Consider the following 45,351-nt stretch of genomic DNA (forward strand, 5'->3'; position numbering starts at 1 on the left):
ATTGCTGCCCTTATCAAATATCTGCGCGATTGAAACCGTCCAGCCGTCAAGGCTGCGGCTCGGCTGTCCTCTATTTGGAGAATCCAACATGTCGAAATCGAGAAGGGCCGCCGCCGTTGCGCTCGCGATTGGCCTGATGATCCCGCTGTCGGCCGTCGCGCAAGAAATCACGGTCTGGCGCTCGCCCGCCTGCGGATGTTGTCATCTGTGGGCCAAGCGCTTGGAAGCCTCCGGCATGAGCGTCAAGATGATCGACGCGGACGATCTGGCGAAAATCAAGACGGAGAGAGGGATGCCGTCCGAACTCGCCTCGTGCCATACCGCCGTCGTGGCTGGCTATGCGATTGAAGGCCACGTCCCGGCAAGGGAGGTCAAGCGGCTCCTGGCTGAGCGCCCCGATGCGATCGGTCTTGCCGTCCCGGGCATGCCCGCCGGCGCCCCCGGAATGGACGCCAAATCAAGTGGGCCCTTCGACGTCCTACTCGTCAAGAAAGACGGATCGACGACGATCTACGCCAGATATCCCTGAGACGATCGGCCCGCGGCCCTGGTCACATAAGGGACGCGTCCAAATGCGACCAATCTTTCTCAACACATGGAATGAAGACATGACAAAGCCCACTCATGCAGATGCCAAGAAGACGCCCAAAGACGGCGTTGCTTTTTTCTGGCCGCTTGCCGCCGCTACACAGTTCGCCGAGGAAGGCCTCGACTTCTATGCGAAGAATTTCAAGTTCATGAGCGAGGAAGTGAAAATTCATCACGAGCTGCGGCCGATGCTTGCGACCCCGAACCAGGTCCTACTGGATCTTCGCACGATGCTCTTCCGGGATTATTCGGCGCCCGGCGCCGCTGGCGTGCCGACCATTGTCGATGCGCCCTATGCCGGGCACACGGCGATGATCGCCGACTATCACAAGGGTCAAAGTCTCATCGAGACCTTGCTGGCCAACGGCCTCCAGCGGGTCTTTCTCACCGATTGGAAATCGGCGACCGACGACATGAAGGATCTCGAAATCGACCAGTATCTCGCCGAGATTAATGTCTGCATCGATGAACTCGGCGGACGCGTCAATCTCGTCGGCCTGTGTCAGGGCGGCTGGATGTCGGCGATGTATGCGGCGCGTTTTCCCGAGAAGGTGGTCAGCTTGGTCCTGGCGGGTTCGCCAATCGATACTGACGCGGGCGACGGCCCGATCAAACAAATGGTGCACAGCTATCCGGCGACGTTCTATGAAGACCTGGTGTCTCTTGGCGGCGGCTTGATGCGGGGCGAACTCATGTTGCGCGGCTGGAAGAACATGCAGCCGGAGCAGCATTACGTCCTGGAGCACATCGACCTCTATGAGCATATCGATGACCCGGCCTACGTGAGCAAGACAGAGACGTTCGAGCGCTGGTACGAGAATCCAATCGATTTGCCCGGTCGCTGGTATCTTCAGGCGATCACGCAATTATTCAGGGAAAACCGGCTGGCGAAGGGGACGTTCATCGGGTTGGGCCGCCAACTGAGCCTCGCGAATATAACGTGCCCGGCTTATCTGCTCGCCGGCGAGACGGACGACATCACCACCAAAGAGCAGGTTTTCGATGCCGAAAAATATCTCGGGACGCCGAAGCCCAAGATCGTCAAGAAGCTCGTTCCGGGAGGCCATATCGGGCTGTTCATGGGCGCGCGTAACCTGAAGGAAACCTGGCCGGAGATCGCATGTTGGATCGCAAAAGCGTCGCTTCCGCAACAGTAATCAATCGTCGAACGGTGCGGCCGGGGGCTCAGCGCGATGTCGTCTCTCGCGGCGAGAATTTCTCCGCGCCGCCTAGATGGTCTTGGTTTTGTATTGACTGATAAGCACACAAGCGGCTTATCCCTTTGAGTAAGTTAATATATATTTTGTGGCTGAGATTTTGGCCATTAATTACCAAGGATCGTAGCCGCCGCCTTTTGGTTTCTTCGACGTGGGCCTCGTCGGCGTCCAGCTGCTTTTGATCGCGGCCGGGAGGTGGTCAGTGCCGTTGGGAAGGTCAACGAGGACGCGGGCGTCCGTAGGACGTCTTCCAAGTTTCGATGGATGGGTCATTTCGTGGACAATGTTTATCAGCGGATTCGATTACTCCAACTTTCTCTAATCCGCGCAGCATTCCGACCGTTGAAAGGAGAGCGAGCAGATGATGAACCTGATGAACGCCGTGGTCGCCGACGTGCCCGAATTCTGGGATTCGGTCTATTTCGGCGGATCGCGCCATCTTCCTCCGCCGCATCGCGGCCTTCCAAAATGACGAGGATCTTCTGTTCGTTCGCAAAGACGTGTTTCTGGAACTTGACAAGTTCCACTTGCACCTCATGCAAATCCTTCTCGTACGATTCGTCTTCGGTTGCGATTTTATTTGTAGCAGTGTATTGTTTACATCCATTTTATTTGGACTCGACAGGTTTGCGCCCAATGACACTCACTATAGAGAAAAATGCATGTGTTTCTGCGAACCAGTGAGTTTTGCTGCAGGCGGAGTCCTGATCGCCGGCGGCGCCTTTGCGGGCTGGAAAGCCTTCAAGATCAACAGACGGTACTTTCCCGTTTCTCAAATGGCGACGCTGGCCGGGATTCAGCAGTTCATGGAAGGCCATGTCTGGATGGGCATGAATAACTCCGACCCATCCATGGTCTGGTGGGCCGCAATGGGCTTCATTTTTTTCTCCTGGCTGATTTGGCCGGTATGGGTGCCGTTCAGTATTTACTTCCTCGAACCTCCAGCCAGTGGGCGCAAGCTGCCGTTGCTGGGCTTTGCCTTGGCGGGACTTGTTTTCGGCCTGAGCCTCTATGTCCCACATCTTTTTCATCCGGATTGGGTAAATGTCAGAATAAACCATCAGTCACTGGCTTACGAAGACACCATGTTCCTCGATTATATAATCCCGCGCTGGTTGACCTACGTGATCTACGTTTTTCTGCTCATCACGCCGTCCATGATCTCGACCTACCTGCACATACGTCTGTTTGGCCTGACGTTGATTGCCGTCACAGTCGTGGTCTACCTATTTCTAACCTATGCCTACATTTCATTATTTTGCTTTCTCGCAGGTTTTGGAACAATTCATCTGATTTACATCATCGCGTGGAACAAATGCTGCCGGGAAAGCCCGGAAATATTCAGGTAGGCGACCGTTCCTGGTAAGCTATGGCGGCCGTGAGTAGTTTCCGACTCTGCGAGTTTGCAGCCTGTTATGCTAAAAGTCGTTTCTCAATCGTTCGGATAAAGCTCGATTATTACGATGCAAAACGCTGAGTTCGATCGAGGAGCGGCGACAATAAAAAACGATACGATTCGAACTGAATGAGTTCAACGCATATCTGTCGCCGAACGGACGCCAGTCCCAATCGCTAAGTTCGTCAGGAAGGTAGTTGTGACAAATGAAAGTGAGCGGGGTTTGAAGCAATTTTTGACGCAGCCCCGTCGCTTCGATCAGCTTTGCGAAAAAAACGCGCCGCGTCCGAGCTATGCCTTGAATCTTGACAGGAGTGGGTAAATATGACGACCACCACGCTCGAAGTCGGTGACCTGCTTTCGGTATTGGGTGCCCGCGGGATCGAAAAACAACTGCAGCGCATCGAAGGCGTAAACCGGGTATCAGTCAACCCAGTCTCCGGCTCTACAACTGTCGACTATGATCCGTCCGCGACCAGCCTTTCCGTAATACAGACCGCAATCAGGGCATGCGGCTTTCACTGCGTCGGTGAAGCCTTGCCGAGGCATGTTTGCGCCAACACAGCAATGTCCGACGGCGCTCGCGCCGAGGGCCCTAGGAGCCCGGCCAAGCCCGCCCCCTCCATGGCCGGTATGGGGCACGCCGGTAAGTCGGCCGACATGCCCAACGGAGCCGGTGCGCCCAGAATTGCAGGAGCGGGAAAGGGGCCTACCGATGACCAGTCCCATGCCAGCGGCAAAGCTATCGCTGGACACAATGGACATGGCGGGGAGAAGAGCGACGCAATGGCCCAGGAAATGGGCCACGGCGTCGGAATGGACATGCAGGCTATGGTCCGCGACATGCGCAACCGTTTTTGGATCGCGCTCGCCTTCAGCTTGCCGATATTCGCGTTCTCGCCAATGGGCTTGGACTTCATTCGAATCCCGCCACCATTCGGCCTGCGGTTGGACCTCGTCCTCTTCGTTTTGGCCAGCGCCGCCATCCTCTACCCGGTCTGGCCCTTCGTGGTTGCAGCCTACCGTGCGCTCCGCAGCGGCGTAACGAATATGGCGGTACTGGTCGTTCTCAGCGTCGGCACCGGATACCTGTTCAGTGTCGGATCCACATTCTTTTATGGCGGTCAGCAGTTTTACGAAGCATCGGTCATTTTGCTCGTTTTCATCCTGCTCGGCCACTGGCTCGAAATGCGCGCCAGGGCCGGCGCATCGGAGGCCATCCGCGCGCTCATGGATCTGGCTCCGCCCAAAGCGACTGTGCTGCGTGATGGCAAGGAGCTGGAAGTTCCGACCGCCGAGGTCCTTTCCGGCGATACGGTGGTGATCCGTCCAGGGAACAAGATTCCGGTCGATGGGACAGTGCTGGAAGGCGCATCCCTGGTTGACGAATCGATGCTCACGGGCGAATCGATGCCGGTGGCCAAGAAAGTGGGCGACGCGGTGATTGGCGCGACCATCAACAAGAGCGGCGCATTCCAGTATCGCGCAACCAAGGTCGGCGCCGACACGGCGCTCGCCCAGATCGTCAAGCTTGTCCAGGAAGCGCAAAACTCCAAGGCGCCCTCGCAACTTCTGGCGGATCGTGCGTCGCAGTGGCTGGTGTTGGCCGCGGTCATCGTGGGTCTACTAACCTTCGTCGTCTGGTACTGGTGGCTTGGCCAGTCCCTGCTGTTTGCGCTCAGCCTCACGATCACCGTCTTCGTGATCGCGTGCCCCGATGCGCTTGGGCTCGCAACACCGATGGCGATTATGGTCGGAACCGGGCTTGGCGCCATGAACGGCATCCTGTTCAAGAACGCTTCGGCGCTTGAGGACGCAACCAAGCTGAACGTGATCATCTTCGACAAGACCGGCACCCTGACAATGGGCCAACCGGAGGTGGTGGACCTGGCGATGGCTGCCGGAGCCTCCGAGGATCAGCTGCTATCCGCAGCCGCGGCGGTCGAAGCGGGATCTGACCATCCTCTCGCGCAGGCAATTCTGCGCAGGGCAGCCAATGTAAAGGCGCCCAAGGCAACAGGGTTCAAGAACATCGAGGGTAAGGGCGCCCAAGCCGAGATCGACGGTAAGACAGCGTTTCTCGGCAACAAGCTGCTGATGACGGAGAACAAAATCAACCTCGGCGTTCTTGGCGCGAAATCCGAAGAACTTCAGGGCGCGGGCCGCACGGTGGTTCACCTCGCAATGGACGGCAAGCTCGTGGGGTTGATCGCCATTGCCGACGCGGTGAGACCGACGGCGGTGGAAGCCATCAAGGCGCTGCGCGCGCGCGGCGTCGAGGTTGCCATGCTGACCGGAGATAACCAGGGCACTGCGGAGCGAATCGCGCAGAGCCTGGGGATCGACAAAGTATTTGCGAATGTTTTGCCTGGCGACAAAGCGAGTAAGGTCCGGGAGCTTCAGGCGCAAGGCAAAAAGGTTGGCATGGTCGGGGACGGAGTCAATGACGCGCCGGCTTTGACGCAGGCCGATGTCGGTTTCGCAATCGGGGCCGGCACGGATGTCGCCATGGAGAGCGCCGATATCGTGCTGATGAAGAGCGACCCTTTTGACGTGGTCGGCGCCATCGAATTGTCCCACGCGACGCTCCGAAAAATGCATCAAAACCTCTGGTGGGCGGTGGGCTACAACGTCATTGCTTTTCCGCTGGCCGCAGGCGTGCTGTATCCTTTCTTGCTTGGGCCGAGCATCGCCGCCATTGCCATGTCCGGCAGTTCGGCGCTCGTGGCGATCAACGCGCTGATGTTAAAACGGACCAAGTTGACCGGCATCCGGCGCCAGAGTTCAAGCGCGCCGCCTGCCGCGCCGATCCCTGCATTGGCGTCATAGTGATCGGGCTAGTCGTGACCGCGCGGGCGCCGGTCACCACAATGGCGATCGGAGCCATCGACGCACGACTATATTGGCAACAATCTATTGCCATTAACCAAGCCGATATTGCCATTGGGGACGGCGCTTTGCGGGCCGCCCCGCCAGAGCCATATTCCGAAGGCCCAAGAACAGGAGGCGAGGCATGGAGCATAGCGCCGAGTAATCGACTCTCTAACTTCACTGTTGTTTGGCGGTTTGTTCGCCGTTTTATCGGACGCGCTTGTGGTAAGCCAGCCGCCAAGATCAATCGCATCCGCGACCTGCTGACGCGGTCGGAGTCCAAGCGGAAGGATCGTCATGCCGATCTGCCGGATCCCGAAACTGTTTTCGGCTTCCACAAGGACGCCATTAAGAACGGAGCGCTAGCGAAATGAATCCGCGCAGCCTCGGGGACCACTGTTGGATGCCTGCTCGCAGCAATGAGGTTGTCGACTTTCGGCGGTGGCCAGCTCTCGACATCTTTTGCAGGAGGCCGATGTGACTGGGGGCGGCGCGACGGAGCGCTTGAATCGCGGGTGCTTCTGCATCACCCTCGACCGTCCCGCGCTCGAGGAGGCTTTAAACCTGGAGGTCGGCTCGACGGATTTTGCGCAGAGGCTGGTCGACTCTCATTCGTCGCTCTTCTCGAACGTCGCGGCGTTTGTCTCGACCGAAACCTTGATCGAGATGGTTCGGGTCGTCGAGGCCGTCGAGGCTGCGGCGCGCTTGCCGGGATACCGCGAAGCGGTTCTGTCATGGGCACCCCCGATCGCGCGATTGGATTTTGGCCCCATTGGGGCCCTCATGGGCTATGACTTCCACCTCACCGTCGGCGGGCCGAGGTTGATCGAAGTGAACACAAACGCGGGCGGGGCGTTCGTCAATGCGCCGTTGGCTCGCGCTCAACGCGTGTGCTGCGCCGGCGCCAATGCGCCCTTTGAGTTGTCGTCATCGCAGGACTTCGGTTCGAGGATCGTCGAAATGTTCACCGACGAATGGCGGAGCCAACGAGGCAGCGGACGCCCGAAGATGATCGCGATCGTGGACGACGCGCCGATCGAGCAGCACCTTTTTCCGGAATTCACCTTGGCCAAGGCCCTGCTTCAGAAGCGCGATTTGGAGACCGTGATCGCCGATGCGAAAGATCTTATCTTCGATGGAGATGCGCTGCTATTTGGTGGTCGACCAATCGATCTCGTATACAATCGTCTGGTCGACTTCGCGCTCGAGGAGCCGCGGCACGCCGCGCTACGCGCCGCTTACGTCGGCGGCAGCGTTGTCGTCACGCCTAGTCCGCGCGCGCACGCTCTTTTCGCCGACAAGCGGAATCTGACGTTGTTGTCGAATGGCGAACGATTGAAATACTGGGGATTGGCGCAGAACCATATCGACGTTCTGCTCGCCGCCGTTCCACTCACCATCATCGTTTCACCCGATAAGGCCGACGCCCTCTGGCGGGACCGGGCCAATTTATTTTTCAAACCCGCGCGCGGACATGGTGGAAAGGCGGTCTATCGCGGAAGCAAAATCACCCGAAGAGTATGGGCTGATATAGTTGCAGGCGAATACACTGCTCAATTATTTGCCGCGCCGAGTCTACGTGGTGTACAGCTTGATGGAACACGCACAGAATTGAAAGTGGATGTGCGAATCTATACCTTCGGTGGACGTGTCCTGCTATCGGCCGCTCGCCTCTACCGCGGGCAGACGACCAACATGCGCACGCCGGGCGGAGGGTTTGCTCCGCTCCTGGAGGTCCGCGCGCCAGCCGAGGGATCCTAGTGTTCGCGGCGGATCACTTCCGGTTGCAAGTTTCGGTGTGGGGGCTCGCAGTCTCAAAGACATTTGGCCTGAAATTGCGCGTTGGATCGCGGAAGCATCGCGCTTATAAATAGGTCGGTTAGCGCAATCGCCGACAGTTGTTTCAATCGCCATCGGAGGCCGCGGCAATCGCGGCCGGGTTTGTGCGAAAGTCCGGCTCTTATGTGCTAGCGAAAGACAAGCATGCGCCTTGCTCCAATCCTCTCCATCATCGTCTTGGTCGCTGCAGGGGCTGGCGGCTACGCCTATTGGAGTCAGGAGCAATCATCACGCGTGCCGCCAGGCTTGGCGCGTGCGAACGGTCGTGTCGAGGTCGAGCGGGTCGACGTCGCGACGAAGTCGGCCGGACGGCTTGCCGAAGTGCGGGTTGAAGAAGGAGCATTTGTGCAAAAAGACGGCGTTGTCGCACGTATCGACACGACGGAGCTTCTTGCTCAACTCGCGGCAGCGAAGGCGGCTGTCCACCGTGCGCACCAAGGCATCGCAAAAGCCCATTCTGAGGTCGTTCTGCGCGGGGCCGATCTAAATCTCGCCGAGGCTGAACTGCGGCGCGTCGTCGAGCTGATGCGCACAAACACTTCGACGCGGGCGGAATTGGACCGGCGCACGGCGCAGAGGGACGTATCAAGGGCCGCTCTGGAGGGCGCCACGGTCGCGGTCGAAGATGCGAAGGCGGCGACCGAGGTCGCCGAAGCCCAGGTTGCGCAAATCGAGGCGACGATCGCCGACATGACTTTGAAGGCGCCCGTCTCCGGCCGTGTTGAATATAGGCTGGCTCGGGCCGGCGAAGTGGTCGCTGCCGGAGGACGGGTGCTGACGCTGCTCGACCTTTCCGACGTTCACATGACGATCTTCCTCCCGACGGGTCAGGCCGGACGGGTCGAGCTTGGCTCCGAAGCGCGCATCGTGCTCGACAGCGCGCCGGAGTACGTGGTTCCGGCGACGATCGCTTTCGTCGCGGCTGAAGCGCAATTCACCCCCAAATACGTAGAGACGGCAAACGAGCGGGAGAAACTAATGTACCGCATCAAGCTGCACATTGACCCTCAGATCCTTGAGGCCTATCGCGGCTATGTGAAGGCTGGCATGACCGGCAACGCTTACGTCATTATTCGCGCCGGGACGACCTGGCCGGCCAATCTCACGCCGAGGCTTCCGGATGTCCGCTGATGACGAGTCGGTCGTCAGGATTGAGGCGCTTCATCATCGTTACGACGCCACGGTTGCGCTCGACGGCGTGAGCCTCTTAATTCGCCCCGGGTCGACGGTCGGCCTCATTGGACCCGATAGCGTTGGCAAGTCGACGCTGCTCGGGCTGATTGCAGGCGTCAAGCGTATTCAATCTGGAGCCGTACTGGTTCTTGGCGGCGACATGGCCTCCCGCCTCCACCGCGATGCCGTGGCGCCGCGCATCGCCTACATGCCGCAAGGCCTCGGCCGCAACCTTTACCCGATGCTGTCTATTGTCGAGAACATCGATTTTTTCGGCCGCTTGTATGGGCAGCCCGAGAGCGAACGCCGCCGCCGCATTGCGCGCCTGCTCACGGCAACGGGCCTCGATCCGTTTCCGGACCGGCCAGCGGGCAAATTGTCAGGCGGGATGAAGCAAAAGCTCGGGCTCTGTTGCGCTCTGGTGCACGACCCTGATCTGTTGATCCTCGACGAGCCCACGACTGGCGTTGACCCGTTGTCGCGACGGCAGTTCTGGGAGCTCATCGCTCGAATTCGAACCGAGCGTTCCGGCATGACGCTGTTGGTGGCGACCGCCTATATGGAGGAGGCCGAACGTTTCGAACATATCGTCGCCATCGACGAAGGCCGGATCATCGCCGACGATGAAACAGCGGCCATTCTTGCCCGGACCAACGCAAACACGCTGGAGGAAGCCTATATCGCACTACAGCGTCCTGAACGCCGTGGTGATCAAACAGCGCTCGTGATTCCGCATCTGACGCATAGCGACGCCCCCGCAGCGATTGTCGCCGATAATCTGACGATGCGCTTCGGTGACTTCACGGCCGTCGATCATGTGAGCTTCCGCATCCAGCGCGGCGAGATTTTTGGGTTTTTAGGATCGAATGGTTGCGGCAAGACGACGACGATGAAGATGCTGACGGGCTTGCTCCCGGCGAGCGAGGGCCGAGGCGAACTGCTGGGCAAGCCGGTCGATGCGCGTGACATCGCTACGAGAATGCGCGTCGGATACATGTCGCAGTCGTTTTCGCTGTATGATGAAATTTCGGTCCGCGCCAATCTCAAATTGCACGGACAGCTCTTTCGCATCCCCGCCGAGGAACTCGACGCCCGAGTCAAGGCGGCCCTTGCTCGCTTCGAGCTTACCAGCGTTGCGGACGCCCTGCCTCCCACTTTGCCACTCGGGATGCGCCAGAGATTGCAGCTTGCCGCAGCCTGTCTGCATCGGCCGGAGGTGCTGATCCTTGATGAGCCGACGTCTGGCGTTGACCCGGCGGCGCGCGACCGATTTTGGCGTCTGCTTGTGGAAATGTCGCGTCGAGACGGCGTCACCATCTTCATATCGACGCACTTCATGAATGAAGCCGAACGCTGCGACCGGCTTTCATTGATGCACGCGGGCCGTGTTCTTGCAATTGGCGCCCCCGATGAGCTGCGCCTGAGCCGCGGCGGCCGCAGCCTCGAAGACGCGTTCATCAGTTATCTCGAGGAGGCGGCGGCGCCGCCAGCTGCGCATACGACGAGCGCCGCCTCTGCTTCGACCGACGAAGCAGCGCGACGCACTTCGGGCGTCCCCAAGTCCGAGCCGTCGCCCGAACGACCCCGGCAGCACAGGCCGCTCACAGCGTCTCTCCAGCGGATCTGGGCCTTTGCGCGCCGTGAAGCTGTCGAACTAAGCAGGGACCGAATTAGACTGGCCTTTGCGCTTCTCGGCCCACTCCTTCTTTTGGTAGCTTTTGGTTATGGCATATCGTTCGACATCGAGGGTCTTCGCTATGCTGTAATCGATCGCGATCAGTCTCTCGAAAGTCGTCTGTTCCTCGAGCAATTCTCTGATTCCCGCTATTTTGCCCAACGGTCGCCGTTGGCAAACGAGTTTGATATCGATGGTCGCTTGCGATCCGGTGAGTTGCGGTTCGCCATCGATATCCCTCCCGGTTTCGGTCGTGACCTTCTTCAGGGACGCCAGCCGCAGATCAGCTTCTGGCTCGACGGCGGCAACACATTTCCGGCAGAGACAGCCCGCGCCTATATCCAGGGCGCCGTTCTGACCTATGCGGCGGATCGCCATCGCCGGTTATTCGGGCGAGATTCACGGCTCCTTCCGATCAATGTCGAGCCGCGGTTTCGCTACAATCAAGACTTTCGCAGCGTATTCGCGATCACTCCGGGCACGATAATGCTCCTGCTGGTCTTGTTTCCGGCGATGCTGACGGCGCTCGGAGTTGTCAGGGAGAAGGAGATGGGCTCAATTACGAATGTCTACGCCTCTCCCGCCACGGTCGGCGAATATCTCATCGGCAAGCAGCTGCCCTATATTGTGATCGGCTTTGTCAGTTTTATCAGCCTTGTGGTGCTGGCCGCGACTCTACTCGGCGTCGTCCCAAAAGGGTCCATGCTCGCCTTGTCGATCGCGGCGCTCATCTATGTGTTTGCGGCCACTGCGTTCGGTCTTCTGGTGTCGGCGTTTGTCTCGACGCAAGTTGCGGCGATTTTCGGCACCGCGATTCTGACCGCAATGACAGCGGCGCATTATTCAGGGTTTCTCTTCCCTGCCTCGACGCTGGAAGGTCCGGGCCGCGTAATGGGGCTCTCGTTTCCCGCGCTTTGGTTTCAAACCGTGAGCCTCGGTGTCTTTGCCAAAGGGCTCGAGGCGAGCGCGCTTATCCGCGAGATCGCGGTGTTGCTCGGGTTTGGCATCTTGTTTCTCCTGCTGGCCCGTTTGTCGGTCCGGAAGCAAGGCGTCTAGCAATGTGGCGCTGGTTCGAGAACGTCTTTCACCTCGGTCTCAAGGAGATCGCTAGCCTCTCGCGCGACAAGGTGATGGTCGTCCTGATCATTTACGTTTTCACGGTCGCGGTTTACTCCGAGGCGACCGCCATGAGAACCGACGTACGGAATGCCGGGGTCGCTATTGTCGACGCCGACCACTCGACGTTGTCATCCCGGATTAAGGACGCCCTGCAACCGCCCTATTTTCGGACGCCCCGCGAAATCGATCGCTCAGAAGTCGATCAATTGCTGGATAAGGGACAATATACGTTCATTCTGGAAATCCCGCCACGGCTCGAAGCCGATCTGTTGGCGAACCGCGGCCCGTCGATACAAATCAACGTCGATGCGACCGCCGTGACCCACGCCGCTGTGGGGACGGCTTATATCCAGGAAATTATCATGCGCGAAACGGCAAGCTTTTCGAAGCAGCGTGGCGCCAACCCCGCCGTTCCCATCGACCCTGTCATTCGCGCCTTATTCAATCAGAATCTTGAAGCGATCCGCTTTAGCGCGAGTATGGGCGTCATCAACAATGTCACGATTCTCGCCATCATCCTCGTCGGCGCGGCGGTGATGCGCGAACGCGAGCGCGGTACGATCGAGCATTTGTTGGTGATGCCGGTGCGGCCGGGCGAAATTCTTGCGGCGAAGATCTGGGCAAATAGCCTGATCATCCTTCTGGCGGCCGGATTTTCGCTTCACGTTGTCGTCCATGTCGCGCTGCAAGTGCCAATCGTGGGATCGGTCGAATTTTTCCTTGCCGGAACCGCCGTTTATCTCTTCGCCGTGACATCGCTCGGCATTTTGCTGGCGACTATAGCAAACTCGATGCCGCAGTTCGCATTGCTGTCGATTCCCGTCTTCGTCGTGATGTTCTTGCTGTCGGGCTCGTTCACGCCGTTCGAAAGCATGCCTACGTTCTTGCAAGACATCATGTACGTATCACCGTCGACGCACTTTGTAAGATTCGCCCAGTCGGTGTTGTACCGCGGGGCTGGCGTCGATGTCGTATGGCCCGATCTCGCGATTATGACCGCGCTTGGCGGCGTCTTTCTCACGGCGGCCTTATTGCGATTCAGAGCAATGCTCTTGAGCCAAAACTAGAGTTCCATTTGCTCTGTCCGCGCGCCGGAGAAATCGAGGAAGAAGGTGAAAGCCGCTGACATCAGCGCGGTGCAGAGATGTCAAAGGCGTTTCGGACACCTGCCATCGCTCCATGATCATGCGCCCTCGATCCGCGCCAATCCGGTTCGCCCCCCATGGTGATGTATATCATGGCGTTGCGCCGCCGCAAGTCGCCCGCAAGTCTAGGCCTTCCGCATTGTAAAACGTGCCGCGAGTTGCTCGATCTAGCGCCGCCCAAACGAAGTTAGTTCAGCTACTTCGCCGACGCTGTGGCCTTTGGCGAGAAGCCAAATCGTCTGGAAATGTCGCGCCTCGCGCGCATCCGAACTCGATACATACCGCTCACGCACCGCATCGATGCCCAAATGCGAAGCTATTGCCGTCATGATCGGCCTACTGCGATTCATGACCACAAAGCTTAGCTTTATCGCGCTCAGCGGGGAATTCGCCCGAGTCATCCAGCCGGAACTGTATGACGGCCTGGGGCGTTCTGGCGCAAAGCGGGCGCTACTAAAACGCCAGCGAAGTGATGCGGGATGTCTTCGTCTCATTGAAAATCGCGGGGCGGCGTTCCGCGGCGCGGGTTGGCCTTGATGCTTTGGAACGCGGTGAGTTCAAAAATTTCGCAAACGTCTGTGCATTGGTGGAGCATCTAAACAGATTGGCTGACACCGTACTTGCCGATCCGGAGGTGCATTCGTCAAAAGCAGAGCAGGGGAAACTAAATGGTCACCCGCGAGCTATTGGCGCCACGATCTATTCAAGTCAGGACTCTAAGAGCGGCGATTTTTGACGTTGATGGTGTTCTGCTTGCCTCACCTCATGAACGCGCCTGGCGTGAGGCGCTTCGCGGATTCGGAGAATCTGAGGGTTTCACAACCGCCATGTACCAGGCCGATGTCGCTGGCAAACCGCGCCTCAGCGGCGCCCGCGCGGCCCTCGAAGCGCTTGGCGTACCCGACGCTGCGGGCCGGGCGGTCGCTTATGCCGCGCGCAAGCAGAAGCGGCTGGAGGAGTTGATCGCGGAAGGAGCTGTCAAGGCCTTCCCCGACGCACTTCGTTTCGTTCAAGCCGTGGCCGACTTGGGTTGGCCGATGGCGGTGGCGTCGTCTTCAAAAAATGCAAATGAAATGATGCGGTCAATCCGCCTCGGCTCCGGGCAAAGCCTGCTAGACATTTTCGGCGCCAACGTCTGCGGGCGCGATCTCCCGAGGGGCAAGCCGGATCCCGCGATTTTTCTGCTGGCGGCTTCGGAACTACACGTCGATCCCTTCCAATGTTTCGTAGCCGAGGACGCCCCAGCCGGTATCAAGGCAGCCTGCGCCGGTCGCATGGAGGGGCTCGGCGTGGCCCGCAAGAACGATGCCGCTGGGCTGCGAACGGCGGGAGCGGAAGTCGTCGTGACAAGTTTCGATGACATCGCGGTCGAAGAACTGGCCGAGGGTCGCCTGCGAAGGCGGCCGGCATGACCGCCCTTAAGACGATGGCGGCCGTTCTGGCGCGGACCGAAGATCCCATGTGGATTCTTGCTGTGGATGGCTTCGATCCGATGATGGAAAGCAGCGTCGAGTCGCGCTGCACGATCAGCAATGGTTTCTTGGGCGTCAGGGGCGCGCGCTCGACAGCGAGATGCGAGCTGTGTGTCGTTCCAACACGAACCTATGTGGCGGGGTTATTCGATAGTCCCGGCATCAAAAAGTCTGCGCAAGAACTTGTCCCTGCCGCCGACTGGCTGTTTATACGCATCGTGCTGCAGGGTTGCCCGTGTCACCCCGGAGATTTGCCGGCGCATCGGATGACACTCGACATGAGGCGGGGCGCATTGCTCAGTGAAAGCCATCATTTGTCTGCCCCCGACATAGGCCTCCGTGTCCGAACGTTGCGCCTCGTTTCGATGAGCGAGCGCGCCGTCGGACTGCAATTGATCCAGTTGGAAGTCGAACACGGGGAGGTCGATGTCGCCTTCGAGGCCTCGGCCGAGGGAACAGGTCTCGGGCTCGCGACCGATCGGCTCGATCAGGATTTCGGCCTTTGGCACACCCGGGATTCAGGAAAGCGCCTCGCACTGGCCACCATGTCATCGTTCCAGATAGACGGTCAGATTGTTCAGCCCATCTCGCTCGGTCCCCTGAAATGGTCATGGAGTTGGAAGAGCCGCCCCGGACAACTCGCGACTTTCGAACGTTTCGTCGCCTTCGAGCGGACGGATTCGCTGGAACTGGACCCCGGACCAAAAGCTCGGGACCATCTTCGTCTGGCGCAACGCGCCGGATGGCGCGGCGTCGTCACAGCGCACGAGGCCGCATGGACAAGTCGCTGGCTATGCAGTGATGTAACAATCGGGGGCGACATGGATGCGCAGCATGCCCTGCGGTTCGCTGTTTACCACCTCAACGGCGCAGCAAACCCCGCCGATGAGCGGGTCTCGATCGGCGCCAGGGCCCTGACCGGCGAAGACTATTATGGCCACGTATTCTGGGACACCGAGATATTCCTGCTGCCATTCTACATTCTGACCTGGCCCGAAGCGGCCCGGTCCCTGTTGATGTATCGCTTTCACACGCTTGATGGGGCGAGAGCGAAAGCGGCGGGAATGGGGTGGCGTGGCGCTCTCTATGCCTGGGAAAGCGCCGCGACTGGCGCGGAAATGACACCGGAGCAAGTGATCGGCCCCGACCGTATGGTCATCGCCGTATTGTGCGGCAGGCAGGAGCAGCACATCAGCGCCGACGTCGCCTACGCCGTCTGGCAATACTGGCAGGCAACAGGCGACGACGATTTCCTGCTCCAGGCCGGCGCCGAAATACTGCTGGAAACCGGCCGCTTCTGGGCCAGCCGCGCTGGGCTGGAAGCAGACGGATACTGTCACATCCGCGGCGTAATCGGTCCCGACGAGTACCACCAAGACATCGATGATAACGCTTATACAAACGTCATGGCGCGTTGGAACATCCGCCGCGCGTTGGAGACCGCTGCGTTGTTGCGGGAGCGTTGGCCCGCGCGCTGGAACAGTCTCGCCAGCCGGCTCGGTTTGGCGGATACCGAACTGGGGCAATGGTGGAACGTCGCGGAAACCATGAAGACCGGGTTCGATCCTGAAACCGGACTGTTCGAGCAGTTCAGCGGCTATTTCGACCTGGAAGACATCGATTTGAAAAAATACGAAGGCCGGTCCGTGCCCATGGACGTGGTGCTCGGGCGAGAGCGGACGCAAAGCTCACAGGTCGTGAAACAGGCCGATGTCGTTGCGTTGCTGGCCTTGCTGCCGGAAGAATTCGAGGGCGAAACGGCCGCGAAAAACTTCCGCTACTATTCCTCTCGCTGCGGCCATGGGAGTTCGTTGAGCCCTGCCATGCACGGGCTCGTCGCTGCCCGATTGGGCGACGCCGCGACGGCGTTGCGCTTCTTCCGCCAGACGGCGGGCATTGATCTTTCCACGACACGCGTGGGCTCCGCCGGCGGTATTCACATCGCAGCCCTCGGCGGAGTCTGGATGCTGTCGGTGCTTGGTCTCGCTGGACTCTCGTTTCGCAGCGACGGCATATCCATCGATCCGCACCTTCCGGCCGGGTGGGACAGTGTCGCCTTCAGCTTTCAGTGGCGCAGTCGGCGCGTCAAAATCTGCATCGATCAGACTGAACGGCGTCTCATTGCAACGCTCGAGGCCGGAAAGCCCATGACCTTGTTCGTTGGCGGAAAGCCGAACCATCTCGCCTCGACCGCGGCTGCATCGGCGATATCGTGGTGAGCACCCGGCGCAGGTTAAGGTCGGAGCGGATGACGCTTGCGCATGGTCCTTGTTGAACGAGGGTTCGATCCAACCAGCGAGGGAATCCGCGAGGCCCTTTGAACCAAAAAAACGGTTATTTCGTCGTCCGCGGAGTACTCTGACAGTTCCGCGTCCGGCTGTGGCGCCGCGGCGGCCGATCTGCGGAATATGGCGTCGAGGCTCCAGGCGCCCGGACCAGCAAAGGCCAGGTACAAGAAGACGAAGGTGAACAGGATCGCGGCGTCGACTTGGTTGAGCGCCGGCCAGAAGCTTTTCGGGGCGTCAACCATGAAATAGACAGCGGCCATTTCGCCCGAGCAGATGAAAGCCGCGACACGAGTAAAAAGTCCTAAGGCGATCAAAGCGCCGCCGGCGACTTCGATTATAGCGGCGGCAAGAAGAAGCAGCGGCAGCGGATCCGGCGCGCAGGGCTGATCGAGTGAGCAAGCGTCCTCACCCCAATCGTGGCAAAAATATCAAGCAATAATATCAAGCCATGACAACGGCCTCGTTTTCGAATATGGTTGCTCCGCGTTTTATGGAACCGTCTATGGCGAACTGGATCCGTCTCATTTGCTCTGTCTTGGCACTCGTAGGTCTGCTGGCCGCGGGAAGTGGCGGAGCGTTTGCGTCGACAAGCCATCACCATTGCTGCCCGCAAATGTCCTCGACCATGTCGATCGATGATCATTCAGTGAGAGGGGCCGGCGGCAACCACGGCGTACTGCCGGATTGCTGCGTGATGGGCGCCTGCGCCTTCGTGACGCCGATGCCCTCGCCGGTGGCGTCTGTAGCCGAACCGAGCGCGTTCGCGCGGTCCGTGTCGCCCGCGTTGGACGACGCCGCCCTTCCTGGCCGTTCTTCCTTCCCCGACCTACGACCTCCCATCGTCTGAAGCCGTGAACAATGGCCTACGCTCGTCCCAAGACGGGCGATGGTGAGCGTCTTCATGCTTTGAGCCGGTCCGCCGGTCGGGAGTCCCAACATAATGACCTCGTTTTTTCGCCTCATGGGCGCGCTCGCGCTCGCGGGAGGCATCGCATTTGCGGCGACGCTGGCAATTCCGCGTCCCTCAGGTTCTTCCTCCTGGCTTTTCGCCGCCTACGCGCAGGAAGACACGGTGCTGTTCTATCGCGATGCGATGGGCGGTCCGGAACTTTCCAAAGCGCCGAAAAAGGACGGGATGGGCATGGAATTCGTTCCGGTCCGCCGCTCCGCGATCCTGCCTTTGCTACCGAAACTGCCGGCGCAGTCTTCGTCCGCCGAGGCGCCGCTGTTCTGGCGCGACGCCATGGGCGGCCCCGAAATCTCCCTGGCGCCGAAAAAGGATTCGATGGGCATGGATTTCCTGCCCGTCCGCGCGCCGGACCTCGCCGCCGTGCTGCCGCCGCTCGGCGGCGCCGCGCAGCCAGCGCCTTCCCTTGAGTCGGCGAAGAAGCGCATCCTCTACTATCGCAATCCCATGGGGCTCGCCGACGTTTCCCCCGTCCCGAAGAAGGACGCGATGGGCATGGATTACCGCCCTGTCTACGAGGGCGAGGACGAAGGGTCCTCCTCTGTTCATATCGCGGCGGGCAAGGTGCAGCGCACCGGCGTGCGCACGGAGACCGCGACGACCCAGTCCATCGTTTCGAAAATTCACGTCCCCGGCTCGATCCAGCTCGACGAGCGCCGGATCACGCTCGTCTCCACCCGATCGACCGCCTTTATCGAAAAGGTCGCCGAGGTGACGACCGGCGAACGGGTCAGGAAAGGCCAGGTTCTCTTCCGCTTCTACTCGCCCGAAATCGCCTCCGCCGCCGCGCAGTACTACTCAAATCCGGGATTTGAAGGCGCCCGCAAGCGCCTGGACGTGTTGGACGTTCCCGCCGAATTCATCGCCGAAATCGACCGCGCGCGGAAAATTCCGTTGAGCATCGAATGGCGGGCGCCGCGTGACGGCGTCGTATTCGAGCGCAACGCTTACGAGGGCATGAAGGCCGAGCCCGGCCAGCAATTGTTTAAAATCGTCGATATGACCTCCATCTGGGCGCTGGTCGACGTCGCCGAGCGCGACTCTGCGCGGATCAAGCCGGGGCAAAAGGTCTCCGTCCAGCCGCGGGGCATGGCTGACCGCAGCTTCTCCGGCGTGGTCAGCCTCGTATATCCGCAGATCAACAAGGAAACCCGCACCGCGCGCATTCGCGTCGAATTACAGAATCCGGACCTGCTGCTCAAGCCGGACATGTATGTCGACGCCGATATCGCCGTCGGCGACGGCGGCAAGGTGGTCACCGTGCCGGACAGCGCCGTCATCGATACCGGCGCAAAGCAACTCGTCCTGCTCGACCGGGGCGAAGGTCGCTTCGAGCCGCGCGAGGTCAAGACCGGGCGGCGCGGCGAAGGTTTCGTCGAAATCCGAGAGGGCGTCGCGGAGGGCGATAGGGTCGTGACCTCCGCGAATTTCCTGATCGACGCTGAGAGCAATCTCAAGGCGGCGCTGAAGGGGCTGAACCCGGGAGAGGCGAAATGATCGGCAGACTCATCGCCTGGTCGGCGCGCAACCTCGTCCTCATCTTCATCGGAACGGCCTTCATGGTCGCCGCCGGCCTCTATGCGGTCAAAACACTGCCGCTCGACGCGCTTCCCGACCTCTCGGACGTCCAGGTTATCGTCTACACCGAATATCCGGGTCAGGCGCCGCAGGTCGTCGAGGACCAGGTCACCTATCCGCTGGCCAGCTCCATGCTGACCGTGCCGAAGTCGAAAGTGGTGCGCGGCTTCTCCTTCTTCGGCGTCTCCTTCGTTTACATCATCTTCGAGGACGGGACCGATCTATATTGGGCGCGTTCGCGCGTTCTCGAATATCTCAGCGCCGCCGGCAGCAAATTGCCGACCGGCGTAACTCCCGTACTTGGACCGGACGCCACCGGAGTCGGCTGGGTCTATCAATATGCGGTCGTCGCCAAGGAAATGACGCTTGCCGAACTGCGCTCGCTCCAGGACTGGACACTCCGCTACGGTCTTGCCAAGGCGGAAGGCGTTGCCGAGGTCGCCAGCGTCGGCGGCTTCGTCAAGCAATATAACGTTGTCGTCGACCCGAACCGCCTCAAGGCGCTCGGCATCCCCTTGCAAAAAATCCGTGACGCCATTCGCGCCAACAATGCCGACGTTGGCGGCCGCACGGTCGAACTGTCCGAATTCGAGTTCATCGTGCGCGGGCGCGGCTATCTGCGCGGCATCCCCGATCTCGAACAGGTTGTGCTGCGGTCGGACAATGGTACGCCGCTGCTGTTGAAGGATGTGGCGCGCGTCGAGATTGGCCCCGACGAACGGCGCGGCATCACCGAACTGAACGGCGAAGGTGAAGTCGCCAGCGGCATCGCTCTCCAGCGCTACGGCGCCAATGCGCTCACCGTCATCGACAATGTCAAGGCGACGCTGGCCACAATGGCGTCGAGCCTTCCCAAGGGCGTCGAGATCATTCCCGTCTATGACCGCTCGCAGCTTATTCATGCCGCGATCGAGACGCTGAAGCACACGCTGACCGAGGAAAGCGTCATCGTCGCGCTCGTATGTATCATCTTCCTCCTGCATGTACGCAGCGCTCTCGTCGCCATCGTCATGCTGCCGGTTGGCGTGCTGATGGCGTTCGCGGCGATGAAGGCGCTGGGCCTCGGCTCCAACATCATGAGCCTGGGTGGCATCGCCATCGCCGTTGGCGCCATGGTCGACGCGGCGATCGTGATGATTGAAAACGCCCACAAACATCTGGAGCGGGCGCCTCCCGACAAGCCGCGCATCGACATCCTGATCGAAGCGGCGGTGGAAGTCGGCCCGGCGCTGTTCTTCAGCCTGCTGGTCATCACCGTCTCCTTCCTGCCGATCTTCACTTTGGAAGCGCAGGAGGGCCGGCTGTTCAGCCCTCTCGCCTTTACCAAGACTTTTTCCATGGCGGCGGCGGCGTTCCTGTCCGTGACGCTGGTCCCGGCATTGATGGTCATTTTCGTCCGCGGAAAGATCATTCCCGAGAGCAGGAATCCGATCAACAGGTTCCTCATTTGGATTTACCGGCCAGTGATAGCACTGGTGTTGCGCGGAAAAGTGCTGACGATTCTTCTTGCGCTCGCAATCCTCGTCGCAACCCTTTGGCCGGCGCGCCAGATCGGCAGCGAATTCATGCCGACGCTCAATGAAGGCACGCTGCTCTATATGCCCACGACCCTGCCGGGGCTTTCCGTCACCAAGGCGGCCGAGCTTCTGCAAACGCAGGACCGGATCATCAAGAGTTTCCCGGAAGTGGAAACGGCCTATGGCAAGGCGGGCCGCGTCTCCAGCGCCACCGATCCGGCCCCGACCGAAATGTTCGAAACGGTGATCCAGCTCAAATCCAAGGAGGAATGGCGGCCAGGCCTGACCATCGACAAGCTGATCGCCGAAATGGACGCGACGCTTCAGTTCCCCGGCGTCTCCAACGCCTGGACTATGCCGATCAAGGGCCGCCTGGACATGCTCGCGACCGGAATCCGCACGCCGATCGGCGTCAAGATTTTCGGCCGCGATCTGACCCAGATCGAAGGTCTGGCGCGACAGGTCGAAACCGTCCTGAAAAACGTTCCTGGCACGTCGAGCGCTTATGCCGAACGCATCATCGGCGGCTATTACCTCGACGTCGTCCCCGATCGCTCCGCACTGGCGCGCTACGGCCTGATGATCGGTGACGTGCAGGAAGTCATCGCAATGGCGCTCGGCGGCGAGACCGTGACCACGACGGTCGAAGGGCGTGAACGCTATGGCGTCAATATCCGCTATCCCCGCGATTACCGCTCATCGCCCCAGGCGATCGCCAACGACGTTTTCATTCCGCTGCCAGGCGGAGGGACGGCGCCGCTTGGAGAGGTCGCCAAGGTGGAACTCGTGCGAGGGCCGACCTCAATCCGCACCGAGAATGGTCAACTCGCGGCCTACGTCTATGTCGACGTGCGCGATCGCGACATCGGCTCTTATGTCGCCGACGCGCGCCAGGCGGTTGCGAGTTCGGTCAAGTTTCCGTCAGGTTATTATGTCACCTGGAGCGGGCAGTTCGAATATATGGAGCGCGCCGCAGCGAAAATGCGTTTGGTTGTGCCCGTCACGCTGCTGGTCATTCTGCTGTTGCTCTATCTCAACTTCCGCAGCCTGACCGAAACCCTGATCGTGATGGCCTCGCTGCCCTTCGCGCTAATCGGCGGCGTCTGGCTGATGTGGTATCTCGGGTTTAACATGTCGGTGGCGGTGGCGGTCGGCTTCATCGCGCTCGCTGGTGTCGCCGCAGAAACCGGCGTGGTGATGCTGATCTACCTCGACCATGCCCGCAAGGAGGTGATGGCCGAGCGGACCAGCGAAGGCAGGCTTTTCACCAGAGGCGATCTGCACAAGTCGATCATGCTCGGCGCCGTCGAGCGCGTGCGCCCGAAGATGATGACGGTCGTCGCCATCATGGCAGGCCTTTTGCCAATCCTGTGGAGCACCGGCGCGGGCTCCGAAGTGATGCAGCGCATCGCCGTGCCCATGATTGGCGGCATGGTGTCGTCGACGCTGCTGACCCTCATCGTCATTCCCGCGATTTACGATCTGGTCAAGGGATTCGGCCTCCCGCGCGAAAGCGGGGCGCCCGGACTCGCGGGCAAAGCGCCTGCCTTGACTCAGGAAAGCGGCCAAGTGGCCGCCGAATAGGCTTTCAAAGCGAGGAGAATGTAGAATGAACAGTGTTTGTTTCCGTACGCGCACCCTGCTGGCGAAGGCGATCGCCACCGCGCTGGTCGCCGCCGCGCCGCTTGCGGTTTTCACGCCCGCGCGCGCCGTCGACGCATTGGTCGTGGCGCAGTCGGAGAAGCCCACGGGCCAGGGAACGATCAATGCGATCGACGCCGCCGGCCACAAGCTCAACATCACGCATGGTCCGGTCGCGGCCCTCAAATGGCCCGGCATGACCATGGATTTCGGCGTGGCGCCCGCCGTCGATCTGGCCGCGCTCAAACCCGGATCGAAGATCGACTTCACACTGACGCGCGGCGCGGGCGGCATGTATGAGATCGACAGCATCAAACAGGCGGATTGATTGCGGCCGTGATGGCATGTCGGGCGGCGCATTCTGATCGGGACCGCCGCCGCGGTAGACGGATTTCATGGCTGAAGGCCGGCTTTCCAGGCTGGCTAAGGGAGATCGAAGATGTCGAACGCAAGAATTCTTTTCGCGGCCCTTGTCGCAACGTTAGCGGCGCCGGGCGCGGTCGCGCAGAACGTCACGGCCTGGCGCTCGCCGGAGTGCGGCTGTTGCCATCGTTGGGCGCAGACCCTGGAAGCGGCGGGTATGCACGTGAAGATGATCGATGCAGATGACATGGCTGCGGTCAAGAAAGTGCGTGGCGTGCCGGAAACGGCAGCTTCCTGCCACACCGCGACGGTCGAGGGTTATACGATCGAAGGGCACGTTCCCGCGCGCGAGATCAAGCGCCTTCTCGCGGAGCGCCCCGACGCGGTCGGCCTCAGCGCGCCGGGCATGCCGCTCGGCTCTCCGGGCATGGATGGTGGAACGAGACCTGTGCGCGGGTGGTTGCTCGGGCGTGAGCGCGATGATTCAATGGAGAAATTGATTCGGAGGGATCCATGGCGCGGCGCTCGATTGGTCAAGAGCAGTTCGGTTTTGAACGCACCTCGGATCGCTTGATAGGCCTCGATGATCTCCTGTCGGCGCTGGATTTTTCGGTTCCAGCGCAGCTTCTTTCGCCGGTTTATGCCGCGCCGAAAGGGGAGCCGGCCTGGCCGCCTCTTGCTCTGTTCAAAGCCTTATCACTGGCGACATGGTACGACTTATCGGATGTCGCTCTCGCAGAAGCTTTGGCTGATCGCGCGAGTTTCCGCCGGTTCTGCGGATTTTCGCGCGATGACACGACGCCGGAGCGGACGAGTTTTGTTCGTTTTCGGCGTATATTGATTGAGCGTGGTCTGGATCGCTCACTGTTTGAGAGCATCACGCTGCAACTGGAGTCCAAAGGCGCAGTCGTTCGCAAGGGCACGCTGATCGACGCCACTATCATCGCGTCGGCCAGCAAGTGCGATGGCGAAGCAAGGTGGGTCAAGCATAAGAAGCGGCCTCCGGTTCATGGCTACAAGGCCCACGTCGCCGCAGATCGCGATACCGGCCTGATCCGAGAAGTCGTGGTTACGCCAGCCAATGAGGCGGACGTCAGCGTAGGGCCGGAAATTATTCCGGACGAACCGGGCGAGGTCTATGGCGACAAAGCCTATGACGCATGGTCGGTCGAAAAGGCTATTTTGCGGGCTGGCGGAACGCCAAGGCTTTTGCGCAAGGGGCAGCGCGGCAAGCCTCCACGGCAATTTGAGGAAACCAACCGCCTGCTTCGCCCTATTCGCGCCCGCGTCGAGAAAATCTTCGGCACATGGAAGCGAAGCTATCGGTTACGCCATATGCGATGGATCGGTCTTGCCAAGGCTTCTTTGCAAATCCATCTCGCAACGATCGCTTATAACTACAAGCGCTACTGGCGCCTCCAAGTAAGCTGAGCGCGCAAAAGCGCAGCCCGTGCGGGGATCATCCTGCACTCTGGAGGCAGATCCCTCCAACAACGGCTGCACGCATCACAATCCAGTTTTGTAATCCCGAAAAAACTCCCGAAAAAAACGACTAAAACTCCAAATCAAGCAAAACACCAAACCGCGCACAGGTCTCGGAACACATGAACCGTATCAGGTTCTGCTCCTCAAGAGAGACGGAACGACGCAGGTCTTCGCCGAATATCCCTGAATGCGGTCCATCGCCGCGCAGCCGCGGTCCTCGACCGTCGATCGCGACTTTGCGCGTTATCCTCCCATGGCCGTTCGACGAAAGTTTCGACTGGGAATTTCCGGAAAGGGTCATGAGCACGGTTTCGATTAGTTCGCGAGACGTTTATTGACGGCATTGATGCGGACATTGTGCAACATGATCGAGAGGCAGCTTCGACCGCGTTGTCACGTCAGAGTTAAAGTTCCTTTGCCTCGACCTTTTCGGCGCGAAGGATCGGGCTTCGTCTCGACGCCGAGGAGCACCCACAAGTCGATGACCAGCCGTCGAGCAATCTGCTCGACCATTAGAAGCGCAGGGTTGGAAACCCCGCGCAGGATTAAATAAAATTGGGGGACTGACACACCGAGATATTCTGCGAATTCGGCATAGGACATGCCCGATTCGGAATATCTTGCCTTGACGGTTGCTGAAAACACCGCGTTCATCTCTTCGCCGCTCAGGTTGAGGCGATGCCCCAATGCGCGGCTTTCCAGAAGCTCATAAAGAGGTCGATGCAATCGTTCGGCAAAAGTTGCAAGCATTCCGATGGAAGGATTGGCGACGCCGGAGCGGAGATATCGGAACTGGGAACCCGATATTCCTAATGTTTCGGCAAATGCCGGTTTTGTCAGGCCGCTATTGTTGAGTTCAACTATCAAGTGGTCGACGAGATTCTGCAACAGTCGCGACTGAAGACGCTGTTCGATGGAAACAAGCGTTTTTCTTTGGCGGATGCTATGGACTTCGATATCCCGCCCGAACACCTCGCCTTCAGTGGGTTGGGTAATTCTTCGCTTGCTTATCATAATTGTTCCAAGCGTTTTGTTCCCTTGAAATTATTTATATTATTTTGGCGATTTGACCAACTGGCAATTTGATCAAGGCTCACTCATGTTCGCGTTGTTAAACCCTTTAGCTTGAGGTGGGAAAGTAATTTCGAAGAATGCGGCGTAGTTTGAGGCCCGGCCCTTCCGACCCCGTCTCATGAGGGCACCCGCGCCGACGACGCAGAGAAGTTTGATCCCGAGCGCGCCTCTATTCTCTGACCGCAACTTCCTTTGTCCCAAATCATGAAATGTAGAGAATACTCCGTGGTGAAATACTCATCAAGGCGCTGCTCTCTCAATCATGGAGATTCGAGAGGTGTTTGCGCGCAATCTGCGGGCCCTGCGACAAGCCAAGGGCATTTCGCAGGAGGAGCTTGCGCACCTGGCGGGCATCGATCGGACCTATGTGAGTGCTCTGGAGCGCTGCGTTTATAACGCCAGCATCGATGTGGTGGATCGGCTGGCCAATGTGCTCGGTGTGGAGGCCGCGGAATTGCTGCGCCGGTCATCGGCCCTTCAACAAAATTCAGATTTCGAGCTTGACGAATAGAGAAGTATGTCAGCATGCGGCGCATGGATATGCGCAAATTGGTCGGCCGCAACTTCGCCCGCCTGCGTCGGGCGAAGGGTCTGACGCAAGAAGCGGTGGAAGAACGATCCGGCTTCAGCCAGCAATATCAGCGATCTTGAGCGCGGCCTTCGAAACCCGACGGTCGTTACGCTCTATGAACTCGCGCCAGCACTTGATGTCAACCACGTCGAACTGGTCACTCCGGATGATCAGCTCTGACCCACCTGGTCATGAAGATCATGCCTCTTGTCGACGTGGCGTGCGGCGGTCGGCGAATAAGGTCTTCGCGAAAAATTTCGGCTTGCCCAAAGAAGCAGCCCGGAGGGGACGGGTTGTTTCTGGCTTGTCCGGGTTCTGCCTGCGCTTGCCCGCGAAATTTGGAGAGGAAGAGGGCGGAATGGGTTCCGCGACGGTTTGAAGAGCGAGAGAGAGGTCTTTCGCGCCCGTCACGGAGATTTTCATCATGACCCAGGTTGAGGTTCTGGACGCCCGGCGCGATGCGAGCGGCGGCTATAGGGTGGATGTGAGCCGCGGCGAGAGGGTTGGCCGCGTCTCGTCGGAGTGGTTTTCGCGCCCTGCCGACGAGCGCTATCTGTCGCTTTCCGAGTTGGCGCGCGCCGTCGGCGGCCGCTCCGAGCGCAGCCGCTCCCGCGTCGTCGAGAGCGCGCTGATTCAGGTCGAAGCCAGTCGCGACAATCCGGAAAGGCTGTCGCTGTCCTTGCCGGGCGCGAAAAGCCCTGTTGCGCCAACCCATTGGAGTTTCGGGCAGCTTGCGAGCCTGGTGGGCGCCCCGGCCGCCTATCTTCGCCAGCTTCCAGCGGCGCTGGCGGGCATCAATCTGCAATATGGCCTGAGCCAGCACCGCGCCGAACAGGTCAAGACCCTCGAAACCGACGACGGTCGGGTCGAACTGCGCGCGGTCACCGGGCCGGATTATGGCCGGATCTACGACCACGAGCTGGTCGAGGCGGTGCAGCGCATCGCCGGGGATGGGACCGGCGACACGCGCTGGAAGGTGCCGGGCGTGCTCGATTGGTCCACGGGGGTCTATAATCCGCGGGTCGACATCACCAAGGATACGACGACGCTTTACGCGAGCGACCGCGACGTCTTCCTGTTCCTTGTCGACGATTTGAATCCGATCGAGGCGGGCCGCTTGCCCGACGGTTCGCCCGATATTTTCTTCCGGGGCTTTTATTGCTGGAATTCCGAAGTCGGCGCCAAGACGCTGGGCATCGCGAGCTTTTACCTGCGTGCGGTCTGCCAGAACCGGAACCTCTGGGGCGTCGAGGATTTCGAGGAAATCACCATTCGCCACTCCAAATATGCCGCCTCGCGCTTCGCCCATGAGGCGGCCCCTGCCCTACTGAATTTCGCGAATTCTTCGCCCATGCCCTTTGTCAACGGCGTCAAGGCGGCGCGCGGAAAAATCGTCGCGCGCAACGACGAGGATCGCAGCGAATTCCTGCGGCGGCGCGGGTTCTCGAAAGCCGAAACCGGCAAGGTCATCGACGCCGTGCTGGCGGAAGAAGGCCGCCCGCCTGAAAGCATTTTCGATTTCGTGCAGGGCATCACCGCGGTCGCCAGGGACAAGCCGCATCAGGACGCCCGCCTGGATATGGAGGCGAAGGCGAAAAAGCTGCTCGACCGCGCGGCTTGAATTCACGGGACCGGAAACGCGGATGCGCGCGTTTCCGGTCCGCCCTGCCCTTACCTGAGACCGTGGCGCCGCCCTTCAGAGGAAGAGGGCGGCGCTTCGCGTCGTGACGGTTTTTGGTCCGAGAGAGAGGCTCTCGGCGCCCGTCGCGGAGAAAAGACAATGGCGAATGCGGTCCAGAAAATCACCCTCGCGTCCGCGCGCGACATTCCCTTCAACAAGCTGGTGTTGAGCCAGGCGAACGTCAGGCGGTTGAAGGCTGGCCTCTCGATCGAGGAACTGGCCGAATCCATCGCTCGGCGCGGTCTGATCCAGAGCCTGCATGTTCGGGCGGTGCTCGACGCCGAGGGCAAGGAAAGCGGAATGTTCGAAGTGCCGGCGGGCGGAAGGCGTTACCGCGCGCTGGAGCTGCTGGTGAAACAGAAGCGGCTCAACAAGACCGCGCCGGTGCCCTGCGTCCTGTCGGAAGCGAATGACGACATTCTGATCGAGGAAGTGTCGCTCGCAGAAAACATCGAGCGCGCGCCTTTGCATCCGCTCGACCAGTATCGCGCCTTTCAGGCGATGCGCGAGAAAGGCATGAGCGAGGAGGCCATCGCGGCCGCCTTCTTCGTTGGCGTTAATATCGTGAAACAGCGCCTGCGGCTCGCTTCGGTCTCGCCCGCGCTGCTCGACATTTACGCCGATGACGGCATGACGCTCGAGCAGCTGATGGCCTTCACCGTCTCGCAGGATCACGCCCGCCAGCAGCAGGTCTGGGAGGCGATCCGGAACGGCTGGCAGAAGGAGCCCTATCAGATCCGCCGCATGCTGACGGAAACTTCGGTTCGCGCCTCGGACAAACGCGCCCTGTTCGTCGGCATCGAAGCCTATGAGGCGGCTGGCGGCGTTGTCTTGCGCGACCTGTTCCAGTCCGACGATGGCGGCTGGCTGCAGGACGTTGCTTTGCTCGATCGCCTGGCGGCGGACAAGCTCAAGTCCGCCGCCGAGGAGATCGCTGCCGAGGGCTGGAAATGGATCGAGGTCGCGGTCAGCCTGCCCTATGGCGTGGCCTATGGCTTGCGGGAGCTTTTGGGCGCGGCGCCCGAGCTGACCGAGGACGAACGGACAGCGATGGAAGCGCTCCAGGCTGAACGTGACAAGCTCGAAAACGAATATGAGACGGCCGAGGAATTGCCGGAAGAGATTGACCGGCGTCTCGGCGAAATCGAGACGGCGCTCGAGAATTTTGAAAAACGCCCGCTTCATTACGACCCCACTGAAGTCGCGCGCGCCGGCGCCTTCGTCAGCATCGCCGCGGATGGCGCGCTCTCCGTCGATCGCGGTTATGTGCGCCCAGTGGATGAACTGCCCGTCACGCCCGAAGGCGAGGACGCTTCCGATTGCGAGGCGGCGACCGCTGGGCCGGAGGAGACCCCGGCGGTTCAACGCGCGGTCATCACCCTCGGCGGCGCGCCTGCGCAACCTGAAGAAGAGGAGGACGAGGGCATAAAGCCCCTCCCCGACCGTCTCCTCACCGAATTGACCGCGCACCGCACTTTGGCGCTTCGCGACGCCGTCGCCAACAACCCGCATATCGCCATGACGGCCCTGCTGCACAAACTGGTGTCGGACAACTTCCTGCATACGGCGGGGAACGGATGCCTGGAGGCAAATGTTCGCCACGTCTTTTTTCCGGCGCAGACGGAGGAACTGAAGGACTGTCCTTCGGCAAAATCCATCGACGAGCGGCGCGAAAGCTGGGGCGACCATATTCCCGCCGATGATGAAACGCTGTGGGACTGGCTGGCGGCGCTGGACGAGGGGAGCCGCATGGCGCTGCTCGCCCATTGTGTGAGCTATGGCGTCAATGCGCTTTTCGAAAGGCCCAATCCCTATGGAGCTTCTGGCGTCACCGAGCACGGCCTGAAAAACCGCATGCGCCAAGCCGATCGCCTGGCGCGGGCGACAGGCCTCGACATGGTGGAAGCCGGCTGGCGGCCGACAGTCGGCAATTACCTGGGACGCGTCACCAAGGCGCGGATTCTTGAAGCGGTGCGCGAAGGAGCCGGCGATAGGGCGGCGCAAATGCTCGAGCATCTCAAAAAGGGCGACATGGCCAAGGAGGCGGAGCGGCTGCTGGCGGATTGCAACTGGCTGCCCGAGCCGCTGCGGCTCGATAATCCCGATGCGGATCTGCTCACCGAGAGCCCTGCCGCCGCAGATCAGGGCGAAGATGCGCTGCCCGCATTCCTCGCCGATGGCGGCGATGACGATGAGGCCTCCGAAGCCGAAGACGACCAAAGTGGCGTACTCGCAGCTGAATGAATGGCGCGGGCGGAGAGCGAAGAAGCTCTCCGCCTTTTTTCAAGGAGAAGTCTCATGTCGCAGCAAAACTCTTCACCTGATTCTCGGCCTGTTCGGCGTGTGGTGTTTCAATATTTTGTGCCGGTGCATGTCGAGGTCGAGGACGGGCTTGTCGCGCGGGTGACGGTCATCGACGACACACCGGTTCGCAACCCGACCGCCGTCGCGGGCGACGCGGCCTATCTCACGGAAGCAGTCGCCGCTGCCGATGACGGTCAGGCTTGGCCGTCTTGGGTATTTGGGCTTTAGGCCTTCACCGCTTTCATACCAATTCCCAGCCCGGCTTCGCGTCGGGCTTTCTTTTCGAAGGAGCCTGACATGGCCGATTATTTCACCCAATTCTCATGCCTGCTCGATGTCGCCGCGCCAGAAAACGTGTCGCGCGCTCTCGAGATCTTTGAGGCGGATTGCGCTGATAGCGCAGCAGAGGCTCAGTTCAACAATGGGTTTTTCGTCTCAGTTCCGTCAGACGACGCCGGCAGCCAACTCTGGATTCGCGACGAGGGCGCCGGCGATCCGGAATCGGTGATCCGCTTCGTCAAAATCTGCGCCGCGGAATTCAGCCTGTCCGGCCATTGGGGTTTTCAATATTCAAACATGTGCTCGCAGCCGAGACTCGATGGCTTTGGCGGCGGAGCGCATGTGCTCGACCTTGCCACGGGCAAAGCAATCGCCTGGATCGACACCGAAAACTGGATTGCTCAGACGATCGTGGACGCGGGAGGCAAATCATGAGCATCCCCGATCACGCACACGCCAATTTCCAGACGCTGCTGCGCGCTGCGGAAAATGGCGATCTCGCATTGATGGAATGCGCCGACGCGCTGACCGGCGAGACGCGTTACGTCATTTGCGCCGTGGGGCGCGATGGCGCCGATTACCTCTTCACGCCCTTCGGCCATCTCGCGGATGGAAACCCTTACGAGGCCTACGTTCCGCCGGCCAATGCCTCACCATGAGGATTTGGAAATGGCGCGGCGATCAAGCGGCGTCGCTGAAGGTAATTCTCAATCCGAGGGCCTTGGCGCCGCCAAGCAACGTCGAAAGGCGCGGGTCGCCATCTTCGCTAAGCGCGCGATAGAGAGCTTCCCTCGTCACGCCGGCACCCTTGGCGACTTTCGTCATGCCGCGCGCCCGGGCGATCGTTCCGAGAGCAACGGCGATATAGCGCGCGTCGCTGCTGGTCGCTGCGTCAACCAGCAATTCTTCCTGCGCCTCGGGCGTGTCCAGATAGTCGGCTGGATCAAAGGCGGTCGTTTTCATCATTCGTCCTTCAATTCCTTCGTATTTGACCTCCGATTCCGCAGTGGATGAGGTGACGCTGACCAATGGCAAACGTTCACAGCAGTGGGAACAAAATTCAACGGATCTTTATCAGGCTTCTTCGACTTTCGTGTAACCGGCAGCCTTGGCCGCTTTCACGAATTTCCGATCGAAGGTGGCAAAATATTCGCAATGCGCGGATAGACCGAGATGCAAGGCATCGGCAAAGTCCATCCCATTTTCCGCGAGATCGAGCGCTGCAGCGACGACTCCTTCATCCGCTACCGTCACAGTGGGTAGGCCGCCGAAAGCCCGCAACGCCCTTGCGACATCCGCGGGGCGATAGACATAAACGCTGCGCAGCACCCATTCCACTTCGAGCATGACTGTGAGGGCCACAAAGACAGGGTTCCCGTCGATGAGCTTGCGGGCTCTGCCGGATTGTTCGGGATGATCGCCGGTCACGTAGCGAACGACCAGATTGGTATCAATTGCAATCATGATGACGACGCGCTTCTGCCAGCACGCCGGCCTCCATGTCTTCCAGCGATTTCGGCTCTCCGCTGAAGGGAAGCATCCCGAACACGGCGCTCGGCTCCGTCGAGGAGAATGCAGGCGCCCGCTTCAGCAAAACGCCTTCCGGGGTTTCTTCGACGATCAGCCGGGTGCCGGCATCCCAGTTCCGTTGCTGACGGATCGCCTTCGGCAAAATGACCTGCCCCTTGGTCGAGACGGTGGTGATGAGATGGTCGGGTTGTGCCATCGGTTGACGCTCCAATAGTAAGACAAACGTAAGATAAGCTCTATCGCCTCCGCATTCAAGGCCGAGTTGTTGAACTGCGAGGAGAGGCAGAGGGCCGCCGGAAGGGGTTAAGTCCGGCGGTTCGAGAGAGCGCCATCCGGGCTTTCCCCTTGCCGCTCTCCGAGGTCGCTTCCCATGAACATTTTGTCGCCCGTGATCGCCGCGCCGGTCACGCCCGGTTCCAACGCCGCCGCGATTTTCTCCGTCGGGCAGGCTCTTTTTTCCAATCTCGAACGTGGCCAACGCGTCGACGCCGCGATTTTACGCGAAGCCATGGAACAGGCTTTCGCCGCATCGGATTCGTCGGGCGCCTGGACCTGGAAAGACGCTTATGAGGCCTGCGAGGCGGCAACCGTGCTGTTTCTCCGCAAATATGGCCGCGCTCTTTTTCGTAAGAATGCTTCGCCAGCGGCGCGTCTTGCTGCACTGACCAAAATCGCCGGGCTCTTGCCGAGCCATACGCGCCGCTCCGAACAGAGCCAGTCGCTTCAGCAATTTTCAACACCGGCCCCGCTGGGCCTTGCGGCGCTTACCGCCGCCGCCGTCACGCCGGCGGATGTCGTGCTAGAGCCCTCGGCCGGCACGGGCCTGCTCGCGGTCCTCGCCGAAATCGCCGGCGGCAGGCTCATTCTCAACGAATGGGCGGAAACGCGCGCCAATTTGCTTGCTGCTCTTTTCCCGGCAGCGCCCGTCAGTCGCTTTGACGCCGCGCAGATCGACGATCATCTCGCCGGCTGCGCCGCGCCGTCCGTCGTGCTGATGAATCCACCCTTCTCGGCGATGGCGAATGTGGAGGGACGCGTGGCCGACGCCGCCCTTCGCCATATCGCCTCGGCGTTGAGCCGTTTGGCCCCCGGTGGCCGTCTGGTAACGATCACCGGCGCCAATCTCTCTCCAGAGGCGCCGGTCTGGCGTGAGGCCTTTGTCGGCATGCAGGAACGCGCCGCAATGGTATTCACCGCCGCCATCGATGGCGCGGTCTATTCCCGGCACGGTACGAATTTCGCGACGCGGCTCACGGTCTTTGACAAGCGCCCAGCCGTTGACCGGAAACTTTTCCCTGCCTCGATGGAAATGGCGCCCGATGTCGCCACCTTGCTCGGCTGGATCGAGCGGCATGTTCCTCCGCGCCTGCCAGTTTGTCCGCCTCCAGCTTCAGCGGCGATTTGCCCGCTGCCCCGCGCCACGACCGCCAGGTCTGGACACCAAGGCGGGAAAAGCGCCCTGCCGCGCCGCCCGCCGCTCGCCGAGCCGGAAGCCGTCGACCTCGCCTACGAAGCCTTGGACTGGACGCCTCCGGAAGGCGGGCGTCTGACCGAGGCCATCTACGAAGATTATGGATTGCAGTCGATCCGCATTTCCGGCGCCCTGCCCCATCCGACCCGGCTGGTGCAATCGGCTGCCATGGCCAGCGTCGCGCCGCCCAAACCAAGCTACAAGCCAAGACTTCTGAGACAAATCGTCGGTGACGGTCTGTTGTCCGACGCCCAGCTCGAAACCGTGATCTATGCCGGTGAGGCCCATGGCGAATTTCTTGCGGGCTCATGGACGGTGGACGAGACCTTCGATGTGGTCAAAGCAGCCGCCGAAGACGCTGAGGGCGCGGTGCGCTTTCGGCGTGGTTTCATGCTTGGCGACGGCACGGGCGCCGGCAAGGGCCGCCAGTCCGCCGGGATCATTCTCGATAATTGGATGCGCGGCCGCCGCAAGGCTTTGTGGATCAGCAAATCCGACAAGCTTATCGAAGACGCCCAGCGCGACTGGTCGGCGCTTGGCATGGAGCGCCTGCTGATCACGCCGCTGTCGCGCTTCCCGCAAGGCAGGAAAATCGCGCTGGCGGAAGGCATAGTGTTCACGACCTATGCGACCCTGCGCTCGGACGATCGTGGCGAGAAGGTTTCGCGGGTCAAACAGATCGTTGAATGGCTCGGAGTCGATTTCGACGGCGTGATCATTTTCGACGAAAGCCACGCCATGCAGAATGCCGGCGGCGGCAGAAGCGAGCGTGGCGAGGTCTCCGCCTCGCAGCAGGGACGCGCCGGGCTGCGCCTCCAGCACGCCCTGCCCAACGCCCGCATCGTCTATGTTTCGGCGACCGGCGCGACCACGGTTCACAATCTCGCCTATGCCCAGAGGCTTGGGCTTTGGGACGGCGAGGATTTTCCTTTCGCCACCCGCGCGGAATTCGTCACCGCGATCGAGGACGGCGGCGTCGCGGCCATGGAAGTGCTGGCTCGCGATTTGAGGGCGCTCGGCCTCTATACCGCGCGCTCGCTGTCGTATGACGGCGTCGAATATGAACTCCTCGAACACAAGCTCACCGACGAGCAGCGCCGCATCTACGACGCCTATGCCGGGGCCTTCGCCATCATTCACAACAACCTCGACGCCGCGATGAAGGCCGCCAACATCACCGGCTCCGAGGGCACATTGAACCGGCAAGCCAAATCCGCGGCGCGCTCGGCCTTTGAAAGCGCCAAACAACGCTTTTTCGGCCATTTGCTCACCAGCATGAAGACGCCGACGCTTGTATCGTCCATCGAGCAGGATCTCCAACAGGGCCATGCCGCCGTGGTGCAAATCGTCTCGACCGGCGAGGCGCTGATGGAGCGCCGCCTCGCCGAAATCCCCACGGAGGAATGGAACGACATCTGCGTCGATATTACGCCGAGAGAATATGTCCTCGACTATCTCGCGCATTCCTTCCCGGTTCAGCTCTACGAGCCTTTCACCGACAGCGAGGGCAATCTGTCCTCGCGCCCGGTCTATCGCGACGGCCAGCCGGTCGAAAGCCGTGAGGCGGTTCGCCGCCGCGACAATCTAATCGAACATCTGGCCGGGTTGCCGCCGGTTCCCGGCGCGCTCGACCAGATCGTGCAGCGCTTTGGCGTCGATATGGTCGCCGAAGTGACCGGCCGTTCGCGCCGCATCATCCGCAAGTTGACGGAGGGCGGCGACCGGCTGGTGGTCGAAAATCGCGCGTCTTCCGCCAATCTCGGGGAGACCGCCGCATTTATGGACGACAAGAAGCACATTCTGGTGTTTTCCGACGCGGGCGGGACCGGGCGCAGTTATCACGCGGAACTGTCAGCCAGGAATCAACGGCTGCGCGTCCATTATCTGTTGGAGCCCGGCTGGAAGGCGGATGCAGCGATCCAGGGGCTTGGCCGCACCAACCGCACCAATCAAAAGCAGCCGCCGCTGTTCCGCCCGATCGCGACCGATGTGAAGGCGGAAAAGCGCTTTCTCAGCACCATCGCCCGCCGGCTCGACACATTGGGGGCGATCACCCGCGGCCAGCGCCAGACCGGCGGCCAGGGCCTGTTTCGGCCCGAAGACAATCTCGAAAGCGTCTATGCCCGCGACGCGCTGCGGCAGCTCTATCTGTTGCTGGCGCGCGGCAAGATCGAAGGCTGTTCGCTGGAGCGGTTCGAGGAGGCGACCGGCCTGAAGCTGGTTGATGCAAATGGCGTGAAGGACGACCTGCCGCCGATCACCACCTTCCTCAACCGCCTGTTGGCGCTGACCATCGCTCTTCAAGGTGTGCTGTTCACCGCCTTCGAACAATTGCTCGACGCCAAGATTGCCGGCGCCGTCGCTTCCGGCGTCTATGACCTTGGATTGGAAACCCTGACGGCCGAGAGTTTTGTCGTCACGGACCGGCGCAGCATTTACACCCATCCGTCGACCGGCGCCGAAACCCGCCTGCTGACGATTGCGGAAAAGCGGCGCAACCGCCCGCTCGCGCTTGATGACGCTCTGGCCTTGCTGCGCGACAGCCATGGGACATTGCTGGTCAACGAGCGCTCGGGACGCGCCGCCGTGCAGGTTCAAGCGCCGTCGATCATGCTCGACGATGGCGAGATCGAACGCCGCGTGCGGCTGATCCGACCGATGGAGCAGCATCACGCCTCGCTGAAAATGATGGACGACAGCCATTGGCGAGAAGCCGAACGCGATGTTTTCGTCGCCGCCTGGAACCCCGAATTGGCGCAATTGCCGGAATTTTCCGAAAACACCCTGCACATCGTCGCGGGCCTTTTGTTGCCGGTGTGGAAGCGACTTCCAGATGAATCCACCCGCGTCTATCGGCTCCAGACAGACAACGGCGAAAGGATCATCGGTCGCCGCGTCTCCGCAGCCTGGGCCGCCAATGCCGCCGCGACCGGCATGGCGACGCTGAGCTCCGAGGACGCGCATGCCGCTCTGCTGGAAGGCGCGGCGGTCCTCGATCTTGCCGAAGGGCTTCAGCTTCGTCGCTCGCGGGTGATGGGCGCGAACCGCATCGAATTGGCCGGCTTTGGCGAAGCCATGCGCGAGCGGCTGAGGGCCTATGGCCTGTTCAGCGAGATCATCTCGTGGAAGCTGCGGTTTTTCGTGCCGGCAGACGCCAATGGCGTCGCGGTGCTCGGCAAGCTGTTCGAGACTTATCCGATCGAACGGGTCTGCGAACGTGAGGCGGCGTAATGTCGCGCCGCGACGCCTCCGATCTTGCATGTCGCCTCGGTCAGAACGCCGAGGCGGTATGCCGGCATTATCTCAGCAACGGCCGTCGCCAGGGCAATTATTGGCTGGTCGGCGATGTTCGCAACACTCCTGGCCGCTCGATGTTCGTGCGGCTGAGGGAAACGCGAAAAGGCCGCGCCGGAAAATGGCTCGACGCCGCGACGGGAGAAAATGGCGATCTGCTCGATGTCATTCGTGAAATTCGGGGCCTGACCGGGTTCGACGATATCGCCGAGGAAGCCCGGCGCTTCCTTGGTATGTCGCATGTGGAGCCAATTCGGCTTGCGCCAAGACGCGACAGCGGACGATCGGGATCAACCGACGCCGCGCGGCGGCTATTGGCTATATCCCAACCGATCGCCGGCACAATCGCCGAAACTTATCTGCGCCAACGCCGCATTGCTGTTTTCCACGATCTGGCGAGCCTGCGCTTCCATCCATGCTGCTATTATCGGCCAGATGATCATGGCCCGACCCAAACCTGGCCGGCGATGATCGCCGCCGTCACCGATCTTGCCGGCGCGATCACCGGCGCTCAGCGCACGTGGCTTGCTCTTGACGGTTCGGACAAGGCGCCGATCAACACGCAGCGCAAAGCGATGGGCGACCTGCTCGGCCACGCGGTGCGTTTCGGTCGCCCGTCCGAAACCCTGGCGGTCGGCGAAGGCATCGAAACCATGCTTTCCCTGAAATCCGCCCTGCCCCATATGCCGATGGCGGCGGCGCTCTCCGCATCGCATCTCGGCGCGATCCTTTTTCCATCCTCCTTACGTCGGCTCTATATCGCCTGCGATAATGATCCGGCTGGCGACGGGGCGCGCAACCAATTGATGCGACGCGCGTACGAAGCTGGAATCGAAGCGGTCGCGCTGACGCCGATGTTCGGCGACTTCAATGACGATCTGGTCGCCTTTGGCATTGTCGCGCTTCGGGCGTATCTGAGGGTGCAGCTCGCGCCGGAGGACGTCACGCGCTTCATCAACCTTGCGGCATAACCGGGAATGGGAAGAAGACCGGGATCGAGGCGTCGGCGCTCCAGGCTGCGTCCAGCCGCCGCAAAGAGCCGCGCCCGGGGCCTTCCAGAGGGGCGATCGGCCGGCAAACAGTCCGGACCGGCAATGGCTGCGGCCGACGATTTTCCGCCGGCGCTGCGCGCCTTTGCATCGCGAGGCAAAATCGCCGGCCTTCGCCATCCTCCGCTGGCGCTACGGCCCTGCGCTTCGCTCCGGGTGCAGGTCCGGCCCGCCCGCCGGCTCCGGCGCCCAGGAAGGCCGCGACGGGCGCGGTCCAAACCGACGGAGCATCCCATGAACGAGCGCGGCGCTTTCGAAACCCGGCATCATTCCTCTCCAACTGACCATGTCCTTCAAGAGCTTCAGCTTTACGGATTTCGTCCCTTCTCCGATGAACCTGATCCGCGCCCCCTCCCCGAGGGCAATCGCGTCGCCGGCGCCATAGCCGATATTTTCGACGCCTTGATCGCCACGCTATCCGACACACGCCTCGAACCCGATCTCGAAGATTTGCTCTGGTCGACGGTCAATCTGTTCCACCGGGCCGCGATCCGGATCGAACGCGAACTCGACGATAATGAGCAGGCGCAGCGCCGGTTACAAAGGGAACAGGATGGCAGCGAGGTCAAATCGGTCGAACTGGAGCGCCTGACGGCGGAGGGTCAGACCCTGATCGAGCGCCGCGATGCTTTCGAACTGATGCGCGACCAGGCCTCGGAGCATTTCGAGCGGCAGACGGGCTCAAGCTGGAGACCGCGCGCCGGCTCCATGGTCAATCATCGCAATCTGACCTCTGCAATGATCGACAGCCGTGAATTTCTCGCGGCGAAAAGACGCGCCGAGACGGAAGTGCTCATCCCAGCCGGTCCGAAGATCGCCTTCTCCGGCGGCGAGGCCGGCGATCACAAACGGATCTGGGCCAAGCTCGACCAGGTCCACGCCAAACATCCCGACATGGTGTTGCTGCATGGCGGCTCGACGAAAGGCGCCGAGAAAATCGCCGCACGCTGGGCAGACCATCGCAAAATACAACAGATCGCCTTCAAGCCCGATTGGGCCAAACACGCCAAGGCCGCGCCCTTCAAGCGCAACGATCAGATGCTGAATGTGATGCCGATCGGCGTCATCATCTTCCCCGGCACGGGGATTCAGGACAATCTTGCCGACAAGGCCCGGAAGTTGGGCATTCCGGTCTATCGTTTCGATCATGGCGGCGCGTGATGCGCCGTTTCGCGAGAGCCGCTCCATTGGGGATGTTGTCGAGGTCGCTTTACAACATCAATCGAACGAAGCTGGAATACCTGATCCATCGGATATTTGGGATTGAACGACTCGAAATCGAGCTTCCGGATCGCTTCGGTCGTGCGACTGTTCCGCGGGAACGGTTTACGTATACACCCACTACATGTAGAGGGGCCGCGCGCTTGGGCAAAAGCAGAGATCGGCGGGAAGCGGAAGTCCTATGACGTCGGCGGCAATGTCAGCTCGGCGCAATTAGCGGTCATTGCCCGCTGCGCGGCGACAGCACGGATCGACGCCTAGCGACATCGCAGGCTTGTCGGCGAGGGGTTTCCTTGACCATCACCTTAGGCGTCGGGCAGTGCGCGTCGCGGCCGTAGCCGCTCATCGTCCTTCCAGATTTTCGGCGCATCCCTGACCGGCGCGCTCCTCGCTTCGCGCGAGGAGGAAAAAAGCGGCGTCTCGGAGATCCCGCCAATTGGAGGGAAGACCGGCCCTGGCCGCCCAGTCGCTCAGTGTGAGAAATCAGCCGAACGATCCTCGATGTCCTCTGCCCGCACGCGGTCCAGCGGGAAGGTTGAGGCCTTCTTGGCGTTAAAATCGAGCTTGCTGAAATCGACGCTACGCATTCGCCGGTCATACATGGTCCAATAGTAATAGACCTTGTGGCGGGTATCGGCGATCACGGACCATTGCGTGTAGCCGAGATGAAAATCTTCGGGGCTCGCGCCTTCGCGAACGAGCCCTTGCGGGATGTCAAAGTTATTCAACATCGTCGACGCGGCGGCGACGCCCTCGGCAGCGTCTTTGACGGGAGTCATCGTATTGACGAACGCGACGGCGCGGATGAATCGGGAGGGTGGCGTGAAGTCTCCGGGCAAACCTAGCATTCCGCTTCCGGCGCCGAATGGCGCGAGGGAAACGCCGTCGATGTTGCGCGAAGCCGGAGCACCGAGCGGCTGCAAGTTAGCATAGTTGCGCAGATTGAGAAGATGCCAACCGTAATTAGGCGAGTTGGTCATTGCGCCGACCTTGTTGTCATAAATCGAGAGCTCACCCTTCGTGAATTCAACGATGATCGACGCGCCAGTTGCGTCAGTGACGATGTGGTGGATTGGGATCGGCGTGCCGAACGCCCTTTCGATTTCGGGATTGCGCACGACGCGAATCTTAGTCATTGCCCGTCGCACTTCGTCCACTGTCGCAAAATTACCTAGAAGATAGTTGGCGAGGTCGACGCTGCTGACCGTTGACGACTGCTGGTCAGCGTTAAGCTCCTGGAATTCAGCAAACCCGGGGAAGAACAGAACGCCAACTGTCAGTCCAGCTTCGTTCATTCCGTCTGTTGCGTAGGGAAGGCCGGCGGCGTTCACGCCAACGAAGCCGTGGCGGTTCTTCCATTCCATACCGGTCTTGCCTGCGCCGAGCGACGACTTGAACGGCGTGTCGTGTGGGACAAGCGCCAATTCAGACTTAAGGTCCGAGGCGCCCCATTCCATTGTCCGGCCATAGATGGCGGTCCCGTCCTGCGCCTTAAAGACGAGCGCCGTACACGCCATTGCGGGCAAGCTGATCGAGCTAAGCATGAGGCCGGCGAGGGCCGACGCTATAACCGCAGATGCGAGAAAGGAACGGGGCATCGAAACGTCTCCGATTTTGCGATCCGGCGATGACCGGTCTGCAACAGACATATACGGCTTAAGCGGTCGGGTACGAACTTTGCCGTACTTTCCGTTATGCTTTTGTGACCGGAACTAAAAAAGCTGCTGCGAACGTCGGAACGCGATAATATGAGGCATCGCTCGTTCGACCGGTTGGCTTCGCGTCAACCCTGAACGGTTCAATTAGGCCTTCTCAAGCGAGCCGACTCCGTGGGGCCGTTTAGGCGCCTCAATGTGCAATATCTCGCAGCGTCACTCCTTTGACTTCGCGAACGCAGCCGATCCGGATTTGGGGCGCGCGAATGCTTTCCAAACTGCGATGCCTTAACGCCCGCGATCCGCAAAGACCGCTTATATGTCGACTTGAGACGGTCGGCGAACATCGTGCGGATGACGCCTTCGAGCCGGACTCGGTCGATCAGGTGGTCTCAAACTGGCTCGCGGTCCCTCTACATGTAGTGGTTGTATGCGTTAACCACTTCGTCGACCAATCATTTCGCCGCTATGGAAAAGTTTACATCATTCATCCTCTATCGCGAGCAGGAGAAATGCTCGGCGGCATGTCAAAACGCGGCGGGGCATGAATGTCAGTGGTCCTGCATGGGGCGGCATCATGGCGCGGGCAATGATGGAACTTGGTTCGAGGTCTCCGATACCTTGGCGGACCCGCTGAGGTGAGAAGGAGCGCGCCTGCAGACTGCTCACGGCGAAAAGCTATCCTCAGACGACATCATCCGAGCGGCCCGCAGGCCCGACACTAAATCGGCGAATTCCAAGGCGTGGACCCTAAGAGCGACCGAAGCCTCCACGCGCAAACGGCGTGAACTCTCGAAAATTTTGGCAACACGATCAGTGCCGTGGGCAGCAACGTCGAATTCCACGCGTTCAATTTGTGAGCATGAACGATCCTGTCTCCGTTGGCGGGACCACCTCCCCCGTCATCCAATGCGCCAATCCTTGGTCCAGCCAAGAGCCTGACGCCATCAACCCGTAAAGGGTCGACTACGCGTGCGCGTGCCGCCGCTTCGGCTGGGCCTCATGCGGTGATTGCGGCCCTTGGCCGGACACATCGGGCGCCTGTCAGCGGGGGATGGTCCTCCGCTCAAACAGGAGCCGGATCAATGTCGCTCAAAAACGCTCAAGCTTTCGCTTTCAGCCTCGCCAGCACTTTGATGGTCGCCATTATTATCTTCCGCGCCGGTGATGGCAGCCTCTCCGTCATCCCCGCCAATGAATTCGACGGCGACGATGCGCAAGTTCTGCTGGAGATCGACCCGTTCGCGTTGTGAGTTCAAAAGCCGATAGATGCATCACGCGCGTCGGGATTGACTCCGGCGCGCATAAATGTACGCGTTATGTTCCTGTCTTATGGAGCGGAACTATGTTGGATTTGCTGAACAATCCGCTTTTCTCCAAACGACGGACTGGGAAATTGACGCGATTATCGCGGAGTTCAAAGGGGATGCCCGAGAAGCGATTCGTGTCGGATCCTTGGCACGCAACCCGGGATTGCCCGGCAGTTTGCCACGGGCGCGCGCGGCTTTGATTCCGGCTTTCGTTCGTTCGGAGATCAGGGCGCGCTCGAGCTGGGCGACTGCGCCGAGAACCTGGAGCGTGAACAAGCCCTGCGGCGTCGATGTGTCGATCGGGTCGCACAAAGAGCGGAAATGCGCGCCCTTCGCTTCCAGACGCTCGATGACCTCGAGCAGATGGCTGACGGATCGCGCCAGACGATCCAGGCGCACGACGACGAGGACATCGCCAGCGCGGATCTCGCGCATCAGCCGGGCAAGTTCTGGCCGTGCGCGCGAGGAGCCGGAGCCGTGCTCCTGAAAAATCTGCGCGCAGCCGGCGGCGCGCAGCTCGTCGGTCTGGGCGTCGGTCGCCTGATCCTCGGTCGAGACGCGGGCGTAGCCCAGAAGGCGGCCAGAAGGCCCGTGGGGGGTGACGGAAGCTTCGTCACCTTTTTGTGGTCCGCTCCATTAAGGAGTCCGATCCGATGGTTGATGTTGGCCGCCTTCAATCGGTCTTGGCGATTGGCGTCCAGGGATTGAGAAGGGATACTTCGAACGGCGCAAAATCCTTGATATTGCGCGTCACGAGTGTCTTGTCGTGGACAAGCGACGTTGCGGCGAGGAATCCGTCCATCGCATGCAGCATCGTCCCCTGTCGCTTGGCCGTCGCCATCAATTCCCCCCACATGTCGGCGACCGGCGCGGTGACATCGACGATCCGGCCGGCGAATCTTTCGCGCAAGTCCAGACGAAGCCAAGCGTCGAGCGTAGATTTCGCGCGTCCGTCCGCCTTAAGCGCCACGCCTTGGCGCAGTTCACCCAATGTGATGACGCTGACGAAGAGTCGATCCTCGTCGGTCTCGTGCAGAAATGAAACGACGCGCGGGTCGGGGTTTGGTCTGGTGAGTTCCGAAATCACATTCGTGTCGAGGAGGAAGCTCACAGTTCGATCTCGCGCGCGTCGTCCTGCGAACGCTCAATGTCGAGATCGGCGCCTCGCAATGGAGAATTGAGCAAGAATTCCGCAAGCGAGCCGGACCGGGTGGTTTTGCGCTCCCATTCCTCCACGGAGACGAGGACGACTGTCGATCGGCCGTTCTTGGTGATTGTTTGCGGGCCCTCCCGCCGAGCCGTCTCAATGATCTCGGAAAGTCGAGCTTTCGCGTCGGCGACCGTCCAGTGATGGTTGGCATGCGCCATAGAATCCTCCAATATTGGTCATTATGACTAACATGACCATATCGTGAAGCGTGACCGCCTACAAGGGGCATTTCTATAGCGGAAGGCCGACAAACTCGGCCGCAAGGGCAAGTACGAGCGGGAAACGGTCGCCGGGTCACAACGCTTGGTACATGACGAAAGCGTCGACGTAGCCAAAGACCGGATGGCAGAACGCCAAAGGTAAACGGCCGACAACCTCGAATCCGAGCGACTTCCACAGCCGCACGGCGCGCTCGTTCGTACTAACAACGAAGTTAAACTGCATCGCACGATAGCCTCGCGACCGAGCAAGCTCCAGAGCGTTCTCGCACATACGGCGGGCCACCCCTCGACCAGTGGCCGAAGAACTCGTCATGAAGCCGCAATTGCAAACATGCCTCCCGCCACCTGCTTGGTTGGGCCGGATATAGTAAGTGCCGAGGATGACGCCGTTGTCCTCGGCGACGAACGTCTCCTTGTTCGATCCCAACCAATAGGCGAGGGCATCGGCTTCGCTCATGTCGGGCTCAAGCGTGTAAGTTGAGCCCTCGCGAATGGTTGGAAGTATTATCGAGGCGATGGCTTTGGTATCGCCTGCTTCGGCATTCCTGATCAGCATGCTCAAGAACTACACGACCAAGATGTATGTCTGCAATGGGGTCGTTATGAGACGGCCGTCAACCCGATCAGGGAGGTCAGCAACGAGCCGAGTCCGAAAGATCGTCATAGCGCCCGCGATGTCTGTTGCTGGGGCGCCGAGCCGTCTTTCGCAGCCGTCGCCGAAAGGCTCCTTTCGAAACCAGAGATCCGTCGTTGGACATGTCGCCAAGAGCCAACAAGCGACCGAGCTTAACCACCAGAACGCCGATGTACGAGCGACTGTGAAACTAGGGCTTTATCACTGTTTCTAAAATGCTTTGGTCGAGGTTGATCCGCCCCAATTTAGCGCGTTGCCCCCCTGCCCTCATAGGCGCCAATCCTTGGTCCAGCCGAGCGCCTGACGCCATCAACACATAAAGGGTCGAACTACGCGATGCGTGGAGCCGCTCTCAGCTTTGGCTTCGGCGGTGATTGCGGCTCTCGCCTGGACACATCGGGCGTCTGTCAGCGGTGGAAGGTCCTGCGCTCAAAGAGGAGCCGGATCAATGTCTCTCAAAGACGCTCAAGCTTTTGCTTTCAGCCTTGCCGCCACTTTAATGGTCGCCATCGTTATCTTCCGTGCTGGTGATGGTAGCCTGTCCCTCGTTCCCACGAATGAGTTCGACGGCGACGACTCTCAGATCTTGGTCGAGATTGTCCTTTCGCCAGATGAGGACGAGAGTCGCACGGACTTTTGCACGCGGCGGAGTTGACTCCGACGCGGCAAAATGTTCATGTAATGTTCTTGTGTTTACGGAGCATAGCGATGCGGAAACCCATCGAAGGATCCGTCGATCTCGCAGCGAATGATGAGGAAATTGACGCGATCATTGCGGAATTCGATGGTAATCCCCGAGCTGCAATTCGCGCGCTTTTGCATGATTTAGCTACGCTTGCCGCAGATTCTTAAGCCGCTGTTTCGCGGGGGTTCGTTCGGGGACGGCTGCTGCCTTTTCGCCTCGACGATGGCCTCATGGAAAAGAAGTGATCTCATGAGGGATTGCGGTCCCAGCGGTTTTACCTCTGCGCGCGGAGTAGCATGTTGCGAAATCTGACTCTGGCGGGTGTTTCGGAATAGAAGCCGCAGCTGCGGCGTCGATTGAGGGCTCCGAACTTGGCTCTGTTTTATGGAGCTTGCTCGCTCCAAAAAGCTCCGCAGCCCGCAGCTCGACGAGCCAGAATGTTCGAAGCGCGCGTCGCGCCGTCCAGCCCCGGAAGTTGACGACGGCGAAGGAGTTCAGATCAACTGACGGGAATGGCCGAGAAAAGGCGCCTTCGTCGGGTTGGGCCGAACGGTCCCTAACTCCTCGCAGGCGAATATGGACTGGGTTTTGATGCGTTTTCACGTGATTGCGAACGAACGGGGTTGTACTGCCGTTAGCCGCAACAGGAAATGAGTTGATCCCCGTATAGTGATCGCTCTTGTTCCTTTGGAATCGCCGAGAGGTCGCCGCCCTCTCCCGTCTTTCCTGTCCGTCGACCGCTCCGGAACGGCCTCTTCTGTTGCGCGATCTGGCCCGAGGCCGGCTTCGCCTCGACCGCCTATGCCGCAATGGCGCGTCACGACTTTC

Annotated in this window: 38 protein-coding genes and 3 pseudogenes; 30 read left to right on the top strand and 11 right to left on the bottom strand. The window is 60.4% G+C overall.

The window, feature by feature from the left end; translation table 11 throughout:
• The first annotated feature begins 88 nt into the window (after window positions 1-88).
• Both QZ409_RS04580 and QZ409_RS04585 read left to right on the top strand, forming a co-directional pair.
• A complete protein-coding gene (locus QZ409_RS04580) occupies window positions 89-529 on the top strand; it encodes a DUF411 domain-containing protein (RefSeq protein ID WP_296707399.1) in 441 nt (146 codons plus the stop codon).
• A 79-nt stretch (window positions 530-608) separates the two neighbouring features.
• A complete protein-coding gene (locus tag QZ409_RS04585) occupies window positions 609-1,745 on the top strand; it encodes an alpha/beta fold hydrolase (protein ID WP_296707400.1) in 1,137 nt (378 codons plus the stop codon).
• A 542-nt stretch (window positions 1,746-2,287) separates the two neighbouring features.
• On the opposite strand, the pseudogene QZ409_RS04590 reads toward QZ409_RS04585, so the two are convergent.
• Window positions 2,288-2,338 (bottom strand): annotated as a pseudogene (locus QZ409_RS04590) (hypothetical protein); the annotation flags it as partial.
• A 129-nt stretch (window positions 2,339-2,467) separates the two neighbouring features.
• Here QZ409_RS04590 and QZ409_RS04595 point away from each other — a divergent pair.
• The 10 genes from QZ409_RS04595 (at window position 2,468) to QZ409_RS04640 (ending at window position 16,714) form a co-directional block, all read left to right on the top strand.
• On the top strand, window positions 2,468-3,154 hold the full coding sequence (locus tag QZ409_RS04595; protein WP_296707401.1) for a DUF6629 family protein: 687 nt from the start codon (window positions 2,468-2,470) through the stop codon (window positions 3,152-3,154).
• 371 nt (window positions 3,155-3,525) lie between these two features.
• Window positions 3,526-6,030 carry a heavy metal translocating P-type ATPase gene (locus tag QZ409_RS04600; RefSeq protein WP_296707402.1) on the top strand — a complete coding sequence of 835 codons (2,505 nt, stop codon included), beginning with the start codon at window positions 3,526-3,528 and terminating at the stop codon, window positions 6,028-6,030.
• A 41-nt stretch (window positions 6,031-6,071) separates the two neighbouring features.
• Window positions 6,072-6,446, top strand: a complete 375-nt coding sequence (locus QZ409_RS04605) for a hypothetical protein (RefSeq protein ID WP_296707403.1) — start codon at window positions 6,072-6,074, stop codon at window positions 6,444-6,446.
• A gap of 88 nt (window positions 6,447-6,534) precedes the next feature.
• Window positions 6,535-7,833 carry a hypothetical protein gene (locus QZ409_RS04610; RefSeq protein ID WP_296707404.1) on the top strand — a complete coding sequence of 433 codons (1,299 nt, stop codon included), beginning with the start codon at window positions 6,535-6,537 and terminating at the stop codon, window positions 7,831-7,833.
• Window positions 7,834-8,055: 222 nt separating this feature from the next.
• Window positions 8,056-9,042, top strand: coding sequence for an HlyD family efflux transporter periplasmic adaptor subunit (locus QZ409_RS04615; protein WP_296707405.1), 987 nt, complete (start codon window positions 8,056-8,058; stop codon window positions 9,040-9,042).
• The gene (gene rbbA, locus QZ409_RS04620; RefSeq protein WP_296707406.1) at window positions 9,032-11,815 is read left to right on the top strand and encodes a ribosome-associated ATPase/putative transporter RbbA; all 2,784 of its coding nucleotides are present in this window, start codon (window positions 9,032-9,034) and stop codon (window positions 11,813-11,815) included. The genes QZ409_RS04615 and rbbA overlap by 11 nt, the downstream gene beginning before the upstream one ends.
• A gap of 2 nt (window positions 11,816-11,817) precedes the next feature.
• A complete protein-coding gene (locus QZ409_RS04625) occupies window positions 11,818-12,945 on the top strand; it encodes an ABC transporter permease (protein WP_296707407.1) in 1,128 nt (375 codons plus the stop codon).
• A gap of 550 nt (window positions 12,946-13,495) precedes the next feature.
• Entirely contained in the window at window positions 13,496-13,759 is a 264-nt protein-coding gene (locus QZ409_RS04630) for a hypothetical protein (protein WP_296707435.1), read from the top strand.
• A complete protein-coding gene (locus QZ409_RS04635; RefSeq protein ID WP_296707408.1) occupies window positions 13,692-14,435 on the top strand; it encodes an HAD family phosphatase in 744 nt (247 codons plus the stop codon). Before QZ409_RS04630 ends, QZ409_RS04635 begins: the two co-directional genes overlap by 68 nt.
• On the top strand, window positions 14,432-16,714 hold the full coding sequence (locus tag QZ409_RS04640; RefSeq protein WP_296707409.1) for a glycosyl hydrolase family 65 protein: 2,283 nt from the start codon (window positions 14,432-14,434) through the stop codon (window positions 16,712-16,714). Before QZ409_RS04635 ends, QZ409_RS04640 begins: the two co-directional genes overlap by 4 nt.
• Before the next feature lie 14 nt (window positions 16,715-16,728).
• Here the strand turns inward: QZ409_RS04640 and QZ409_RS21710 are convergent, their stop codons facing one another.
• Window positions 16,729-17,148 (bottom strand): DoxX family protein, encoded by a 420-nt coding sequence (locus QZ409_RS21710; protein WP_342394826.1) that lies wholly within the window; start codon window positions 17,146-17,148, stop codon window positions 16,729-16,731.
• 575 nt (window positions 17,149-17,723) lie between these two features.
• Here QZ409_RS21710 and QZ409_RS04650 point away from each other — a divergent pair.
• From QZ409_RS04650 to QZ409_RS04670, 5 genes are all read left to right on the top strand, one after another.
• Complete coding sequence (locus tag QZ409_RS04650) at window positions 17,724-19,247, top strand: efflux RND transporter periplasmic adaptor subunit (RefSeq protein ID WP_296707410.1); 1,524 nt, start codon at window positions 17,724-17,726, stop codon at window positions 19,245-19,247.
• Window positions 19,244-22,429 carry a CusA/CzcA family heavy metal efflux RND transporter gene (locus QZ409_RS04655; RefSeq protein ID WP_296707411.1) on the top strand — a complete coding sequence of 1,062 codons (3,186 nt, stop codon included), beginning with the start codon at window positions 19,244-19,246 and terminating at the stop codon, window positions 22,427-22,429. The genes QZ409_RS04650 and QZ409_RS04655 overlap by 4 nt, the downstream gene beginning before the upstream one ends.
• Window positions 22,430-22,454: 25 nt before the next feature.
• Window positions 22,455-22,814 (top strand): copper-binding protein, encoded by a 360-nt coding sequence (locus QZ409_RS04660; protein WP_296707412.1) that lies wholly within the window; start codon window positions 22,455-22,457, stop codon window positions 22,812-22,814.
• Window positions 22,815-22,925: 111 nt separating this feature from the next.
• On the top strand, window positions 22,926-23,423 hold the full coding sequence (locus QZ409_RS04665; protein ID WP_296707413.1) for a DUF411 domain-containing protein: 498 nt from the start codon (window positions 22,926-22,928) through the stop codon (window positions 23,421-23,423).
• Window positions 23,363-24,280: an IS5 family transposase gene (locus QZ409_RS04670; protein ID WP_296707414.1), complete on the top strand. Its 918-nt coding sequence runs from the start codon at window positions 23,363-23,365 to the stop codon at window positions 24,278-24,280. The genes QZ409_RS04665 and QZ409_RS04670 overlap by 61 nt, the downstream gene beginning before the upstream one ends.
• A gap of 447 nt (window positions 24,281-24,727) precedes the next feature.
• On the opposite strand, the gene QZ409_RS04675 is transcribed toward QZ409_RS04670, so the two are convergent.
• On the bottom strand, window positions 24,728-25,348 hold the full coding sequence (locus QZ409_RS04675) for a hypothetical protein (protein WP_296707415.1): 621 nt from the start codon (window positions 25,346-25,348) through the stop codon (window positions 24,728-24,730).
• Window positions 25,349-25,670: 322 nt separating this feature from the next.
• Here QZ409_RS04675 and QZ409_RS04680 point away from each other — a divergent pair, with 322 nt between their 5' ends.
• From QZ409_RS04680 to QZ409_RS04710, 7 genes and pseudogenes are all read left to right on the top strand, one after another.
• On the top strand, window positions 25,671-25,919 hold the full coding sequence (locus QZ409_RS04680) for a helix-turn-helix transcriptional regulator (protein ID WP_296707416.1): 249 nt from the start codon (window positions 25,671-25,673) through the stop codon (window positions 25,917-25,919).
• Window positions 25,920-25,942: 23 nt separating this feature from the next.
• Window positions 25,943-26,159: pseudogene (locus tag QZ409_RS04685) on the top strand (helix-turn-helix transcriptional regulator).
• 244 nt (window positions 26,160-26,403) lie between these two features.
• Window positions 26,404-27,600, top strand: a complete 1,197-nt coding sequence (locus QZ409_RS04690; RefSeq protein WP_296707417.1) for a DUF932 domain-containing protein — start codon at window positions 26,404-26,406, stop codon at window positions 27,598-27,600.
• A 159-nt stretch (window positions 27,601-27,759) separates the two neighbouring features.
• Window positions 27,760-29,904 carry a ParB/RepB/Spo0J family partition protein gene (locus QZ409_RS04695; protein WP_296707418.1) on the top strand — a complete coding sequence of 715 codons (2,145 nt, stop codon included), beginning with the start codon at window positions 27,760-27,762 and terminating at the stop codon, window positions 29,902-29,904.
• A gap of 54 nt (window positions 29,905-29,958) precedes the next feature.
• Window positions 29,959-30,192, top strand: a complete 234-nt coding sequence (locus tag QZ409_RS04700; protein WP_296707419.1) for a hypothetical protein — start codon at window positions 29,959-29,961, stop codon at window positions 30,190-30,192.
• Between the two features lie 69 nt (window positions 30,193-30,261).
• A complete protein-coding gene (locus tag QZ409_RS04705) occupies window positions 30,262-30,678 on the top strand; it encodes a hypothetical protein (protein ID WP_296707420.1) in 417 nt (138 codons plus the stop codon).
• On the top strand, window positions 30,675-30,902 hold the full coding sequence (locus tag QZ409_RS04710) for a DUF6117 family protein (protein WP_296707421.1): 228 nt from the start codon (window positions 30,675-30,677) through the stop codon (window positions 30,900-30,902). The genes QZ409_RS04705 and QZ409_RS04710 overlap by 4 nt, the downstream gene beginning before the upstream one ends.
• Window positions 30,903-30,924: 22 nt before the next feature.
• Here the strand turns inward: QZ409_RS04710 and QZ409_RS04715 are convergent, their stop codons facing one another.
• The 3 genes from QZ409_RS04715 to QZ409_RS04725 all read right to left on the bottom strand — a co-directional run bounded on the left by QZ409_RS04715 (window position 30,925) and on the right by QZ409_RS04725 (window position 31,969).
• Entirely contained in the window at window positions 30,925-31,206 is a 282-nt protein-coding gene (locus QZ409_RS04715) for an addiction module antidote protein (protein ID WP_296707433.1), read from the bottom strand.
• Window positions 31,207-31,317: 111 nt separating this feature from the next.
• Window positions 31,318-31,707: a type II toxin-antitoxin system VapC family toxin gene (locus tag QZ409_RS04720; RefSeq protein ID WP_296707422.1), complete on the bottom strand. Its 390-nt coding sequence runs from the start codon at window positions 31,705-31,707 to the stop codon at window positions 31,318-31,320.
• Window positions 31,694-31,969 carry an AbrB/MazE/SpoVT family DNA-binding domain-containing protein gene (locus QZ409_RS04725; RefSeq protein ID WP_296707423.1) on the bottom strand — a complete coding sequence of 92 codons (276 nt, stop codon included), beginning with the start codon at window positions 31,967-31,969 and terminating at the stop codon, window positions 31,694-31,696. The genes QZ409_RS04720 and QZ409_RS04725 overlap by 14 nt, the downstream gene beginning before the upstream one ends.
• Before the next feature lie 174 nt (window positions 31,970-32,143).
• Here QZ409_RS04725 and QZ409_RS04730 point away from each other — a divergent pair, with 174 nt between their 5' ends.
• The 3 genes from QZ409_RS04730 (at window position 32,144) to QZ409_RS04740 (ending at window position 38,748) form a co-directional block, all read left to right on the top strand.
• Entirely contained in the window at window positions 32,144-36,475 is a 4,332-nt protein-coding gene (locus tag QZ409_RS04730; RefSeq protein WP_296707424.1) for a bifunctional class I SAM-dependent methyltransferase/DEAD/DEAH box helicase, read from the top strand.
• Window positions 36,475-37,509, top strand: a complete 1,035-nt coding sequence (locus QZ409_RS04735; protein WP_296707425.1) for a toprim domain-containing protein — start codon at window positions 36,475-36,477, stop codon at window positions 37,507-37,509. Before QZ409_RS04730 ends, QZ409_RS04735 begins: the two co-directional genes overlap by 1 nt.
• 312 nt (window positions 37,510-37,821) lie before the next feature.
• The gene (locus QZ409_RS04740; protein WP_296707426.1) at window positions 37,822-38,748 is read left to right on the top strand and encodes an SLOG family protein; all 927 of its coding nucleotides are present in this window, start codon (window positions 37,822-37,824) and stop codon (window positions 38,746-38,748) included.
• 530 nt (window positions 38,749-39,278) lie between these two features.
• Here QZ409_RS04740 and QZ409_RS04745 read toward each other — a convergent pair.
• Window positions 39,279-40,406 carry a choloylglycine hydrolase family protein gene (locus tag QZ409_RS04745; RefSeq protein WP_296707427.1) on the bottom strand — a complete coding sequence of 376 codons (1,128 nt, stop codon included), beginning with the start codon at window positions 40,404-40,406 and terminating at the stop codon, window positions 39,279-39,281.
• Window positions 40,407-41,548: 1,142 nt separating this feature from the next.
• On the opposite strand from QZ409_RS04745, the gene QZ409_RS04750 reads away from it, so the two are divergent.
• A complete protein-coding gene (locus QZ409_RS04750) occupies window positions 41,549-41,716 on the top strand; it encodes a hypothetical protein (RefSeq protein ID WP_296707428.1) in 168 nt (55 codons plus the stop codon).
• Window positions 41,717-41,923: 207 nt separating this feature from the next.
• Here QZ409_RS04750 and QZ409_RS04755 read toward each other — a convergent pair.
• The 4 genes and pseudogenes from QZ409_RS04755 to QZ409_RS04770 form a co-directional block, all read right to left on the bottom strand.
• A pseudogene (locus QZ409_RS04755) lies at window positions 41,924-42,346 on the bottom strand (recombinase family protein); the annotation flags it as partial.
• A gap of 100 nt (window positions 42,347-42,446) precedes the next feature.
• Window positions 42,447-42,884, bottom strand: a complete 438-nt coding sequence (locus tag QZ409_RS04760; protein ID WP_296707429.1) for a type II toxin-antitoxin system VapC family toxin — start codon at window positions 42,882-42,884, stop codon at window positions 42,447-42,449.
• Window positions 42,881-43,141: a type II toxin-antitoxin system Phd/YefM family antitoxin gene (locus tag QZ409_RS04765; protein ID WP_296707430.1), complete on the bottom strand. Its 261-nt coding sequence runs from the start codon at window positions 43,139-43,141 to the stop codon at window positions 42,881-42,883. The genes QZ409_RS04760 and QZ409_RS04765 overlap by 4 nt, the downstream gene beginning before the upstream one ends.
• A gap of 136 nt (window positions 43,142-43,277) precedes the next feature.
• On the bottom strand, window positions 43,278-43,760 hold the full coding sequence (locus QZ409_RS04770) for a GNAT family N-acetyltransferase (RefSeq protein WP_296707434.1): 483 nt from the start codon (window positions 43,758-43,760) through the stop codon (window positions 43,278-43,280).
• Window positions 43,761-44,286: 526 nt separating this feature from the next.
• On the opposite strand from QZ409_RS04770, the gene QZ409_RS04775 reads away from it, so the two are divergent.
• Window positions 44,287-44,493: a hypothetical protein gene (locus QZ409_RS04775; protein ID WP_296707431.1), complete on the top strand. Its 207-nt coding sequence runs from the start codon at window positions 44,287-44,289 to the stop codon at window positions 44,491-44,493.
• A gap of 53 nt (window positions 44,494-44,546) precedes the next feature.
• On the top strand, window positions 44,547-44,690 hold the full coding sequence (locus QZ409_RS04780) for a hypothetical protein (RefSeq protein ID WP_296707432.1): 144 nt from the start codon (window positions 44,547-44,549) through the stop codon (window positions 44,688-44,690).
• Window positions 44,691-45,351: the final 661 nt, after the last annotated feature.

The organism is Rhodoblastus sp. (assembly GCF_019449565.1).
Lineage (GTDB): Bacteria > Pseudomonadota > Alphaproteobacteria > Rhizobiales > Beijerinckiaceae > Rhodoblastus.

Coding starts and splice junctions, on each gene's coding strand:
- QZ409_RS04580 (WP_296707399.1), top strand. CDS start 89: ATGTCGAAATCGAGAAGGGCCGCCGCCGTTGCGCTCGCGATTGGCCTG.
- QZ409_RS04585 (WP_296707400.1), top strand. CDS start 609: ATGACAAAGCCCACTCATGCAGATGCCAAGAAGACGCCCAAAGACGGC.
- QZ409_RS04595 (WP_296707401.1), top strand. CDS start 2,468: ATGTGTTTCTGCGAACCAGTGAGTTTTGCTGCAGGCGGAGTCCTGATC.
- QZ409_RS04600 (WP_296707402.1), top strand. CDS start 3,526: ATGACGACCACCACGCTCGAAGTCGGTGACCTGCTTTCGGTATTGGGT.
- QZ409_RS04605 (WP_296707403.1), top strand. CDS start 6,072: ATGGCGATCGGAGCCATCGACGCACGACTATATTGGCAACAATCTATT.
- QZ409_RS04615 (WP_296707405.1), top strand. CDS start 8,056: ATGCGCCTTGCTCCAATCCTCTCCATCATCGTCTTGGTCGCTGCAGGG.
- rbbA (WP_296707406.1), top strand. CDS start 9,032: ATGTCCGCTGATGACGAGTCGGTCGTCAGGATTGAGGCGCTTCATCAT.
- QZ409_RS04625 (WP_296707407.1), top strand. CDS start 11,818: ATGTGGCGCTGGTTCGAGAACGTCTTTCACCTCGGTCTCAAGGAGATC.
- QZ409_RS04630 (WP_296707435.1), top strand. CDS start 13,496: ATGCGGGATGTCTTCGTCTCATTGAAAATCGCGGGGCGGCGTTCCGCG.
- QZ409_RS04635 (WP_296707408.1), top strand. CDS start 13,692: ATGGTCACCCGCGAGCTATTGGCGCCACGATCTATTCAAGTCAGGACT.
- QZ409_RS04640 (WP_296707409.1), top strand. CDS start 14,432: ATGACCGCCCTTAAGACGATGGCGGCCGTTCTGGCGCGGACCGAAGAT.
- QZ409_RS04650 (WP_296707410.1), top strand. CDS start 17,724: ATGACCTCGTTTTTTCGCCTCATGGGCGCGCTCGCGCTCGCGGGAGGC.
- QZ409_RS04655 (WP_296707411.1), top strand. CDS start 19,244: ATGATCGGCAGACTCATCGCCTGGTCGGCGCGCAACCTCGTCCTCATC.
- QZ409_RS04660 (WP_296707412.1), top strand. CDS start 22,455: ATGAACAGTGTTTGTTTCCGTACGCGCACCCTGCTGGCGAAGGCGATC.
- QZ409_RS04665 (WP_296707413.1), top strand. CDS start 22,926: ATGTCGAACGCAAGAATTCTTTTCGCGGCCCTTGTCGCAACGTTAGCG.
- QZ409_RS04670 (WP_296707414.1), top strand. CDS start 23,363: ATGGCGCGGCGCTCGATTGGTCAAGAGCAGTTCGGTTTTGAACGCACC.
- QZ409_RS04675 (WP_296707415.1), bottom strand. CDS start 25,348: ATGATAAGCAAGCGAAGAATTACCCAACCCACTGAAGGCGAGGTGTTC.
- QZ409_RS04680 (WP_296707416.1), top strand. CDS start 25,671: ATGGAGATTCGAGAGGTGTTTGCGCGCAATCTGCGGGCCCTGCGACAA.
- QZ409_RS04690 (WP_296707417.1), top strand. CDS start 26,404: ATGACCCAGGTTGAGGTTCTGGACGCCCGGCGCGATGCGAGCGGCGGC.
- QZ409_RS04695 (WP_296707418.1), top strand. CDS start 27,760: ATGGCGAATGCGGTCCAGAAAATCACCCTCGCGTCCGCGCGCGACATT.
- QZ409_RS04700 (WP_296707419.1), top strand. CDS start 29,959: ATGTCGCAGCAAAACTCTTCACCTGATTCTCGGCCTGTTCGGCGTGTG.
- QZ409_RS04705 (WP_296707420.1), top strand. CDS start 30,262: ATGGCCGATTATTTCACCCAATTCTCATGCCTGCTCGATGTCGCCGCG.
- QZ409_RS04710 (WP_296707421.1), top strand. CDS start 30,675: ATGAGCATCCCCGATCACGCACACGCCAATTTCCAGACGCTGCTGCGC.
- QZ409_RS04715 (WP_296707433.1), bottom strand. CDS start 31,206: ATGAAAACGACCGCCTTTGATCCAGCCGACTATCTGGACACGCCCGAG.
- QZ409_RS04720 (WP_296707422.1), bottom strand. CDS start 31,707: ATGATTGCAATTGATACCAATCTGGTCGTTCGCTACGTGACCGGCGAT.
- QZ409_RS04725 (WP_296707423.1), bottom strand. CDS start 31,969: ATGGCACAACCCGACCATCTCATCACCACCGTCTCGACCAAGGGGCAG.
- QZ409_RS04730 (WP_296707424.1), top strand. CDS start 32,144: ATGAACATTTTGTCGCCCGTGATCGCCGCGCCGGTCACGCCCGGTTCC.
- QZ409_RS04735 (WP_296707425.1), top strand. CDS start 36,475: ATGTCGCGCCGCGACGCCTCCGATCTTGCATGTCGCCTCGGTCAGAAC.
- QZ409_RS04740 (WP_296707426.1), top strand. CDS start 37,822: ATGAACGAGCGCGGCGCTTTCGAAACCCGGCATCATTCCTCTCCAACT.
- QZ409_RS04745 (WP_296707427.1), bottom strand. CDS start 40,406: ATGCCCCGTTCCTTTCTCGCATCTGCGGTTATAGCGTCGGCCCTCGCC.
- QZ409_RS04750 (WP_296707428.1), top strand. CDS start 41,549: ATGTCGCTCAAAAACGCTCAAGCTTTCGCTTTCAGCCTCGCCAGCACT.
- QZ409_RS04765 (WP_296707430.1), bottom strand. CDS start 43,141: ATGGCGCATGCCAACCATCACTGGACGGTCGCCGACGCGAAAGCTCGA.
- QZ409_RS04770 (WP_296707434.1), bottom strand. CDS start 43,760: ATGCTGATCAGGAATGCCGAAGCAGGCGATACCAAAGCCATCGCCTCG.
- QZ409_RS04775 (WP_296707431.1), top strand. CDS start 44,287: ATGTCTCTCAAAGACGCTCAAGCTTTTGCTTTCAGCCTTGCCGCCACT.
- QZ409_RS04780 (WP_296707432.1), top strand. CDS start 44,547: ATGCGGAAACCCATCGAAGGATCCGTCGATCTCGCAGCGAATGATGAG.